At 67.9% G+C, this 57671-nt stretch carries 40 protein-coding genes (1 of these 40 running past the window's edge); 11 read left to right on the top strand and 29 right to left on the bottom strand.

Going from position 1 to position 57671, the window contains the following annotated elements; translation table 11 throughout:
* Positions 1–262, top strand: the final stretch of a protein-coding gene (locus DS837_RS28120) for an SIR2 family protein (protein ID WP_149167748.1). It extends 1430 nt beyond the left edge of the window; the window shows 262 of its 1692 coding nt (coding positions 1431–1692); its start codon lies off the left edge, out of view; it ends in the stop codon at positions 260–262.
* A gap of 10 nt (positions 263–272) precedes the next feature.
* Here the strand turns inward: DS837_RS28120 and DS837_RS28115 are convergent, their stop codons facing one another.
* The 12 genes from DS837_RS28115 to DS837_RS28060 all read right to left on the bottom strand — a co-directional run bounded on the left by DS837_RS28115 (position 273) and on the right by DS837_RS28060 (position 14085).
* Positions 273–3866 carry an ATP-binding protein gene (locus DS837_RS28115; RefSeq protein WP_149167747.1) on the bottom strand — a complete coding sequence of 1198 codons (3594 nt, stop codon included), beginning with the start codon at positions 3864–3866 and terminating at the stop codon, positions 273–275.
* A gap of 335 nt (positions 3867–4201) precedes the next feature.
* Complete coding sequence (locus DS837_RS28110) at positions 4202–4384, bottom strand: hypothetical protein (RefSeq protein WP_149167746.1); 183 nt, start codon at positions 4382–4384, stop codon at positions 4202–4204.
* 167 nt (positions 4385–4551) lie between these two features.
* Positions 4552–5265 carry an ABC transporter ATP-binding protein gene (locus DS837_RS28105; protein ID WP_149167745.1) on the bottom strand — a complete coding sequence of 238 codons (714 nt, stop codon included), beginning with the start codon at positions 5263–5265 and terminating at the stop codon, positions 4552–4554.
* Positions 5249–6028: an ABC transporter ATP-binding protein gene (locus DS837_RS28100; protein WP_149167744.1), complete on the bottom strand. Its 780-nt coding sequence runs from the start codon at positions 6026–6028 to the stop codon at positions 5249–5251. The genes DS837_RS28105 and DS837_RS28100 overlap by 17 nt, the downstream gene beginning before the upstream one ends.
* A complete protein-coding gene (locus DS837_RS28095) occupies positions 6028–7056 on the bottom strand; it encodes a branched-chain amino acid ABC transporter permease (protein ID WP_170296017.1) in 1029 nt (342 codons plus the stop codon). Before DS837_RS28095 ends, DS837_RS28100 begins: the two co-directional genes overlap by 1 nt.
* Before the next feature lie 4 nt (positions 7057–7060).
* On the bottom strand, positions 7061–7939 hold the full coding sequence (locus tag DS837_RS28090; protein ID WP_014241452.1) for a branched-chain amino acid ABC transporter permease: 879 nt from the start codon (positions 7937–7939) through the stop codon (positions 7061–7063).
* Between the two features lie 66 nt (positions 7940–8005).
* Positions 8006–9193 carry an ABC transporter substrate-binding protein gene (locus DS837_RS28085; protein WP_170296016.1) on the bottom strand — a complete coding sequence of 396 codons (1188 nt, stop codon included), beginning with the start codon at positions 9191–9193 and terminating at the stop codon, positions 8006–8008.
* Positions 9194–9286: 93 nt separating this feature from the next.
* On the bottom strand, positions 9287–10069 hold the full coding sequence (locus DS837_RS28080; RefSeq protein WP_149167741.1) for a short-chain dehydrogenase/reductase: 783 nt from the start codon (positions 10067–10069) through the stop codon (positions 9287–9289).
* A gap of 27 nt (positions 10070–10096) precedes the next feature.
* On the bottom strand, positions 10097–11575 hold the full coding sequence (locus tag DS837_RS28075; RefSeq protein ID WP_149167740.1) for an amidase: 1479 nt from the start codon (positions 11573–11575) through the stop codon (positions 10097–10099).
* Between the two features lie 5 nt (positions 11576–11580).
* Positions 11581–12030 carry a nuclear transport factor 2 family protein gene (locus DS837_RS28070; RefSeq protein WP_149167739.1) on the bottom strand — a complete coding sequence of 150 codons (450 nt, stop codon included), beginning with the start codon at positions 12028–12030 and terminating at the stop codon, positions 11581–11583.
* 25 nt (positions 12031–12055) lie between these two features.
* Entirely contained in the window at positions 12056–12844 is a 789-nt protein-coding gene (locus tag DS837_RS28065) for an enoyl-CoA hydratase (RefSeq protein WP_149167738.1), read from the bottom strand.
* Positions 12844–14085 (bottom strand): CaiB/BaiF CoA transferase family protein, encoded by a 1242-nt coding sequence (locus tag DS837_RS28060; RefSeq protein ID WP_149167737.1) that lies wholly within the window; start codon positions 14083–14085, stop codon positions 12844–12846. The genes DS837_RS28065 and DS837_RS28060 overlap by 1 nt, the downstream gene beginning before the upstream one ends.
* 258 nt (positions 14086–14343) lie before the next feature.
* Here DS837_RS28060 and DS837_RS28055 point away from each other — a divergent pair, with 258 nt between their 5' ends.
* On the top strand, positions 14344–15249 hold the full coding sequence (locus DS837_RS28055; protein ID WP_149167736.1) for a LysR family transcriptional regulator: 906 nt from the start codon (positions 14344–14346) through the stop codon (positions 15247–15249).
* A gap of 17 nt (positions 15250–15266) precedes the next feature.
* Positions 15267–15470 carry a hypothetical protein gene (locus tag DS837_RS32240; RefSeq protein WP_170296015.1) on the top strand — a complete coding sequence of 68 codons (204 nt, stop codon included), beginning with the start codon at positions 15267–15269 and terminating at the stop codon, positions 15468–15470.
* Between the two features lie 8 nt (positions 15471–15478).
* Here the strand turns inward: DS837_RS32240 and DS837_RS32450 are convergent, their stop codons facing one another.
* A complete protein-coding gene (locus DS837_RS32450) occupies positions 15479–17302 on the bottom strand; it encodes an alpha/beta fold hydrolase (protein WP_211102426.1) in 1824 nt (607 codons plus the stop codon).
* Between DS837_RS32450 and DS837_RS33235 the strand changes: the two genes are divergently transcribed.
* Entirely contained in the window at positions 17301–17552 is a 252-nt protein-coding gene (locus DS837_RS33235; RefSeq protein WP_170296014.1) for a hypothetical protein, read from the top strand. The genes DS837_RS32450 and DS837_RS33235 overlap by 2 nt on opposite strands.
* A gap of 280 nt (positions 17553–17832) precedes the next feature.
* On the opposite strand, the gene DS837_RS28030 is transcribed toward DS837_RS33235, so the two are convergent.
* On the bottom strand, positions 17833–18816 hold the full coding sequence (locus tag DS837_RS28030) for an oxidoreductase (protein WP_149167735.1): 984 nt from the start codon (positions 18814–18816) through the stop codon (positions 17833–17835).
* 86 nt (positions 18817–18902) lie between these two features.
* Between DS837_RS28030 and DS837_RS28025 the strand changes: the two genes are divergently transcribed.
* Entirely contained in the window at positions 18903–19898 is a 996-nt protein-coding gene (locus DS837_RS28025; RefSeq protein WP_149167734.1) for an AraC family transcriptional regulator, read from the top strand.
* A 289-nt stretch (positions 19899–20187) separates the two neighbouring features.
* Here DS837_RS28025 and DS837_RS28020 read toward each other — a convergent pair whose 3' ends face one another.
* From DS837_RS28020 to DS837_RS27985, 8 genes are all read right to left on the bottom strand, one after another.
* Positions 20188–21183 (bottom strand): MDR family oxidoreductase, encoded by a 996-nt coding sequence (locus DS837_RS28020; RefSeq protein WP_149167733.1) that lies wholly within the window; start codon positions 21181–21183, stop codon positions 20188–20190.
* Between the two features lie 62 nt (positions 21184–21245).
* Complete coding sequence (locus DS837_RS28015; RefSeq protein ID WP_247890173.1) at positions 21246–22850, bottom strand: AMP-binding protein; 1605 nt, start codon at positions 22848–22850, stop codon at positions 21246–21248.
* 117 nt (positions 22851–22967) lie between these two features.
* Entirely contained in the window at positions 22968–24224 is a 1257-nt protein-coding gene (locus DS837_RS28010; RefSeq protein WP_149167732.1) for an ABC transporter substrate-binding protein, read from the bottom strand.
* Positions 24225–24279: 55 nt separating this feature from the next.
* Complete coding sequence (locus tag DS837_RS28005) at positions 24280–24981, bottom strand: ABC transporter ATP-binding protein (protein WP_149167731.1); 702 nt, start codon at positions 24979–24981, stop codon at positions 24280–24282.
* On the bottom strand, positions 24968–25690 hold the full coding sequence (locus DS837_RS28000) for an ABC transporter ATP-binding protein (RefSeq protein WP_149167730.1): 723 nt from the start codon (positions 25688–25690) through the stop codon (positions 24968–24970). The genes DS837_RS28005 and DS837_RS28000 overlap by 14 nt, the downstream gene beginning before the upstream one ends.
* Positions 25683–26735, bottom strand: coding sequence for a branched-chain amino acid ABC transporter permease (locus DS837_RS27995; RefSeq protein ID WP_149167729.1), 1053 nt, complete (start codon positions 26733–26735; stop codon positions 25683–25685). The genes DS837_RS28000 and DS837_RS27995 overlap by 8 nt, the downstream gene beginning before the upstream one ends.
* A gap of 3 nt (positions 26736–26738) precedes the next feature.
* On the bottom strand, positions 26739–27623 hold the full coding sequence (locus tag DS837_RS27990) for a branched-chain amino acid ABC transporter permease (RefSeq protein WP_149167728.1): 885 nt from the start codon (positions 27621–27623) through the stop codon (positions 26739–26741).
* A 4-nt stretch (positions 27624–27627) separates the two neighbouring features.
* A complete protein-coding gene (locus DS837_RS27985) occupies positions 27628–28497 on the bottom strand; it encodes a MaoC family dehydratase (RefSeq protein WP_149167727.1) in 870 nt (289 codons plus the stop codon).
* A 212-nt stretch (positions 28498–28709) separates the two neighbouring features.
* On the opposite strand from DS837_RS27985, the gene DS837_RS27980 reads away from it, so the two are divergent.
* The 5 genes from DS837_RS27980 to DS837_RS27955 all read left to right on the top strand — a co-directional run bounded on the left by DS837_RS27980 (position 28710) and on the right by DS837_RS27955 (position 51079).
* The gene (locus tag DS837_RS27980; RefSeq protein WP_149167726.1) at positions 28710–29357 is read left to right on the top strand and encodes a TetR/AcrR family transcriptional regulator; all 648 of its coding nucleotides are present in this window, start codon (positions 28710–28712) and stop codon (positions 29355–29357) included.
* 1145 nt (positions 29358–30502) lie between these two features.
* Positions 30503–48349 carry a calcium-binding protein gene (locus tag DS837_RS27970; RefSeq protein ID WP_149167724.1) on the top strand — a complete coding sequence of 5949 codons (17847 nt, stop codon included), beginning with the start codon at positions 30503–30505 and terminating at the stop codon, positions 48347–48349.
* Positions 48350–48550: 201 nt separating this feature from the next.
* A protein-coding gene (locus DS837_RS27965; protein WP_149167723.1) for an IS3 family transposase occupies positions 48551–49689 on the top strand; the annotation gives its coding sequence in 2 pieces (ribosomal slippage) (positions 48551–48800 and positions 48800–49689; 1140 coding nt in all).
* Positions 49690–49755: 66 nt separating this feature from the next.
* On the top strand, positions 49756–50241 hold the full coding sequence (locus tag DS837_RS27960) for a DUF1810 domain-containing protein (RefSeq protein WP_149167722.1): 486 nt from the start codon (positions 49756–49758) through the stop codon (positions 50239–50241).
* 247 nt (positions 50242–50488) lie between these two features.
* Positions 50489–51079: an IMPACT family protein gene (locus DS837_RS27955; RefSeq protein ID WP_149167721.1), complete on the top strand. Its 591-nt coding sequence runs from the start codon at positions 50489–50491 to the stop codon at positions 51077–51079.
* A gap of 63 nt (positions 51080–51142) precedes the next feature.
* On the opposite strand, the gene DS837_RS27950 is transcribed toward DS837_RS27955, so the two are convergent.
* The 7 genes from DS837_RS27950 to DS837_RS27920 all read right to left on the bottom strand — a co-directional run bounded on the left by DS837_RS27950 (position 51143) and on the right by DS837_RS27920 (position 56413).
* Positions 51143–51559, bottom strand: a complete 417-nt coding sequence (locus tag DS837_RS27950; RefSeq protein ID WP_170296013.1) for a nuclear transport factor 2 family protein — start codon at positions 51557–51559, stop codon at positions 51143–51145.
* A gap of 101 nt (positions 51560–51660) precedes the next feature.
* Entirely contained in the window at positions 51661–52320 is a 660-nt protein-coding gene (locus DS837_RS27945; protein WP_247890172.1) for an MmyB family transcriptional regulator, read from the bottom strand.
* 280 nt (positions 52321–52600) lie between these two features.
* Positions 52601–53131, bottom strand: coding sequence for a VOC family protein (locus tag DS837_RS27940; protein ID WP_149167718.1), 531 nt, complete (start codon positions 53129–53131; stop codon positions 52601–52603).
* Positions 53132–53232: 101 nt separating this feature from the next.
* Entirely contained in the window at positions 53233–54174 is a 942-nt protein-coding gene (locus tag DS837_RS27935) for an alpha/beta fold hydrolase (protein WP_247890171.1), read from the bottom strand.
* Positions 54132–54956, bottom strand: a complete 825-nt coding sequence (locus tag DS837_RS27930; protein ID WP_149167717.1) for an oxidoreductase — start codon at positions 54954–54956, stop codon at positions 54132–54134. Before DS837_RS27930 ends, DS837_RS27935 begins: the two co-directional genes overlap by 43 nt.
* On the bottom strand, positions 54953–55852 hold the full coding sequence (locus tag DS837_RS27925) for an NAD(P)-dependent oxidoreductase (protein WP_149167716.1): 900 nt from the start codon (positions 55850–55852) through the stop codon (positions 54953–54955). The genes DS837_RS27930 and DS837_RS27925 overlap by 4 nt, the downstream gene beginning before the upstream one ends.
* 261 nt (positions 55853–56113) lie before the next feature.
* Positions 56114–56413, bottom strand: coding sequence for an EthD family reductase (locus tag DS837_RS27920; protein ID WP_149167715.1), 300 nt, complete (start codon positions 56411–56413; stop codon positions 56114–56116).
* A 265-nt stretch (positions 56414–56678) separates the two neighbouring features.
* Between DS837_RS27920 and DS837_RS27915 the strand changes: the two genes are divergently transcribed.
* The gene (locus DS837_RS27915) at positions 56679–57539 is read left to right on the top strand and encodes a LysR family transcriptional regulator (protein ID WP_149167714.1); all 861 of its coding nucleotides are present in this window, start codon (positions 56679–56681) and stop codon (positions 57537–57539) included.
* Positions 57540–57671 lie beyond the last annotated feature (132 nt).

Here is a 57671-nt window from a genome sequence, read left to right as displayed (position 1 = left end):
TGACAAAAGAAGGGCATCCGAACTCCTACGACGGATCGGCAAGAACTTGAGGAACGGTGTGAGGCCGCACAACTATCGGTACGAGAACAATGTGAAGGCTGCTTTGTCCGCCTCTTCCTTCGGAAACGGCGGACACCCGCTTCACAACCTCATTCCTCAACTTGCAGCCGTGATGGAGGACAGGATGCCGGTGTCGGTTCTCGCATGGAACCAAACGTTCCGCGAGGCCTGCGGCGGCATCGCCGATCCCACCGCCGTGTGACCCGCCACGGTCAGAACCAGCAGACCACGGCGAGCTTCGTCGGTTTGTCGATGATCAGGCCGGGCGGCTTGCCCGGGACGCCGCGGATGATGTGGTGGTATCGCTCCGCGTGCTTCTGGATTTCAAGAAAGTCCTCGTCCCGGTTCCAGCAGTAGGGGTGGAAGCCGCGAAGCCTGCCGAGCGTCTCCCGGATTCGGGCATCCACTTCCAACTGGGCCTTGATGACATTGGCCAGGATGACCGGCCCAGGACTGATCACGGCGTCGTCGCCCATGAAGCCAAGGCCTTCTCCCATCATGCTGTCCACCGCCGAACGCAGCGATTTCACGGCCTGCGTGTCCTCACCCCGGCGTTTGGCGATCACGGCGTCCAGATTGTGGAGCTGCCAGTGGATGTAGCCGATGGCATTGTCGATACAGGAGGCCTTGCCGTCGTCACTGAAAGCCTGCGCGGCATCGAAGAACGCCGTGGCGTTGGCGTTGGTGGTGCCCGGCGCTTCCGCCGCCACGCCCTGCAGATAGGCGATGGTGGCTTGCAACAAGTGAAGGCGCGGCAGGATCGAACGATATCTCGCATTTCTGCATTGCTCCACCAGCCGGGCAATGACCGTTGCCTGGCAACGCAGCCACTTCCGGTGATCCCCGGCGTTGCGACCGGCTCCGCCGAGGCCCCGTGCCTTGAGTTTGCAGGCGATGAGACTGGCGATTCCGTGCCGCTTGTGCCGCTCCGTGCGGCCCTTGCAACTGGCCCGGAACCCCATGCGGTTGAGCTCGAGGCAGTGGTCGGGGTTGGGAAGGAAGAACCGCAATGCCTCGTCGCCCAAGCCCATGCCAAACAGTTCCTGGGCGCGGCCTCGCTCCGCCTCCGCCCGGCCGGCGGACGTGCCAATAGCCTCGGCATCGCATGCCAACGCCGCCTCTTCGGCTAGGCGGCCATGCAGCTCGGCCAGGTTGCGAAAGTTGGTGTAGGTGTGGAGGAGCCGCAATGCGTTGTGGATCTCGAACGACAGCCGCGGGTCACTCCGTATATCGGGAAGAACGCGCACCAGGATCTGAAGCTCGTGATACCGTCGAAGCGCCTCGCCCGACTGGCCCGCGTCCATCAGGACGTGCGCGGTCAGGGTGTCGAGCCAGAACCGGCACCATTCCCCTTCGGGACCGGTGAGGCAATTGCCGTCGAGCAGCCGCTTCCCGAACCGATCCGCGAGCAGAGCATAGGGCAACGCCTTGTGGAATGCGCCGATGTAGGCCTTTGCGGGGATCAGCCGGGAGAGAAGCCGGGGGACGGGGTCGGACCCGGTCCGCACCAGCCGAATCGCGTAATCGATCGCATCGTAGTAATCGGTGGGGATGGTTATGGTGGAGAAGCTTTCTATCCGGCGCACGGCATCCAGCATCGGGGCAAAGCGCTGGTAGGCCGTCTCGCGGTCGTCAGCCAACACCGCCACGGCTCCCTGGACCAGCGGTGGAAGCGCATCGAACAGCGGCCGATCGTGGCGGAGCCGTCGTGCGGTTGCCGGAAAACGCGCGAGGATGGCCGCGATCTCGGATGAGGATGCGGGAACCTCCTGGATGGTGTCGCGCAACAGGTTGCTGAAGAACAGCAGGATCGACTCATGGCTCCATGCCAGCGCCGGTCCGGTGGCCGGGGCCGATTCGCGGCTTGCCATCGGCGGCTCCGCCAGCAGCCGCCGACGTTTCAGCTCCTCTCGCACGGCCGCCGCTTGGGGGGATGTGGACGGTCCGCAGACCTCGGCCGGTGGATTGGTCCCAAAGAAGGTCGCCGCTAGCAGCGCCTCCTGGGCCTCCCTGCCATGGATCCAGTGGCCCAGCAGCTGGAAGCGCTTTGCGTAGAGCCGCTTCATCGAGGTTGGAAGTTCCTGGAGCCGTGCCAGGAACGAGGGCGGGTGGGTTATCGACAGGGTTCCGCTGGACGCAATGCTGATGAGGGTGGCATCCAGCAGATACTCCATGCATTGGATGATGGCGTTCGGCGTAGTGCCTGAAAGCGCGAGGATGCGGGCGGTGGCGGTCTCGTCGATTCCCTCGATCAGGGTCCGCACCAACTCGCCGGGCTCATGGTCTTTCAGCGCCTCGACCCGACAGACAGTGGCGCCGGTCGACGCAAGGATGGTTTCCATTTCCAGGTAGGAGGCGTTCGCGAAACTGTCGTCGTTACGGCCGGCAAGGAGGAGGACATAGCGGCTGTCGGCGCACGCCTTCTTCAGGGCGATTCGCAGCAGCAGCCGGCACAGACGCCTCGAGGCGTTGTGCATGTCCTCGACGATGAGGACGGGCGTCAGATAGGACAAGCGATAGGATGCGTCCGCCGGTTCGGCTTCAAGGCAAAGCAGAATATGCTCCAGGCAGGTGGCTCTCGTCAGCCAGTGCGGCTCCATGCCCGCGGAATAGAGATTGGAAAGCTGGCTGCGCAACGTCTCGACTGCGGCCCCGGCCACGGTACCGCCGGTGGCGACGGTGCAGCGGCAAAACAGCAAGGCGTCGCCTCGATATTTCTCCATTGCCTCGCTGATGATCCGGCTCTTGCCCACACCCGCCTCACCGCCGATCAGGACGATCGTTCGACCGGCTTCCTTCTCAGCGGCGGAACTCATGCATTCCAGAACCTGATCCCGCGCCTTGATATGCCCCTTCCCGATGAATGGGGATCGGTAGATGATCTGTGCGGACGTTTTGCTCCTGTACAGGACGCGCCTGATTTGCCGGCCCGACGCGCACTGCAGCCCCAGGGTCGCGATGGCCTTCAGCAGGTCATGAGGGCGGTCGCGTCTGTCGGTCCGTGGTTCCTGCGAGCCTTGTGCCCGCCGGACGATGAGCCGGGCACAAAACCTGAAGCTGCGGGACGAGAAGGGGGCGATCACCTCCGGCCGGACGCCGATGGGCTGCGCCGCCAGGAAACTGGCAACATCGACGGAAACCCGGTCCAGCCTGTCGCCTTCGACTACCGACCATCGGCTGTCCGTCTGGACGCACAGCTCCACAGAGCGCGGCATATTTGTCCGGTTGTATAAGCTCAAGAAGATGTTTGCGATTTCCGGATCGCCGCTTGGCTCGACATACCTGTCGTAAGCGATGCCGTCCAGGAGGGTACGGACAGGACCGTAGTATGGAATATCGGTCGGCCACGACAAGCCGGCATCTGCAAGATAAGCACGCAGGGTTTGCCCATCCACAATGGTGAGCTGCATCCTGTCTTCTCGGTCAAAGCAATTATGAGCGGTCCAGTGCGCGCTCGTTGGCACGTATCCGTTTGTAATGACAGCGATCCCCTGGAACTTTCCATGGAGCTGGGAAAGATTCGGAGCGATGCGATCGTGTTCGATGTTACCCCGTTGCGTCTGCGTGAACTTCACTTCTATGGCATAACGGGAATTTGGTTTCAGTGGGATTCCAAAGAAGGAACATCCATCGGCAATTGTTTCCCTGGTTGCAAGTTCCAAATCCCGTCCGCCATCGAACAGCGCCTTGCGTGTCGTTTCTCCGCCACGCCGCTCCACCGGCTTGACGGTGCAACCGTGCTCCCTGAACCGCCGAATCAACACACCGTGAACGAACTGCTCGAACCTTGCGGCCTGCAGACGCATATCCTTATCCATGATAACCAGCACTCGAACACGAGTAGAATAATTAGTAGTTATCTAACGAAGTCGGTGGGGTTTGCCTGCCGTGCGACATAAGTCGAGCGACTGGAGAACCTTCGATACGAAAGGAATATAACAAATGCAATCCTGAGTCCAGCTTCATGAAGCGCATGCGCCGGTATGTTGATAGCGAGTCAAGGTTCTGTCTTCTTAAGATTGTGCAGCGTTGCAGAGTCGATGAGCGTTTCTGAAATTGGCTCCAGTGTTTTGGAAAACCATTTTTGTACGAATGAAATGTCGGCCGAGTTTGAAAGGCATTCAGTATCTGTTTGTAGGCGTCAGGCGCAGATATCCCGAGTGGTCAGCCGCAGACGCCTGGACAGGATGCAGACGAACGCGATCTCGACGAAGGCGATGAAGTGGGCCTTGGTTTGATCGACGACGACATTCAATCGGAGGTAGCGGGAGGGTAAAGACAGTGAGCGTTCCACCACCCGTGCGATCTTGGTGGGGATGAACACGCCGTCGCGGCCGCTCCCGCCACCGTGGACTTGACGGTACCTGCCGGACTTGTGAATCAGTTCCCAAGCGAGGAGGCGGTCCTGAAAGGCGCAAAGTCGAAGGTTACTTCCGTGTCGTCACCCCAGAATGCCGAAGAACCGGTTCCGGGTGACGCTCACCGCGCGGCTCAATGGCGGCCGCCGCCGAGGTAGCTGCTCAGCACCTCCGGGTCGTCGGCGACCTTCGAGCCGTGGGTCTGGAAGGCGATCGCTCCGTTGGCGAGCACGTAGGTGGTGCCGGCAACCGCCGCCGGGACGCCGATGTTCTGCTCGATGAGGAAAATGGTCATGCCCTCCTCGTTGAGCCGCCGGATCACCTCGATCATTTCCTGGACCAGCCGCGGGGACAGGCCGTGCGACGGCTCGTCCATCAGCAGGATTCGCGGCCGCGCCATCAACGCGCGCCCGATCGCCACCATCTGCTGTTCGCCGCCGCTCATGGTGCCCGCCGGCACGCTCCGCCGCTCGCGCAGGCGGGGGAAGAAGTCGTAGACGCGCTCCAGGTCGGCGGCGATGCCGGCCTTGTCGTGGCGCGCCGCGGCGCCGAGGGCGAGGTTGTCGGCGACCGTCATGCTCGGCCAGACGAAGCGGCCCTGCGGCACCTGGATCACGCCCTTGGTGACGATGTCGTGCGGGTGCAGGCCGGCGATCGGCCGCTCCTCGAACTCCACCGCGCCGCCACGCGGCTTGACCAGGCCACTCAGCGCCTTCAGCAGCGTCGTCTTGCCGGCGCCGTTGCCGCCGAGCAGCGCGACGACCTCGCCGCGCGGGACCGAGAAGGAAACGTCGCGCAGGACCTCGCTGAGGCCGTACCAGACGCTAAGGTTACGCACGGTCAGCATCGGGGCTCTTTCCAAGATAGGCTTCCTTGACGAACGGGTCGGCGAGGATGACGTCCGGCGTACCGTCGGCGATCTTCCGGCCCGAGTTCAGAACGGTGATGCGGTCGCACACGCCCATCACCAAGCGGATGACGTGCTCCACCATGATGATGGTGATGCCGCGCTTGTCGCGGATGCGGCGCAGCAGCCCGTCCAGCTCGGCGACGCGCGGCGGGCTGAGGCCCACCGCCGGCTCGTCCAGCAGCAGCACCTTGGGCTCGGCGACCAGCGAGCGGGCGATCTCCACCAGCCGCTGCTGGCCGAACGACAGCGACGCGCCGTCGCGTTCGGCGAAGGACAGCATCCCGACGAAGGCCAGCGCCTCGCGCGCCCGCTCGCGGGCCTGCCGCTCCTCGCGGAGCACGCCGGGCAGGCCGACGGCGGCGCCCAGCACCGAGGCGCGCAGCCCCTGGTGCATCCCCGCCATGACGTTCTCCAGAACCGTCATCCCCTTGAAGAGGAGCGAGGTCTGGAAGGTGCGCCCGACGCCGCGGGCGGCCACCTCGCTGGCCTTGAGGCGGCTGAGCGGCTGGCCGTCCAGGCGGATTTCGCCCTCGGTCGGGCGCACCAGACCGGAAACGACGTTGAGCAGGGTCGTCTTCCCGGCGCCGTTCGGGCCGATGATGCCGCGGATCTCGCCGGCCGGCACCGTGATGTCCACGTCGCTGAGCGCGGCGAGGCCGCCGAACGACAGCGACAGGCGTTCGATGCTGAGTTCGGCCATCACTCGTCCCCCCCTCGGCTGTGCGGTTCCGTCCACCCCGGCAGCCAGCGCCGCAGCGCCTGCACGAGGCCGCCCGGCGCGAACAGCAGCATGCCCAGCAGCAGCAGGCCGAGGCCGATCTCCTGCAAATCCTGCATGCCGCGCAGCCCCTCCTGCATGCCGATCAGCAGCACGGCGGCGATCGCCGACCCGGCGATCGAGCCGAGGCCGCCGACGACGACCATGCAGAACTGCAGGACGATCTGGAACAGGTTGAAGGATTCCGGCACCACCACGTTCAGCAGGCCGGCGAACAGGCCGCCCGCCACCCCGGCGTAGACGGCGGTCAGCGTGTAGGCGACGATCTTGGTGCGGGTGATGTCCACGGCGATGGATTCCGCCGCCACCTCGCTCTCGCGCAGGGCCACCAGGGCGCGGCCGATGCGCGACCGCATGACGCCGTACGCCGCGGCCACCAGCAGGACGGCGAGGACGAGGCTCAGATAGTAGATGCCCGTGGTGGTGCGCAGGCCGAGCGCCGTGAAGTCGACCGGTGCCATGACGAAGCCCGCCGTGCCGTGGGTCACCGAGTCCCAATGCACGAAGGTCCACAACGCGAACTGCGCGAAGGCGATGGTGGCGAGCGCCAGATAGAGCCCGCGCAGGCGCAGCGCCGGCAGCGCGACCGCCAGCCCGATGGCCACGGTGATGGCGGTGCCGGCGGGCAGGGCGAGCCAGAAGGGCAGGCCGGCGTCGAGGCGCAGCAGGCCGGTGGCGTAGGCACCGACGCCGAACAGGGCGCCGTTGGCGAAGGAGAGCTGCCCGGCGAGGCCGAGCAGGATGTTCAGGCCGACGGCCAGGATCACGTAGATGAGCGCCAGGTTGCCGACATAGACCTGATAGGGGTTGGCCACCAGCGGCAGCACGGCGAACAGCAGGACGCCGACGGCGAGCGCCGGGCGCCGGCCGACCAGCCAGCCGAGGTTGCGGCGCTTGATGGCGCGGGGCGCCGAGGGTTCGGCCGAGGGATCGTTGGACAGGGTGACCATCGCGTTACACCTCCCGTCGGGCGCGCGCGCCCAGCAGGCCGGTCGGCCGGAACACCAGCACGGCCAGGATGATGATGAAGGCCGAGACATCCTGGATGCTGCTGGCGATGTAGGTGCCGGCGAGCGCTTCCAGGATGCCGACCAGGAGCCCGCCGATGACCGCGCCGGTCATGCTGCCCAGCCCGCCGAGGATGGTGGCGGCGAACGCCTTCAGCAGCAGGCTGAGCCCGATGTCCGGGGTGAGCAGGGTGAGCGGCGCCACGAAGACCGCGGCCACCCCGGCGAGCGCCGCCCCGGCGCCCCAGGTCAGCATGTAGACGCGCTCGACGCGGATGCCGACGAGGTAGGCGGCGTGCGCATTCTCGGCGGTGGCCTGCATCATCTTGCCGGCCCGTGTCCGGGTGAAGAACAGCGTCAGCAGCAGCATGCACACCGCCACGCTGGCGATGACCACGAGCTGCTGCGGGAACACGGCGACGCCGCCGATGAGGACCGGGGCCGGGCTGACCAGCGGCGGAAAGGGCACCACCTCGCCCTGGCCGCCCCAGAAGTGGCGGCCGATCCCCTTCAGCACGAAGGACAGCCCGACCGTCGCCATGACCATGGCGATCGGCGGTGCCTTGATCAGCGGCTGGTAGACGACGCGGTCGGTGAGCACGCCCAGCACGAACGAGCCGGCCACCGCGCCCAGCAGCGCCACGATGTAGGGCAACTCCCACATCACATGCAGGGTGAAGGCGAGGAAGCCGCCGATCATGAACAGCTCGCCGTGCGAGAAGTTGATGTGGCCGGTGGTCCGGTAGCAGAGCACGAGGCCGACCGCGACGAGCGCGTAGAGCGCGCCGCTGGTGATCCCCGAGGACAAGGCGTAGGCGAGCAGCACCGCCGGGCTCCTTTCTCTGGAGGGCTGCGCCGGTCCCCTTGGGGAGCCGGCGCAGGGGATGCGGAATCAGCGGGTCGGCTTGGTGACGCCGATGCCGGTGACGCGGCCGTCCTGGAAGGCGAAGATGCCCAGCGCCTTGTGGCACTGGTGGTCGGTGGGCTTGCACTCCAGCGGACCGGCGTAGGTGTCGGTCTTCACCGTCAGGTTCGACATGACCTGGAGGATCTTCTCCCGTGTCGGCTCCGGACCGGCCTGCTTGAGCGCCTCGACCGCGAACTGCCCGGCCGAGATTCCGTACATGTGCAGGACGTTGAAGCGGTCGCCGAACCGCTTTTCGACGATGCCCTTCCACTTCGCCACCTGCGGGTCGTCGACGCCGTAGCCGGCGGCGGTGACGGCGCGGAGATTCTTCACGGAATCGGGCGAGCCGACGCCCTTGGCCAGCACGTCGATCTCGCCGAGCGGCGAGCCGCCGACCATCAGCGGCTGGAGCCCCACCTTGTAGGCGTCCCGCAGGAACGGCACCGCCGCCTTGGGGAACAGCAGCAGCAGCACGGCGTCCGGCTTGGTGGCCTGGATCTGCAGGACGGTGGGCGTGGTGTCGGTCGGCTCGACGGCGATCTCCTGGATGGAGACCGGCTCGATGCCCTTGGCCTTGAAGGCCTCCTTCATCGGATCGAGGCGCGCCTTGCCCCAGGCGTCCGGCTGCCAGACCACGGCGATGCGCGTCTTGCCCTGGTCGAGAGCGAGCTGGAGCTGGCCGTAGACCTCCATCCAGGCGGCCGACATGGTCGTGAAGACGTACGGATTGACCGGCTCGGTCAGGGAGTCTGCGGTGGAGGCGACGATCACCCAGGGGATCTTCGCCTCGATGACCTCGGGCTTCTGCGCGATGGCGGCGTTGGAGCAGCCGCCGCCGACGATCATGAAGGGCTTCTCCTCGTGGATCAGCTTCTTGACCGCGCCGACGCCCCGGCTGGGCAGGCACTCGTCGTCCTGCTTGGTATAGACGATCTTGCGGCCATGGATGCCGCCGGCGGCGTTGGCCTCCTCGAACACCGCCTGCACCCCGTTGAGCTGCGGGATGATCAGACCGGCGGAGGGGCCGGTGAGGCCGCCCATGCCGCCGATGACGATGGTGTCGGCGGTGACGCCGGTCTCGGCCAAGGCGGCCGGCGCCGCCATCAGCGACAGGGCTGCGACCGACGCCAAGCCGGTCATCGTGGCCAAGCCGGTCATCGTGAGCGTGCGCATGTGCCTTCCTCCCATTTCGTTGGCCCATTTCGTTGGCCCTTTTCCGGGCGCTGCCCCTGTGTGCGGTCCTGCCGCGTCGTCGTCCGCTTCCGTTCAGGCGCTGCGGTTGCTGGCCCCTCCGTCAACCGTCACGATGGTGCCGCTGACGTAGCCGGCCCGCGGCGAGGCCAGGAACGTCACCACGTCGGCCACCTCGCGCGGGGTGCCCATCCGTCCGAACGGAAGGCCGAGGGCGCTTTCCACCTCCGGCCAGCGCTCGGCGTCGCCGTGCCGCTGCGCGCTGAAGGTCCGCATCATCGTCACGGCGCGGTCGGTGGCGGTCATGCCGGGGTTGACGCCGACCACCCGCAGCCCGGCGTCCGGCGCCCGCGCGCCGAGCGCCCGGGTAAAGGCCATCAGGCCGGCGTTGCCGGTGGTGCCGGCGATGTAGGCGGCGTTCGGCCGTTCGCCGGCGGTGCCGATGATGTTGACGATGACGCCGCGGCCGCGCTCGCTCATGGCGGCGTAGAACAGCCGGCACAGCGCGATGTAGCCGAACACCTTCAATTCCCAGGCGCCGCGCCACACCTCGTCGGAGACCTCGCCGATCTCGCCGCCCGGAATGGCGCCGGCGTTGTTGACCAGGATGTCGGCGCCGGCCCAGTCCGCCGCCAGGGCCTGCCGGGCCCGCTCGTCGGCCATGTCCGTGGGCACCGCCGCCGCCGCGACGCCGAAGCGCGCCGACAGGGTCGCCGCCAGCTCCGCCAGCTCCGCGGACCCGCGGGCCACCAGCACGAGGTCGCAGCCTTCCCCGGCGAGGGATTCGGCGACGGCGCGGCCGATGCCCTTGCTGGCCCCGGTGACCACCGCGCGCTTGCCTTTCAGGTCGAGATCCATGTCCGTCCTTCCATGTCCGTCCTCCCCTCACGCCACCTGGTAGCCGGTCGTGCCCGTTTCCCCGTGTTCGGGCGGCCGCCACGCGGTGTCGACCTGCGGACGGCGGACATGCTCGGGGCGCGCCTGTGCGAAGGCCGCGGCCGCCTCCAGCGCGCGGTCGTCGCGCAGGCGCCGGCCGACGATCTGGACGCCCACCGGCAGCCCCGCGGAGGTGAAGCCGCAGGGGACCGCCACCACCGGCAGCCCGGTGACGGAGAAGGCGTAGGTGCCGAGGAACACGTCGTAGAAGCGCTCCAGCGGCCGTCCGGCGATCTCGGTCGGCAGGGGCCGGTCGAGGTCGAACGCCGCGATCCCCACCGAGGGGGCGATGATGTGGTCGAAACGCTCCAGCATCCGCCGCACCCGGTGCCAGTAGTCGCCGCGCAGCCGCTCCGCCGCGGCCACCTCGCGCACCGAGCGCCTGAGCGCGTCCTCGATCTGGTTGACCAGCGGCACCGTCATCTCCGCCCGGTGGGCGTCGAGCAGGTCGGCATAGCGCCCGACCATGCCGAACGCCCGCGTTCCCATGACGATCTCGCGCAGGCCGCTCACGTCGAGGTCGCCGCTCTCCACGACGCAGCCGAGGTCCTCGAAGGCGAGGGCGGCCGCGCGGGCCAGCCGCGCCACCTCCGGGTCGGTGGGCACCAGCCCGCCGAAATCCTCGACGTAGAGGATCCGCCGGCCGCGCACGGAGTCGGTGCAACGGGCGGCGGCGGCGAGGTCCATGCCGTCATCCGGCAGCGACACGGGGTCACGATCGTCCGGCCCCACCATCGCGGCGAGCATCAGCCCGGCGTCCTCGACGTTGCGGGTCAGCGGGCCCTGGACATGCTCGACCAGGGTGTCCCAGGCGAAGGCGCTGGGATAGACCGGGACGCGGCCCGGCGTCGGGCGGACGCCGACGATGCCGTTGAAGGCGGCCGGCACGCGGATCGAGCCGCCGAGGTCGGTGCCGATGCCGATCGGCGCCATGCCGGCGGCGACGGCGGCGCCCGTCCCGCCGCTCGACCCGCCGGAGGTCGCGTCGAGCCGCCAGGGGTTGCGCGTCGTGCCGAACAGCGCGTTGGTGGTGTTGACGTCGTGCGCGAACTCCGGCGCGTTGGTCTTGCCGAGCAGCACCGCGCCGGCGCGGCGCAGCCGCTCCACGGCCACCGCGTCCTCGGCGGGTACGAAGTCCCGGCGCAGCCGCGAGCCGTAGGTGGTGCGCAGGCCGGCGGTGTCGACGTTGTCCTTGACGACGAAGGGCACGCCCTCCAGCCGCCGCGGCGCGGCGCCGGAGGCCAGACGGGCGTCGCAGGCGTCGGCCTCGGCGAGCAGCGCCGGGTTGAGGGTGCACACGGCGTTGACCACGCCGTTCACCGCCTCGGTGCGGGCGAGGAACGCCTCGGCCACGGCGCGGGCCGACAGTTGGCGGTTGCCCACCGCCCGCGCCAGCTCCGCCGCGCCCATGGTCAGGATGTCGTCCATCGCCGTCACCTCCGCGTCCAGGTGCTGGCGTCCATGGTCAGGAGGCGGCGGCGGAACCGCCAAGTGCCGCCGTCGATGCCGCCGCCGATGCCGCTGTCGAGCACGATGTCGTCCTCGTACACGCCGCAGTCGCCGATGGCCGGCAGTTCGCCCGACGGGCCGTTGAAGGCCATCAGGTAGCAGCGGCCGCGCACCGTGCCGTCGTCGCGCCGTTCCAGAAGCAGGTTGCCGTTCCAGTGCCGCCGGTAGCCCTGCCGGGTGGCGAGGTCGCGCACCTTGTGCCCGTGCAGCGCGGCCCGGCCGGCGATGCGCAGCTCGTGCGGCATCAGCTCCAGCACCCCGTCCGCCGTGAAGCAGTCGGCGTAGCCGTCGGGGTCGCCGAGGTCGCTGCACAGGTTGTACCGGCTGTACAGACTGCCGATCTCGAAGGCCTCCTGGGCCGAAAGCTCGCTCATCCGACGTCCCTCTCCCGTTGTTCGTTCAGACCCCGCGGAACCTGGGCTCCCGCTTCTCCTTGAACGCCGCCTGACCCTCGCGGTAGTCGTCGCTGCCTTGGCAGGCCCGCACCAGCGCGTCGACGGCGGCGGTGTCGCGCTCCGCCGGCGGCCGGGCCAGCTCGACCAGGGCGCGCTTGACCGCGCGCAGGGTGAGCGGGGCGTTGCCGCCGATGGCGGTCACCAGATCCTCCACCGCCGCGTCGGCCTCGTCGGCGCCGAACAGGCGCCCGACGAGGCCCAGGCGGCGCGCCTCCTCCGCATCGACCGTGCGGGCGGTGAACAGCAGGTCGGCCGTCGCCGAGGCGCCGAGGCGCGCCGTCACCAGTTCGACGTTGGAGTACGTATAGCCCAGGCCCAGCCGCGCCGCCGGGATGCGGAAGCGGGCGTCCGCGGCGGCGACGCGGAGGTCGCAGCTCAAGGCGATGCCGACGCCGCCGCCGAAGCAGGCGCCCCGGACATAGGCGATGGTCGGCTTTCCGGCGGCGAACAGCGTCGCCTGGGCCGCCTCGACCGCGGCGTCGTAGAGCCGCCCCTCGGCCTCGCCGCTGCGCTTTTCGGAGAATTGCGAGATGTCGGCCCCGGCGCAGAAGGCGGCGTCGCCGGCCCCGCGCAGCAGGATGACGCGCACCTCCGGGTCCGCCTCGGCGCGGCGCACCAGCTCCGGCAGCGCCGACCACATGTCGAGCGTCATGGCGTTGCGGCGCGCCGGGTTGTCGATGGTCAGCCGGGCGACCGGGCCGGTGGTCCGGTAGCGGAGCGACGGCGCATCCATCAGATCACACTCCGGCTGCGGAGGTCGGCGACCTCCTGCGGCGTGTAGCCGAGGCCGCCGAGGATGTCGTCGGTGTGCGCGCCGGCCTCCGGCGTGGGGGCGGCGATGCCGGCCGGGGTGCGCGACAGCACCACCGGCTGGCCGACCAGCCGGATGGCGCCGCGGCGCGGGTGCTGCACCGGCACCGCCATGCCCAGATGCTCGACCTGCGGGTCGGCGAACACCTCGTCCATCCGGTTGACCGGCCCGGCCGGCACGCCGTGCGCGGTGAAGGCGTCCAGCCACTCGCGCGACGGGCGCTCCGCCAGGATGGCGCCGAGTTCGGCGTTGAGCCGCGGTCGGTTGGCCAGACGGTCGGGCTCGCTGCGGAACTCGGGCCGTTCGGCGAGGGCCGGATGCCCAATGGCGCGGCACAGGCGGCGCCACAAGTCCTCGCCGGAGGCGCCGATGTTGATGAAGCCGTCCGCCGTCCGGTACAGACCCATGGGAGTCGAGGTGGGGTGGTCATTGCCCGCCTGCTCCGGCACCACGCCGTCGATGAGGTAGCGGGCGGCCTGGAAGTCGAGCAGGGCGATCTGGCTCTGCAGCAGCGACGTCTGCACCCACTGCCCCTCTCCGGAGTCCGCGCGCTCGGCCAGCGCGATCAGGATGCCGACGACGGCGTAGAGGCCGGAGGTGCTGTCGGCGATGGCGACGCCGGCGCGCACCGGCCCCTGGCCGGGCAGCCCGGTGAGCCACATCAGCCCGCCCATGCCCTGGGCGATCTGGTCGAAGCCGCCGCGGTCGCGGTACGGACCGGTCTGCCCGAAGCCGGAGATGGAGGCTAGGACGATGCGCGGGTTGATCGCCCGCAGCGTCTCGTAGTCCATGCCCAGGCGGTGCTTGACGTCGGGGCGGTAGTTCTCGACCACGACGTCCGCGGTGCGGACGAGGCGGCCGAGGATGGCCTTGCCCTCCGGCGTCTTGAGGTTGAGCGACAGCGAGCGCTTGTTGCGGTGGAGGTTCTGCATGTCGTAGCCGTCACGCGGCCCGTTCATGCCGTCGTTCGGGTCGGCCCCGGCCGGCGCCTCGATCTTGATCACGTCGGCACCGAAGTCGGCGAGGACGCGGCAGCAGGTCGGTCCGGCCCGCACCCGCGTCAGGTCCAGCACGCGGAGGTTCGCCAGGGCGTTCGACGCCTTCGGCCGGTCGCCGACCGGACCGGTGCCGGCTCGTTCATGGGGTGTGCTCGACGCGGCCATGTGTGATCGCCCTCGTTTCCATCCCTGTCCGTGCACCCGGCCGCTGCTTGAGGCTCCAGGTGCGCTCTGGAAGAAACGGTATCATTTGTTTGCTTCGCAAACGAATTAGATTTCCATGTAGTCAGCCTTCGCGGAATTCGAAGGCGGAAGCGCCGTTGCGCCGGTGTCGGGGCTGCTGCACACTGGTCGCCTGCGGAATCGGACAAGGCGGCCCGTCGAAAGCCGCCGCCGGGATCCTCAAGCGGGAAGGGGCGGTGGATGGTGCGGCACGATGTCCAGACGTTGCTGCTGTTCCTGCGGGTGTGCGAGACGAAGAGCATCACGCGCGCCGCCACCCAGTCGAACCTCGCCCTGTCGGCGGCGAGCCGGCGTATGAAGCTGCTGGAGGACGCCTGCGGCACCGCGCTGCTGCACCGGCTGCCCTACGGCGTGGAGCCGACCCCGGCGGGGCTGGCGGTGTTGCGCTACGCGCGCGGGGTGTTGGCGATGAACCAGCAGCTCGATGCCGATCTGGCCGACTACCGTGCCGGCGTGCGGGGGTCCGTGCGGGTGTTCGCCAGCAGTTCGGCGCTGGTGCAGCGGCTGGCCGGCGACCTGTCCGCCTTCGCCCGTGCCTTCCCCTCGATCCGTCTGGAACTGCACGAGCGCCCGAGTGTCGAGATCGTCGAGGCGCTCTATCAGAAGGAAACCGACATCGGCATCATCGTGCGGGGTGGCGAGTTGTGGCAACTGCGCACCCGGATGTACGCCGAAGACCGCCTGGCCATCGTCGTGCCGTCCGACCATCCGCTGGCGCACGGCGGCCCGGTCGCCTTCGCGTCGGTTCTCAAGGAGGAGGTCGTCACGCTCGACCAGGCGACCGCCGTGCACCGGCTGGTGGCCGATCAGGCGCGCCGCAGCGGGCAGACCCTGCGGGTGCGCGTGCAAGTCCGCAGTTTCGAGGCCATGTGCCAGATGGTGCGGCACGGGCTGGGGCTGGGCATCCTGCCGGAGTTGGCGGCGCAGCCGTTGGTCGCCGCTTTCGGGCTGACGCTCTTGCTGCTCGACGAGCCGTGGGCACGGCGCGAACTGGCCATCTGCACCCGCGCGGGGGACGAGCTGGACGCGTCGGCGCAGCGACTGATGGACTTCCTGGTGACGTGCACCGGGGCCGCGGGCCGCTGACGCCGCCGGGTCGGTCGATGCGAGATTTCGCAGGCGTTGTTCAGTTGCTGGCTTTTCCGGTGTTCGTCGCCGACTTTCAGATCCGTCTTTGCTTGCCGCGGATGCGGATGAACACCTTGTCCAGCAACCACTTGTCGCCCGGCCGCCTGATCGAGGCGGTGAAGCGGGTCGGGTCGGCCGGTTACGGCCGCTCCTCAAATCCCGACGCGCAGCCGGCCTGACAACACCCTCAGACCTGCTCTTCGAGGAACAGTTGCGTCTCACGAAACAGTTGCAGGCGGTTCCGCTCCAGAAGGACGGTGTGGGTGGCGTCGCCGATGACCACCATGCGGCGTTGGGAGGCCGCCGCCAACTCCCGAAACACCTGCTCGGCCATCGCGACTGGGGTGTCGGCGTCCCAGGCGCCCACCACCACCAGGGTGGGGGAACGGATGCGTCCGGGGTCGTAGAGCGGACGCCCGGAGCACCAATAGGCCATGGAATCCGCGATGTTTCCGTTCGGAGCCCGGATGACCGGCGGTTCCTGCGTCGCGCCCACGGCGTCGGAGGCGAAGGTGGCACTGGCCCAGGCGTCGAACCACGCCGGCGGCACCAGTGCGTCCCGCCGGTCCTCCGGCACGCCGGACAGCCAGCGTTGCCGGGCGTCCCCCACCGTGATGGTGCGGTAGGCGCCCAGGGGCGTGCAGCGGCCCGCCGGATGCGGGGTGTCGCGCAGCCATTGCGGGGCGTAGAGCACGAGCCGCGCCACGCGCTCGCCGTGTTCGGCGGTGTAGGCTCCGACCAGGGTGGCCCCCCACGACCAGCCGATCAGGCAGAGTCGGTCGATGGAGCGGCTTTCCAGGATGTGCTCGACGGCGGCGGCGACGTCGCGCAGGGCCGTGCTGGTATCGACGACCGGCTCCGCCGCCGCGGCCGCGCGGTCCATTTCCGGGGGGCGCGTGGAGCGGCCGAAGCCGCGGAGGTCCAGGCAGTGGACGTCGAAGCCGCGCCCGGCCATGTAATCCATCCACGACATGCCGTCGAGCGGCAGGTCGAACGCGGTGTGGGCGGGATAGCTGGAGCCGTGCACCAGCAGCACCGTGCGCTCCGCCCCGAACGCGGTGACACCGGCCGGGCGCTTGTTGCGCAGGTAGAGCTGGATGCCGGCGTCCTTGGCCGGAATGTAGCGTTCGTCGGCGACGACGGTGTGCGGGCCGTCATGGTTGCCCCGATGCATGGTCATGCCGCCTCCGCTTCGCCGGCCGACCGGGTTGGGGATCGCGGTGCCGGGAAGCGGATCGGGTATGCCGTGGCCCGGAACCGTCGTCAGCACCGACTGGAGAAGGGCCCGCGTGTAGGGATGCCGCGGCCGCTCGAAGATCGCGCGGGTCGGCCCGGACTCGACGATGCGGCCGAGGTACATGACGGCGATCCAGGTCGCCATGTGCTCGATGACCGCAAGCTTGTGGCTGATCATCAGCATGCCGAGGTCGAACTCGCGGCGCAGTTCGGTCAGCAGGTTGAGGATCTGCGCCTGCACCGAGACGTCGAGGGCCGACATCGGCTCGTCGCAGACCACCACCTCAGGGCGCATGATCAGGGCGATGGCGATGGCGACGCGCTGCCGCTGGCCGCCGGACAGCTGCCTGGGATAGGTGTCCAGGACGCGCCGCGGCAGGCCGACGCAATCGAGCATGGCGGTGACCGCCTGACGCCGGCCCGCGCGGTCGCCGACGCTGTGCACGGCCAGCGGCAGGCCGATGATCTGGGCGACGGTCTTGCGCGGATTCAGCGAGGAGTAGGGGTCCTGGAACACCGGCTGGACCCGACGGGTGAACGCCGCCTGCCCGGCTCCGGACACCGCGGCGCTGTCGATCAGCGCCTCGCCGGAACTGGGCGGGAGCAGGCCCAGCAGAATCTTGGACAGCGTGCTCTTGCCGCATCCGGACTCGCCGACGATGCAGAGGATCTCACCTTTGCCGACCCGGAAGGAGACGTCGCGCACGGCGTGCAGGGTTCCGGCCAGCGTCGGGATGTCGACGCACAGCCCTTCGACTTCGAGGATGGGAGTCATGACGGGGACCTCACGTGCGGCCGTCCGGGGCGGTGACGTCGCGGACGCCGTCGCCGACCAGATTGATGGCCAGCACCAGCAGGAACAGGGCGACGCCCGGAATGGCGATGAGCCAGGGTTCGAAGAACAGGTTGGCGCCCCCTCGGCGACCATCAGGCCCCAGGACGGCAGCGGCGGCTGCACGCCCAGCCCGAGGAACGACAGCGCCGCCTCCAGCAGGATGGCGACCGTCGTTCAGAAGCTGGCCTGATCCTCCCGGTCATACCAAGCGGGCGGATGGCGCACGCACCACCGGCACGTCTGCCGGTTCTGTCGTGCAGCCGGGCGACCGGTTGTCCTGTTTCATCCGCTACGCCCGGCCCATCCGGCTGTTGATCGCGTCCATTGCCGCCATGAGCCGGGTGCCGTATGCCCGATCGGCACCAGCCCGGCGAGGACCATCCCGGCCTTGCTGAATTGGAGCCGGTCACGCCACATCCCGCGGAGCCCAGCGGTCGCGGCGGTTTGGACGGCGGCGGCGCGGTGACGGGTCAGGGCAGGGAGGCGCCGGTCAGGGCCTCCGAGACGCGCCACAGCCGCTCGGCCAGCGCATCGTCCGCGGCCCAGGGATGCACGCCGCGCCGCCCCATCGCCGCGCTATGGACCGGGGCGATGTCGCAATCCTCGCAATAGACCCCGCCGAGACCATCGAGCCGCGGGCTGGTCGCGCACCAGACGCTGGTGGCCGCCCCTTGCGCGACGGTCTTCATGCCGCGGGACGGGTCGATGCGTGGGCGTCCCTCCGCGTCCAGGGCATCGAAACCGGCGATCTCCTCGGCGGTCAGGTGGCGGCTCAGCTCGGTGAGGATCTGTCCCGGGTGCAGCGCGTAGGCGCGCACCCCGTGGTCCCGGCCGCGGCGATCCAGGGCGACGGCGAACAGCGCGTTGGCCGTCTTGGACTGGCCATAGGCGATCCACTTGTCATAGGGGCGCCGTTCGAAGTGGAGGTCTTCGAAGTCGATCCCGGCGATCTGGTGCCCACGCGACGAAACCGACACGACGCGCGCGCCGCCTGCCTCGCGTCCCGCCGCGAGCAGCGCCGGCCACAAGGCCAGCGTCAGCCGGAAATGGCCGAGATGATTGGTCGCGAACTGCCCCTCGCACCCTTCGGGGTCGCGGTGAAGCGGCGTCGCCATGATGCCGGCGCTGTTGACGAGAATCGACAGCGGCCGTCCGGACCCGCGGAAGCGGCGGGCGAAAGCGGCGACCGAGGCGGCATCCGCAAGGTCGAGCGCCTCCAGCTCGACGCGGTCGAGGCCGCCCAGCGCGGCGGCCGCCCGGGTGCGATCCCGGGCCGGCACGATGACCATCGCGCCGGCATCCGCGAGGGCGCGCGTCGTCTCCAGCCCGATGCCGGAATAGCCGCCGGTTACGACCGCCACGCGCCCGCGGAGATCGATGCCGCGGACGGCCTCGGCGGCGGTGGTGGCGGGACCGAAGCCGGACCCGATGGGTGTCTGGTCGGGGGATATCATGGGGCCTTCTCGCGGGATGTGGCGTCGAGAGCCGTTGTCGCCTATATGCGCGGAATGATCCATCCAGCCACGTCCGGAATCCTGTCGTGATCGTCCAGAACGCGCCCGCCGACGTGCTGTCGGACGTGCTCCGCTTGATGGAGGCCCAGACCCTGTGCTCGGCGCGCCTCGCTGCCAGAGGTGACTGGTCGATCCGCTTCCAGCCGCCGAACACCATCAAGTTCAATGTGGTGACCGCGGGAACCTGCTGGATTCGGGCGGATGGACCGGACGGGACGGAAGCGCCCCAGCGCCTTGACGCCGGCGATTGCTTCGTGGTGGTGCGCGGTGGCTTCGTCCTGGCGAGCGCGCCGGACCTACCCCCTGTTCCGGCCGCGGAGGTGTTTCAGGCGCCGGGCGGTGAGGCCCGCGTCAACGTGGGGGATGGCGCGTCTGACGGCGACGGTGACGAGGTGCGGTTTCTCGGCGGCAGCGTGCGGTTCGACCGGTTGGACGGCGGCTTGCTGTTCGACCTGCTGCCGCGGCTGCTGATGATTCGCGGCGGCGCTCCGGGCGCCGCCCCGGTCGGCTGGCTGCTGGACCAGCTCGACCGGGAATGGCGCGGCGGGACGGTGGGGTCTCAGCTCGCCTGCAACGACCTGCTGCGGTTGATGTTCGTCCACGCCTTGCGAACGCATCTGAGCGAACAGCCGCCGCAGGGCGCCAATTGGCTGGCAGCCAGCCTGGACCCTTCCATTGGCCGGGCCCTTGGCACTATCCATGCCGAACCCTGCCGCAACTGGACGCTTGCGGAGCTGGCGGGCATCGCCGGGCGGTCGCGTTCCAGCTTCGCCGCTGCCTTTCGGGAACGTGTGGGGGTGCCTCCGATCGATTACCTGCTGCGCTGGCGCATGCGCCTCGCCGCGACGCGGCTGCGGCGCGGGCAGGAACCGATCTCCGCCATCGCCGCGTCGCTCGGCTACCTGTCGGACAGTGCCTTCAGCGCCACTTTCCGGCGGATCATGGGTGTTTCCCCCGCCCGCTACCGGACGGGAGCGGACGGAACGGAGGATTCGCATCACGGTTCCGCGACCAAAGGCTGACCGTCCAGCGCATTCGATCTCTCGGGAAGAAAAAAGATGGCGTCGTTGGGCACCTGCAGCCGGTTCGCCCATTGAAGCCTTGCGGGCATTCCCCGCAGCGAAACCGCCGACAGCCATACATTGCCCGGTCCGAGTGTTTGGCGGTCGCCCAATTGGCGGTGCGGGCAGCGCGTGCGTCACCTTCGGAAGGGAGGTGATCCTCTCTGTTCGCCTCCCGCTTCGGTCAAGCTGGCCAGCACGGTGGCCACCCGAAGCGGGGGGGTGGCCACCACGAGGAGGCGGCGCCTCCTCAGCCGCGAACGTCGATGACGATGCGACCGCGAATCTGACCGGCCAGGATCCGGCTTGCCAGATCCGGCAGCGCCTCGAACGGCTGCACCTCGTACATCGTTTTCAGCGCGCTCCGGTCCAAGTCGCGGGCCAGCCGCGTCCAGGCGGCGTCCCGACGATCCTGCGGAGCCATGACGGAATCGACCCCCAGCAACGCCACGCTGCGCAGGATGTGCGGCAGGACCGTCCCCGGCAGATCGGAGGAGCCGGCCAAACCGCAAGCGGCGATGGCGCCGCCCCACGCGGTCTGCGACAGCGCATTGACCAACGTCTGCCCACCCACCGAGTCGACGCCGCCGGCCCAGCGCTCCTTCTGCAAGGGGGCGCCCTTCTCCTGGAGAGCGGCGCGGTCGATGAATCCGCCGGCGCCGAGGCCGCGCAGGTAATCGTGCGTCTCCGGACGGCCGGTGGAGGCGACCACCGGATAGCCGCGCTTGGCGAGCAGCGCCACCGCGACCGAGCCGACACCGCCGGCAGCACCGGTGACCAACACCTCCTTGCCGCCGGGGCGGATGGCGCCCCACCGCTCCAGCGCATCCACGCACAGCGCGGCGGTGTAGCCGGCGGTGCCGATGCCCATCGCCTCTTCGAACGAGAAGGCGTCCGGCAACCGGGTCAGCCACTCGGGCTTCAGGCGTTGGAAACGGGTGTAGCCACCCCATTGCGTTTCCGACAGGCCCCAGCCGTTGGTCACCACCTTGTCGCCGGGCTTCCAAGCGGGGGAGCGGGACTCGACCACCGTGCCGGCCAGATCGATGCCGGCGACCATCGGCAACTTGCGGGCGATGCGCCCCTTGCCGCTGACCGCGAGTCCGTCCTTGTAGTTGACGGTGGAATAGGCGACCTCGACCAACACGTCGTTGTCCGGCAGGTCGGTGAGGGCGAGTTGCTTGAAGCCGCCCTTGGGCTTGCCGTCCACGTCTTCGATCACGAAGGCTTTGAAAGTTTCGGCCATGGTTGGGTCCTTTTTTGCGACGACGAGATTTGTTGAGTGTCAGCGGCGATGCGGGCCGCGCTTCAGCCGCCTGCGGAGAAAGCCAGCTGCGCCCGCTCCTTCAGCTTGCCGCGCTGGATTTTCTCTCCGTTGGGGCTCATCGCCGTCGGGAACCGGTCCACCACGACGAAACGCGCCGGAATCTTGAAATCGGCAAGCGCCGCGCCGACACGCTCGCGCAGGGCGGCCTCGTCGAGAACGGCGCCCTCGCGCAGGCGCAGGAAGGCGACGGGCTTGTTGCCGCGCTCCGTCGCCGCCTCGACGACCACCGCGGTCTCCACGCTGTCGTCGCGCTGCAGCACCGCCTCGATCTCCGCCGGATCGACCAGGAAGCCGCCGAGACGGAGGACGTCGCCACTGCGGCCCTTGAAGATGAAGCCGCCATCCACCCGCATCGTCGCCAGATCGCCGGTGATGAAGAAGCCGTCCTCGGTGAAGGCGGCGCGGGTCGCTTCGGGATTGCCGAAATACGCGCAGAACAGCGTGTCCGATGCGATCTCCAGGCTGCCGATCCCACCCGGCGGCAGGAGGTGCCCGGTGGCGGTGTCGCGCACCCGCACCCGCGCCTTGGGATTGACCGGATGGCCGCCGGACAGCTTGCGCAGGCCGATCGGGGCGTTCGGAGCCTGTCGCGAGAAGAACGAAAAGATCTCGCTCATCCCGAATCCGTTGGTCATCGGCACGCCGCGCCGCTCCGCCTCTTCGGGGAACAGGGCCAGGGTCGGGTTGAAGGAGGCGATCAGGCAGTCGCGCAGGGACGGAAACGGCTTGTCCTCCGGGCAGACGTCGAGCAGGCGCTTGAAGAGGTCGTCCGGTCCGTTCAGGTGGGTGATCGACCGCGACTGGATCAGGTCGCGGGCCTCCACCGGCTCGAACAGGCTCATCAGCGTGACGGACGCGGCGCCGGCCAGGGTGGCGGCGAACTGCGAGAAGCCAAACACGCCGCAGAACGGGATGGCTTGCAGCAGATGGGCGTCGGCGGCGTCATAGCCGAAGGCGGCCGCCACCTGCGCGGCGTGGTGGGCGACGGCGCCCTGGCGGTGCAGGGCGAATTTGGGAAGACCGGTGGTGCCCGAGGTCGGAAAGATGATGCAGGGAAGCTCCGGTGCCGCGGCGCTTTCCCCGGGCGCTTCGGCCAGCAGGTCGCGGTGATGGACAACCCGCACACCGGGCAGCGGGAAGCCGGACCGCCCATCGTCCTCGCACAGGACGGCCAGACGCAGCGACGCCATCGCGGCCGGATCGAGTTCGCCCAGCATGGTCAGGAACGGGATGTTCTTGAAGCCGGGCCAGACGACGATGGCCGATGCGCCGGTGCGGCTGACGATGGATTCGACCTCGGCCCGGCGGAAGCGGGTGTTCACCGAGACGGCGATGGCGCCGATGTGCAGGCAGGCGAAGAACAGGTCGAGATACGGGATGCCGTTCGGCAGCCAGAAGGCGACCCGGTCGCCCGGACCGACGCCGAGCCCCCGGAGCGCCGACGCGCAGCGCAGGCTGCGGTCCAGCAGATCCCCGTAGGACAGGGAGTGCTCGTTCCATCGGATGCGCGCGCCGGGTGCCGTGGCGGCGGCGTGGCGCAGCTGGTCGATGGGGGTGACGGTGAAGGGGGAGGCCATGTGCGTCATCACGGTCCTGTCGGCATCCGATGAGCCATTGAAAAGAAGGGCGGTGGGGAAAGAGGACGCCCCCACCCCCAAAGCCTGGGAGAGGGGACGCCCCGTCGGGCCGATGGCCCGGCGCCGTTACCGGTCGCTCCACTTGGGCAGGGGAACCTTGCGCATCTCGGCGTTGGCGGCGCTCTGCGGCCAGACGACCTGCAGCTTGCCCTCCTGCCACTGCATGACCGAGATCAGCGCCCGGGTGTTCTGCCCCGCTTCCTTCTCGCCGATCTGGTTCAGCTTCACCCCGGCGCCGGTCAGCAGGCTGCCGTCCGGCAGGTCGGTGGCGTAGGCGGCCTTGCGCAGCGCCGCCAGATCGGTCGAGCCCGCGCGCGGGATGACGTCCGTGAACAGGGTCCAGAAGCCGCCGAAGGCGATCAGGCCCAGCGGACCCGGATCGCGCTTCTCCTTGGCGCGGAAGCCTTCGATGAACTCCGCGTACAGCTTCTGCGTCGCCTCCGGCAGGTTGGAGACGTTCGGCGAGGCCGGGGCGTCCACGTCGAAGATGCCGTCGGCGCTGGCGCCCGTCGCGGCGAGGAAGTCGGGTAGGGCGTAGCCGGTGCCGATGCCGATCATGGCCGGAATGTGGAGATCCAGCTCGCGGACCTGGCGCCAGAACAGGGCGGCGTCGTTCAGGTAGGAGGTCGCGATGACCGCGTCGGGTTTGGCCGCCTTCAGGCTGAGCACCAGGGACGACAGATCGTTCACCGTGCGGCTGTAGCGCTCGTTGGCGACCAGCTGCATGCCGAGGGTCTTCGTCTGGTTCGCCGCCGCGTCGCCGACTGACTGGCCGAATTCCGAATCCTCGGAGATCACGGCGATGCGCAGATCCTTCGGGTCCTTGCCCAGCTTGCCGGAGATGTCCTTGGCGAAGTCCGCCGCCGTCTGGCCCATCATCGACGCGTTGAAGGTCAGGCGGATCGTGTTCTTGTACTTGCGCTGGGTGATCTTGTCGGCGACGGCGATGGTCTCCCAGTACAGGGCGCCCTCGCGCTCCGCCACCTCGCTGGCGGCCAGGGCCAGCGAACTGGCGTAGCTGCCGGCGATCACCGGAACCTTCTCGCGCACGATCAGCCGGGTCGCCTCGGCGTTGGCGGCGGTCGGGGCCGGCGCGTCGGCGACGGCGTAGGTCACCGGACGGCCGAGCACGCCGCCGCGCTTGTTGATCATGTCGCGGGCGACCTCGGCGGCCTGATAGGCCTCGTTGCCGATCAGCGCCATCGGGCCGGACAACGGGAAGAGGACGCCGATCTTCAGCGGATCGGCGGCCTGGGACGGAACGGCGACACCGGCCGCCGCCGCCGCGATCGCCGCCGCGGCGAGGATGGATTTCAGGCTCATGATGGTTTTTCCTCCCTATGTGTTTTGTATCGTCGCGCCGTTGCCCTCTCGCGGATCAGCCGCCGAGATAGGCTTCCTTCAGGCGCGGGTCGGTCAGCAGGTCGGCCGCCGGGCCGGACAGGACGATGTGGCCGTTTTCCAGCACATAGCCCCGGTCCGACATGGCGAGCGAATGCTTCACGTTCTGTTCGACCAGCAGGATGGTGATGCCGGTTTCCTTGATGCTGCGGACCAGTTTGAAGACGACGTCGACCATGATCGGGGCGAGGCCCAGCGTCGGCTCGTCGAACATGATCGCGCGCGGCTTCGCCATCAGCGCGCGGCCGATGGCGCACATCTGCTGCTCGCCGCCGCTCATCGAGCCGGCGAGCTGGCCCGAGCGCTCCCGCAGCCGGGGCATCAGGTCGAAGACCTTCTCCAGACTCTCCGCGCGGTGGGCGCGGGCGTGCGGAGCGAAGGCGCCGAGTTCCAGATTCTCCCGCACCGTCATGAAGGGGAACAGCCGCCGGCCCTCCGGCACCTGGACCAGTCCGTGCCGGGCGATCGCGTGCGGCGGCAGGGAGCCGATGTCCTGGTCGAAGAAGGACACCCGCCCGTACCGTTCGACCGTGCCGGAAATGGCGTTCAGCAGCGTGGTCTTTCCCGCCGCGTTGGCGCCGACGACGGACACCACCTCGCCTTCCCGGACGTCCAGGTCGATTCCGTGGAGCGTTTGGATCTCGCCATAGAAGGCATCGAGCTTTCTAACCGTGAGCACCGAAGTCCTCCCCCAGATAGGCTTGGATCACCGCCTTGTCGTTCAGCACGTCGGCCGGCAGCCCCTCGGCCAGCTTGCTGCCGTGGTTCATGACCACGATCCGGTCGCTGACCGCCGTGATGACCCGCATCAGATGTTCGATGATCAGGATGCTGACGCCGTGCGCGCGGATGGCCTCGATCAGCAGGATGGCCTTTTCCACCTCCGACGGATTGAGGCCCGCCATGACCTCGTCCAGCAGCAGCACCTTCGGCCGGGTCGCCAGCGCGCGGGAGATTTCCAGGCGCTTGCGGCCGGGCAGCGGCAGGCTCGCGGCCGGCATGTCGCGGCGGTCGGCCAGCCCGGTCAGGACCAGCGCCTCCTCGGCGATGCGGCGGGCCTCGGCGATGTTGTGCGTCTGGTTGATCGCGCCGACCACCACGTTGTCGAGCACCGACAGCCCGCCGAACGGCTTCACGATCTGATAGGTGCGGGCCAGCCCGGCGCGGCAGACCTGGTGCGCCTTCAGGCCGGTGATGCTCCTGCCCTCCAGCAGCACCTGCCCCTCCGTCGGCGGAAAGGCCCCGGCGATGCAGTTGAACAGCGTGGTCTTGCCGGCCCCGTTGGGACCGATCAGGCCGACGATCTCGCCCTCTGCAATACGGAGATGGACGTCGTTGACGGCGCGGAGGCCGCCGAACTGCTTGCTGATGCCCCGGACTTCAAGCATGGCGGCTCTCCTCGCGGACCGGACGGCGACGGGTGGACCCGCCGAACGCCCCGCGCAGGCGCCGGGCGGTGGCGCGCGGCGCGCGGATGGCGCTCATCAGGCCCTGCGGCAGGACGATGACCATCACGATGAGGAGCGCGCCGTAGACGAGCAGGTACAGGCCCTGGAGGCTGCCGGCGAACTCCGCGCGGAGATACTCGCTGAGCGGAACGATGAGCACCGCGCCCAGGACGGGGCCGAGCGGCGTGCCCATGCCGCCGATGATGGCGATCAGCGCGATCTCCACCGAGAAGCCGATGCTGAGCACGGTGGACGGCTCGATCAGCAGGATGTAGTTGGCGTAGAGCGTGCCGGCGATGGCGCTGAGGAAGGCGGACAGGCCGATGGAGAACAGCTTGGTCCGCACGGTGTCGATGCCCAGCGCCTCGGCCGCCTCCTCGTTCTCGCGCATGGCCGCCAGGGCGTAGCCGATCCAGGAGCGCTCCAGCACGTAGGTGATGAGAAGCACGACCAGAAGCGCCGCCATCATGATGTAGACGTACCAGAGCCGGTCGGAAAACATCATGTTGGCGAAGCTCGGGTCGAACGGCAGGGACAGCCCTTCCGCCCCGCCGGTGAAGGAGCGCCAGTTGACGATGGCGATCCGCAGCACCTCGGCGAAGGCGATGGAGGCCAGCGCGAAGAACGGCCCCTGAAGGCGCAGGGTCAGCGCGCCGATCAGCGTCGCGAAGGCCACGGCCGCCGCCGCCCCGACGAACATGCCGATCCAGGGGGACAGGCCGAAATGCATGTAGAGCAGCGTCGATCCGTAGGCGCCGAGCCCGAAGAACGCCGCATGGCCCAGCGAGAACTGCCCGGCATAGCCGCCGGCGATGTTCCAGGCGGCGGCGGCCAGCGCCCAGAACAGGACCTTCCAGAGGAAGTGCAGCGTGTAGGAATCGGCGGCGATCAACGGCAGCGCCACCAGGACCGCGACCATCGCCAGGGACAGCAGCAGGCCCTTGCGGGTCGGCCGGTAGGGAGCCAGAAGGGACGTCAGCGTCATGGGTCAGGCCCCCAGCTTTTCGGAGCCGCGCTGACCGAACAGCCCGGCGGGACGGAGCAGAAGCACGGCCAGGAAGACGAGGAAGTAAGCCATCTGGCGCATCTCGGAACCGATGAAGAAACCGCTCAGCGTCTCGATCAGGCCGATCGCCAGACCGCCGATCAGGGCGCCCGCGATGCTGCCCAGACCGCCGAGCACGACCACCACGAAGGCGATCAGCACGAGGTTGATGCCGACCGTCGGATAAACCGGAAACATCGGCGCCAGCAGGGCGCCGGTCAGCCCGGCGCAGGCGGTGCCGAGACCGAAGGTGAACAGGTCGATCCCCTTCACGTCGATGCTCATCAGCGACGCCGACCGACGGTCCTGCGCGACCGCGCGCATCGCCTTGCCGGTGTAGGACGTCTTCAGGAACAGATAGATGACGGCGACCACCGCCATCGCGACCACGAAGGCGATCAGCAGCGGCGCCGGCAGGGCGATGTCGCCGATCCGCAGCACCTTGCCGGCGAACACCGACGCGGTGGTGCGGAAATCGCCGCCGAAGATCATCAGCGTGACGTTCTGCAGGACCAGCCCCAGCCCGACGGTGGCGAAGATCTGCGCCACCTGCGGCGCCCCCTGGATCGGCCGGATGATCGCCCAGGACAGGAACAGGCCGAACAGGAACATCAGCGGCGTGACGATCAGCAGGACGAGGTAGGAGTCCAGGCCGCTCCAGCTGTTCAGCACATAGGTCAGGTACATGCCGACCATGACGAAGTCGCCATGGGCGAAGTTCTTGATGCGGGAGACGCCGAAGATCAGCGTCAGCCCGATCGAGATCAGCGCGTAAATGCCGCCGAGCAGGAGGCCGGACACCACGAGCTGGACGATGATGGCCGACATGGCGTCATCCCCCCGCTGGAATCTGGAATGGCGCCGGGTCGTAGGACACCGACCTCACCCGCATGTCCGCCGTGACCTTGCCCTCGTCGTTGCGGCTCTGCACCATCTCCAGGGCACCGCCGGCGGAGCGGCGGACCCACAGGCTGGCGCGGGAGTCCCAGAAGACCGGGCGCAGGTAACGCAGCTCGACGTCGAAGGCGGTCGGCGGGCGTTCGTCCGCCAGCACGGACAACAGCCAGACCGCCGTCATGATTCCCTGGGCCAGCGGGGCGCGGAAGCCGTGGCGGCGCGCAAACTCCTCGTCGAAGTGGATGTCGTTGCCGACGTCCTGGGAGAAGACGCGGACCTTGTCGGGCGTCACCTGCTTCTCGCGCAACAGGGTCCAGCCATCGGTCGGGGGTTCCGCCCGTCGCGGCATCGGCGGTGCGTCGCTGGAATCCTGCGGCGTCTGGCCCGGCGGGTCGGCGAGGAGGCCGGTCAGTTCGGTCTCGATGCAGACGCGGCCTTCGCCGTCGGTCAGGTGGTAGAGTTCGGTGACGCTGTGGCCCTTTCTTACCCGGTGCAGGTCGCGGACCCAGCCGGTCACGGTCAGCGGTTCCCCGACCCTGGACGGCCGGATCTGGCGATAGACCTGCGAGAAGAACACGTAGCCGTCGATGTCGAGGCCGCTGGCGACCATCGAGTCGAAGCAGTCCAGCCCGAACAGGCCGGCTTCGTACCGGTCGCCGTAAAGAGCGGGATCGACGTCGGCTGCGGTCAGGCGTTCGGCCTGATAGGCCGCGGAATGGGCGACGCTGCGCGACGGGTACTTGAATCCCGGCGGCGCCCAGCGCGCACGCCCAACACGCGGCGACCTGTTCGTCGCGTTGTCCATGGTCTCTCCCCCAATCCCATTCATGATTGTTTTGTCAATAATCAGATTCGCGGATCGATGTGTCAACTCCTAAGACGGCTTTTCAACTTGAAAGTCAAATCGACGCCCTGGAGGTCGATGGGGGCTTGATCGGAACGCTCGGTTGTGTTCCAAGGGAAGGACGCTGGTGGAGCGGGTCACGGCACATCGCAAAGGCTGAGGCAACGGACGACATGGCACGCTGGAACAAATCTGTCCTCAACCCTGAGCAGCAAAGAAACCTCAAGCTTGAGGTGCTTTATAAGGTTGCCGCCGCTGCCTTCCGTCGCAACGGCTATCACGGAACATCTTTGGTCGATATTGCCGATATTCTTGGAGTGTCCAAGGCAACACTCTATTATTACGTCAAGAACAAGCAGGACCTTCTCTTTCAGTGCCATCTGGCCGCAGCCGACCAAGCACTGGCGACCATTTGTACCGACCCGTCATTGAACGGCCTTGAGCGGTTGCGGCGCAGCCTTGTCGCTTATGTCATCTCGATCATTGGCGAGGACAGCTTCAGCGTCGTCATCCTGGAGGAGCGGTCGCTCAGCGACGAACAGTTGCGGGTGGTGATCGAGAAGCGCGATGCCTTCGAGCGCCGCTTGCAGGATGTCGTGCGCACCGGGGTGACGGATGGCAGCATCCTGCGCTGCGATCCGAAATTCGCCGTCTTTTCCGTCCTGGGCGCCGCAAACTGGGTGACGAAATGGCATCGGCCCGAGGGGGCCTGGACCATCGACGAGATCGCGCAGGCGTCGGCGGCTCTCCTGTGCCGCGGGCTGGCGGCCGGCCCCGTGCCGGGCTACCCGAGCAATCGGCTGTACGGAGACCAACCGTAACGCTGTGGATCCGCACCGAAGGGATTCTGGTGGAAGGGGCGGCGCATTGGCGGATCCGGACGGCTTGGTGCAAGAAGCCGGACTGGTGGTGATCGGACGGGCGAGCGGGCATGGAGGTGCGCCCGCTGAAGCGCCGAGAGCCGGACGCCGGACAAGGCCAACCGTGCAAGACGAGTTCATTCCCAGCTTCGGCGTCGGTCGCGCGACGATGAAGATCGGCGCCGCCAACCTCGCCTACGATTTCCGACGTCTGACTTGGCTTGAGGGGCGAACTGCGCCCGTATAGCGCCGAAATTGCCCCATATTTACGCCTTCTCAGCCAAAAATCGCGGGTCTTTACCCTCAAGAACGCCGCTTTCTCACCGGAGCGTCCCTTTCATCGGCCTCAACTCGTCCTCAAAGCCGGGTTATCGGAGTGTTTGTTCGGTCTTGTCAGGTTGACGAGCGAAAACCGCGGTACGGATCGGGTGTCGTATTCACAGCCGGCAAATTGCCATGCGCGGCTCCCGCTCGCCAACCTGACGACATCTTCTTGAGGGCCGGCACCTTAAAGGCCGGCTCAAAGGCCGGCGGGCCGAAGTCGAGGAGTTCCACGGACCAATCCGCAGCAGCGGTACTGTCAGAAGCCGCCGGTTGCGTTCGAGCTGGTTCAGATGGTCCGGCGAAATCCTCAGGTGCCGGCAGGCTCGTGTGAGTCAGGCCCCGCTCCTCGCACAGACGCTCTCCCATGGAAGGCGGGAGACGTATGGGTTGATCCGCTTCTCCTGTTGGACGCGCATAAGGACGATCTCGCCGGGTGGATCGCGTGAATTTCACGTCATTGCCCTCCCATGCGACACAATGGCTCACACGGGCATCAGGATAATCCCGTGTTGGTAGAATTTTATTATTGATAACACGAAAATATACCATCAGATTGAGCGAAATTTGATGCTCAAAGACGTATTTGAGGCGATATTTTCGCGCAAAGGTATGCAGTTTCGAACGTAAGGCGCTCCGGTTCCCTATCCGGCCCGCCGACAGCCGCTTGCCCGTCACCCGTCGTCAAACCCTGCTCGCGCTTGCCGACGGCGTCTTACCCCTCCGCCTGATCCTATTCCAACCATTCGACCCAACCGGACCGAACGCCCGAAAAGGGGACGCTGATGACCGACACGACCACCTCAGCCACCAATTCAGTCATTTCCGGCGACTGGCGGACCGAAACCCTTTTGGGCGGGGCCGGGCACGACACCATAGCGAGCGGCGGCGGCGGCGGCGTTATTGACGGCGGGGCCGGGAACGACGTGCTGACCGGCACCTGGGGCGACGACAGCATCCTGGGCGGAATCGGGAGCGACCGCATCGACGGCGGCGAGAACAACGACACCCTCGACGGGGGCAGCGGCGACGACACCATCTATGGCGGCGGCGGGATGGACCGCATCTCCGCGGGTGACGGCGATGACACGGTGTACGGCGACGGCGGCGCCGACCGGGTGGACGGCGCGGACGGCAACGACGTTCTGTATGGTGGCGACGGCGACGACACGGTGCTGGGCGGCGCCGGCAACGACCGGATGGGCGAGGGCGGCGGTTATTGGAACAACGATCTCTATGACGGCGGTGACGGCGACGACACGCTGGACGGCGGCTACGGCAGCGACACGCTGCTGGGCGGTGCCGGCAACGACAGCCTGACCGTCGGCAACGATTACAACGGCGACCGGCTCGACGGCGGCTTGGGCGACGACACGCTGATCGGCGGGATGGGCGCCGACACGCTGATCGGCGGCGACGGCGGCGATCTCGTCCAGGGCGGCGGGGGCGACGATCTGGCGATCCAGAGCCTGTCCACCCAGACCCGCGCCGACACGCTGGACGGCGGCGCGGGGAGCGACCGGCTGCGGGTCGAACTGACCTCGGCCCAGATCACCGGAGCGGTCGCGGGCGAACTCGTCCGACTGCGCGACTTCATCCGGCAGCATGGCGACGACGGCCAGACCTTCACCAGCGACGTACTCAAGCTCGCCGTCCGCAACTGGAACACGCTGGAGGTGCTGGTGGACAGCGTGGCTGCCGACGTGGGCAGCCTCGCCAGCCGGGCCAGCAGCGCCCCGGTGGTGAGCGACCAGTTCCTGGCCGGCACGGAGGACACGGTGCTGACCGGCAGCGTCGGCGCGGTGGATGCCGACAACGACGCGTTGACCTACGCCGTTGCCGAGGGGCCGGCCCACGGCACCCTCAGCCTGACCGCCGGGGGCCTCTTCACCTACACGCCCGGCGCCAATTACGCGGGCACCGACCTGTTCCGCATCACCGTGTCGGACGGGCGTGGCGGCGTGGCGACCCAGACCGTCACGGTCACCCTGGCCGAGGTCAACGATGCCCCGACCGGTGTGACGTTGGCCGGTGCGACGCTGGCCGGCGGGCGCGTGGACGAGGCCGCGCCGGCGGGCACGGTCGTCGGCACCGTGCAGGCCGCCGATCCGGAGGGCGGGGCGCTCGCCTACAGTCTGATCGACGACGCCGGCGGCCGCTTCACCATCGACGCAGCCACGGGGCGGATCGCCGTGGCGGAGGGCGCCAGCCTCGATGCCGGCGCGGCCCCCGCCCATGCCGTCACGGTGCGGGTCACCGACGACGGCGGCCTCAGCGCGGACACGGTGCTGTACATCGACGTGACGGACGGCCGCAACGACGGCGCGGCCGACGAGAACGGCCTCCCGGCCTCGGTGGAGCTGGCCGCCGAGGCGGGGGAGGATCGGGACGGCAGCGGCGTCGCCATCAGCGGCATCTGGCTGGCCGAAACCTTGTCCGGCGGCGGTGGGGACGACACCCTGTCCAGCGGCGGGGGTGGTGGCGCCCTGCATGGCGGCGCCGGCAACGACGTGGTGGCCGGCGACTGGGGCGACGACAGCCTGGACGGCGGGTCCGGCAACGACACCCTGACCGGCGGCAGCCAGTCCGACGTGCTGTCCGGCGGATCCGGAGACGATCTGCTGGACGGCGGCAGCGAGAACGACACGCTCTACGGCGGCTCCGGCAACGACACGCTGATCGGCGGCAGCAACGAAGACGTTCTGTATGGCGGGCTGGGCGACGACAGCCTGGACGGCGGCACCAACGCCAACACGCTCCATGGCGGGGCGGGCGACGACACGCTGCTCGGGGGCGGCAACGAGGACCTTCTGGACGGCGGCAGCGGCGATGACCGCATCATCGCGGGAACCGGCGACGACAGCATCCGCGGCGGCGCCGGTAACGATTGGATCGACGCCGGAGAGAACAACGACACCATCGACGCGGGCAGCGGCAACGACGTCGTCCTTGCGGGCGGCGGCGCGGACCGCATCACCGCGGGTGACGGTGACGACACGGTGTATGGCGACGGCGGCGCCGACCATCTGGACGGCGGAGCCGGCGACGACGTGCTCTACGGCGGCGAGGGCGACGACACGCTGCTGGGCGGCGCCGGGAACGACCGGCTGGGCGAGGGCGGTTCCTACTGGAGCAACGACCGCTACGACGGCGGGGACGGCGACGACACGCTGGAGGGCGGCTTCGGCAGCGACACGCTGATCGGCGGGGCGGGCAACGACAGCCTCAGCGTCGGCGACGACTACAACGGCGACCTTCTGGACGGCGGCGACGGCGACGACACCCTGGTCGGCGGAATGGGCGACGACACGCTGATCGGCGGCGACGGTGACGACGTGCTGTCCGGCGGCGGTGGGCACAATGTCCTGATCGGCGGCGACGGCATCGACACCGTCGATTTCGGGGCGGGCTCCGGACCCATCGCCGTGGATCTGTCCAATGGGGGCGTGCAGCACGGCGGCTGGATGAGCGACAGCTTGTCCGGGATCGAGAATGTCCGGGGCGGGGCGGGCAACGACACGCTGATCGGCGATGCGGGCGACAACCAGTTCTCCGGCGGGGCTGGCGACGACAGCCTGGACGGAGCCGCCGGGAACGACAGCCTGGAGGGCGGCGCCGGGGCGGACACGCTGGTCGGCGGCGAGGGCATCGACACCGTCGCCTACAGCGGATCGGCCAGCGGCGTCACGGTCGATCTCGCCGCGGGCACCGGGGCCGGCGGCGACGCCGAGGGCGACCGGATCAGCGGGGTCGAGGACATCATCGGCTCCAGCCACGACGACCGCCTGACGGGCGACGGCGGCGCCAACCGCATCGACGGTGATGCTGGCGACGACACGTTGGCCGGCGGGGCCGGGGCCGACACGCTGATCGGTGGCGAGGGCACCGACACCGCGGACTATTCGGCCTCTCTGGAGGCGGTGACTGTCGATCTCGAAACCGGAACGGGCCATGGCGGCGATGCGGAGGGGGACATCCTGACCGGCATCGAGAACGTCATCGGCTCCGCCTTCGGCGACCGTCTGACCGGCAACGGCGGCGGCAACCGGCTCGACGGCGGCACCGGCGACGACACGCTGGCCGGTGGCGCCGGGGCGGACACGCTGGTCGGCGGCGAGGGCACCGACACCGCGGATTATTCGGCCTCGGCGGCGGTCACCGTCAACCTGACGACCGGGGTCGGCAGCGGCGGCAACGCGCAGGGCGACCGGTTGAGCGGGATCGAAAACCTGCTCGGCTCGGACGGCAACGACCGTCTGACCGGCGACGCCGGGGGCAACCGGATCGACGGGCGGGCGGGCAACGACACCCTGGCCGGCCTGGGCGGGGCCGACACGCTGATCGGCGGGGCTGGAACCGACACCGCGGATTACTCGGCCTCGACCGCCGCGGTGACCGTCGATCTCGCCACCGGGACCGGTCTGGGCGGTGATGCGGAGGGCGACGTCCTGGCCGGCATCGAGAACGTCACCGGCTCCAGCCGCAACGACCGCCTGATCGGCGACGGCGGGGCCAACCGGCTCGACGGCGCTGCGGGCGACGACACGCTGGTCGGTGGTGCCGGCGCCGACACTCTGGTCGGCGGGGTGGGGACCGACACGGCGGATTACACGGCGTCGGGCGCCGCCGTGACGGTCAGCCTGGCGAGCGGCACGGGAACCGGCGGCGATGCGCAGGGCGATCGGCTGTCGGGGATCGAGAATCTGCTCGGCTCCGCCGGCAACGATCGGCTGACCGGCGACGCGAACCGCAACCGGCTGGACGGGCAGGGCGGCAACGACACGCTGGCCGGCCTGGGTGGTGCGGACACGCTGATCGGCGGCGAGGGCATCGACACCGCGGAATACCTAGCCTCGGCAAACGGGGTCACCGTCGATCTGTCGACCGGCCTGGGGACCGGCGGCGACGCCGAAGGCGACCGTCTGACCGGCATCGAGAACCTGACCGGTTCCAACCAGGCCGACCGGCTGACCGGCGATGGCGGGGACAACCGCCTCGACGGTGCGGCCGGCGACGACACGCTGATCGGCGGCGAGGGTGCCGACACGCTGATCGGCGGGGCGGGCATCGACACCGCCGATTATTCCGCCTCCGCCGACGCGGTGGTCGTGGACCTCGCGGCCGGCACCGGCAGCGGCGGCACCGCCGAGGGCGACCGGCTGAGCGGGGTCGAGAACCTGATCGGCTCGGCCTTCGACGACCGGTTGACCGGCGACGGTCTGGACAACGTCCTGAAGGGCGGGGCGGGCGCCGACACGCTGGAGGGTGGCGGCGGAGCCGACACCGCCGACTATTCCGGATCGGACGCGGGGGTCACGCTCGATCTCACCACAGGGACCGGCCTGGGCGGCGACGCCGAAGGCGACCGATTGACCGGCATCGAGAATCTGTCGGGTTCCGGCCACGCCGACCTCCTGATCGGCGACGGCGGGGCCAACCGGCTGGACGGTGATGCTGGCGACGACACGCTGATCGGCGGGGCCGGAGCCGACACGCTGGTCGGCGGCGCGGGCATCGACACCGCGGACTATTCCGCCTCCGCCGCCGGGGTGACGGTTGATCTCACGGCGGGCACCGGCAGCAGCGGCGACGCGGAGGGGGATCGCCTGTCCGGAGTGGAAAGGGTGATCGCCACCGGGCAGGCCGACAGCCTGACCGGCGACGGCGCGGACAATTACCTCGACGGCCGGGGCGGGGGCGATGCGCTGGCGGGCGGGGCCGGCAACGACACGCTGCGGGTCTTGGACGAGGGCTTCGTCTCGGTGGACGGCGGTTCGGGCGACGACACGCTGCGGTTCGAGGGCAACCGGTTGATGCTGCTGGGCACCGCCGTGAACGTCCACGGGATCGAGCGGTTCGACCTGACCGCCGAGGGCCACCAGACGCTGATCTTCAACGAGCAGGGCGTCCGGGCCAACGCGGGCGGCGCGCCGCTCTACGTCACCGGCGACCGCGACGACTTCGTGACCTTCAAGGAATCGGGCTGGCGGCGGGTCGGCACGCTGACCGAGGGCGGCGTCCTCTACAACAGCTACCGCCGCGGCGACAGCGTGGTGAACGTCCAGGACGGCGTCCGCATGTTCGGCGACCTCGTGCTGACCGGCACGCCGGGCGACGACGTGATCACCGCGCCGTCCGGCGCCGGCCATGTTGTCGTCTTCGGCGAGGGCGGGAACGACATCGTCCAGCTGGGTTCGGGCTTCCGGCACGAGATCGCGCATCTGGTGCGCATCGACGACGACCTGCACATCCTGTTCGATGCGGGCGGCGGCCCGGCGGGCGAGGACGGCTACGCCCGTGACCGCGTCACCATCATGGAGCATTTCGCCGCCAACGGCGCGGCGGGGGCGGGCATCGGCGGCATCCGGGAGTTCGTGTTCGCGGACGGCGTGGTCTGGCCGGTGTGGGGCGACATCCTGCTGATGGGCGGCACGGGCGACGACACCATCGCCATCGAGCCGGGATTCACCAGCCGCACGGTCCACGCCGACGACGGGGCGAACGTCATCCGCTTCGGCGAGGACGTGACCGCCGCCGACCTGCGCCTGTCGCGCCGCGGCGACGATCTGGAAATCCGCATCGCCGGGACCGACCGCTCGGTGATCGCCTTCAACCACTTCTCCGCCGACGTTCTGGCCGGGGCCGGCAACGGCGGAATCCAGGCGATCGAGCTGGCCGACGGCACCCGCTGGCGGGTGAGCGGCGCCGACATCGTCATCAGCACCACCGGCAACGACACCACCGTGTTCGGCCTCGGTGGCGGGGAGGTGACGCTCTACGGCAGCGAGGGCACCGACACCATCAGCTTCGCGCTGACCATCGACCCCGACCGGATGCGGCTGACCCGCGAGGGCGACGACCTGCGCATCGCCTACATCGGAAGCTCCGACTCCTGGATCGTCAAGAACCACTTCGACGGCAACCCGGACGGCGTCTCCACCATCCGCTTCGGCGACGGCACGGCATGGGCCGTCGACAACACCCGCCTGATCGTCGGCACCGGCACCGACGAGGTCTTCACCATCACGGCGGGCCTGGGCGGGCGGGTGCTGGCCGGCGGCGGCGGAGCGGACGGGCTGGTGCTCGGCGCTGGAATCCGCCCCACGGACGTGGCGCTGAGCCGCGACGGCAACACGCTGGTCATCGGCATCGCCGGGACCAGCGACCGCGTCACCGTGCTGAACCATTTCGACGGTCTGGCCGCCGGCAACAGCGGGCTGCGCACCATCACCTTCGCCGACGGCACGGTGTGGACCATCGGTGCGGCGGAAGGCTTCCGCATCGGCGGCGACACCGCGGACCTCTTCACGGTGAAGCCCGGCGACGGCGCGGTGACCCTGTTCGCCGGCAAGGGTTTCGACACGCTGAGCTTCGGCACCGGCATCCCCACCGACAAGCTGAGCTTCGTGCGGGAGGGCGAGAACCTCGTCATCGCCGTGCAGGGCAGCGCCGAGCGGATCACGGTGCTGAACCACTTCGCGACCGGATGGGGCGCGTCGGTGCTGGAGAATGTGGTCGTTGGCGGTCGGACATGGCGGCTGACCGATCCCAACGTGCTGGTCGGCAGCGCCGGGGACGACAGCTTCACGCTGGCGCCCGGCACCGGCTCGCGGATCGTGCTGCCGGGCATCGGGATGGACCAGATCACCATCGGCCAGGGCATCGACCCGGCCAACGTCCGGCTCCAGCGGGTCGGCGACGATCTGGTGGTGACCGTCTACGGCCTCGGCGACTCGCTGACCGTGCTCAACCACTTCGCGGGCGGGGCCAGCGGCGGCGTCCACTCCATCCGGTTCGTGGACGGCAACATCTGGAACATCTGGGGCCACCAGATCCAGCTCGGCGGCAGCAGCACCGAAACCTTCGAGGCCAGGCCGGGCGTCGGCCACGTCTCGATCTATCCCGGCGGCGGGACCGACGTCCTGCGCTTCGATCCGCGCATCGACAGCCTCGGCACCGTGCTGCGCCGCTCCGGCGGCGACCTCGAGATCGTCATGGGCGACGGCGGCGACGTCGTCACCATTCTCAATCACTTCCTCGGCAACGCGCTCCGCAGCGTCGCCTTCGGCGACGGCAAGGTCTGGACGGTCGGCGGAAACGGCGTCCAGGTCGGCACCGACGGCGACGACGTGTTCACGCTGACGCCCGGCATGGGCAACGTCATCGTGTATGGCGGCGGCAAGGCCAACGGCGACCGGATCGTCGCGGCCCCCGGCGTCGATCCGAAGGACCTGCGGCTGACCCGCGTCGGCGACGACCTGCGCGTCACGCTCGGCGCCGACAGCATGACCATCGTCAACCAGTTCGCGTCGGGCGGGGTGGTGATGATCCCGGAGATCATCTTCCTCAACGGCGTGGTCTGGCCGATCGCCGGATCCACCGTCCACATCAGCGGCGGCGGCCGGGAAACCCTGCCGGCGGGCCCGATCATCTATCCCGGCGGCCCCGGCCAGCATCTGAGCATCGACGCCGACCCGGGCAAGACGCGGGTGGTCCGCGTCGGGGCGGATCTGCACATCACCATCGAGGGACGGCAGGACGAGATCGTCATCGTCAACCATTTCGCGATGGACGGCGTCGGCGACCTCGTCTTCGACAACGGCACCACCTGGAACATCCAGGGCGGCAAGGTGCTGATCGGCGGTTCGGGCCATGACGAGTTCGTCATCCAGGCCGGCATGGGCGACGTCATCCTCTATCCCGACACCTCCGGAGACGACCGGGTGCGGATCGTGGACACCGTCGACGGGTCGAAGATCCGGCTGACCCGCTTCGGCGACGATCTGCGCGTGACGGTGGACGGCACGAAGGACTCCCTGACCATCGTCAACCACTTCGCGGGGGCGCCGCTGGAGGCGATCCAGCGACCGGACGGCACCATGATGCCGCTGACCGGCGACAAGGTGGTGTTCGGCGGGAAGGGGCCGACCCAGTTCCTGGTCGGGCGGGACACCGGCTCGCAGACGATCTACACCGAAGGCGGCGATTCGCTGGTGTTCGGCGACATCGACAGCACCGAGGTCGTGATGTTCCGGACCGGCTCGGACCTGGAAATCCACATCGACCGCACCAGCCAGGTCATCACCGTCCTGAACTACTACGGCGCCATCAAGGACCTGACGTTCCCCGACGGGCGGAGCTTCGACCTCTCGTCCCGGGACACGCTGATCGGGGGAGGCCGGGGCGACGTCTTCCAGATCGGCAAGACCGGCCCCGCCCAGCAGGTCATCCATTCCGGCGGCGGCGGCACCATCAACTTCGGCCCCGACGTCGGTCCGGGCGACGTGACGCTCGCCCGCGACGGCAACGATCTGCTGGTGGTCTTCATCGGAAGCGGGCGGACGGTGCGCGTCGTCAACCAGTTCGCTCCGCCGACCGAGGGCATGTCGCGCGGTCTGGAGGCGGTGACCTTCTCCGGCGGCAAGGTCGTGAACGTGTGGGGCGACAATGTCGTGTTCGGCGACGCCGGCACCGACGACTTCATGATCCTGCCCGGCCAGGGGCGGCTCTACGTCTTCCCCGGCGGCGGCACCGACCGCCTCACCCTTGGGCCGGGCATCGCGCCGGCGGACGTCCGCATGGAGCGGGACGGCGTCGACCTCCGCATCTTCACCGACGACGGGCGCATCGACCTGATCGCCGTCAACCATTTCGGGCCGAACGGGGTCGCGGGGTCCGGCTCGGGCCTGGGCACCCTGGCCTACGGGAACGGGCAGAGCTGGACGGTCGGCGGCAACGGCATCCTGATCGGCAGCCTGGGCAACAACACCTTCAACGTCGGCGCCAACAGCGGACCGACCACGATCCATCCGGGCGGCGAGCTCAACCGGCTCAGCTTCACCGCCGGGGTGCCGCCGGCCAACCTGCGGCTGGTGCGCATCCACGACGACCTGCGCATCGTCTCGGCGGACGGCACGGTCAACATCCTGGTGGTCAACCATTTCGAGAACCGTCTCGACGAGGTGAGCTTCCCCTCGGGACCGTCGTGGAACCTCGGTGTCGAGCATGTCTGGATCGGCGGCGACGGCCCCTCGGTCTTCCAACTCGACGATCTGGGGTCGGACCAGACGGTCTTCCCCGGCAGCGGCGACACGGTGGGCCTGCCGCCCGGGCTGGACTGGAAGGACGTGGTGCTGTCCCGCTCGGGCAGCGACCTCGTCGTCGTGATCCGCGAGACGGGCCGCCAGATCCGCATCGTCAACCACTTCTCGTACAGCGACGGCACCACCGGGCTGGCCGGGCTCCAGTTCGCCGACGGCACCACCCTGCCGCTGGGCGAGTTGGCGATGCTGGGCGGCACCACGGGCGACCTGCTGACCGGCACGGCGACCGACGACCTTCTGCTGGGCCAGGATGGCGACGACCGGCTGAGCGGCAGCGGCGGCAACGACACGCTGATCGGTGGGATCGGCAACGACACGCTGGACGGCGGTGCGGGCAACGACACCTACGTCTACCGGCCCGGCGACGGGCGCGACACGCTGCTGGACACCAGCGGGTTCGACACCATCGAGATGGGGCCGGGGATCACCCGCGGCGGGCTCTACTTCGCGCGCTTCGGCAACGACCTGCACATCCGCTTCCGCGGCCGGCCGGCCGACGAGATCATCGTGACCGGACGGTTCAATCTGGCGGGCGACGGTGCGTCCTACGTGGAGCGGATCGACTTCGCCGACGGCACCCGCTTCGACCTGACGCGGACCGACATCGCGTTGGAAACGGTGGCGACCGCCGCCAACGAGCAGCTCTTCGGCTACAACGTCGGCGACCGGATCGAGGGCGGGGCGGGCAACGACTCCATCCTCGGCTACGCCGGTGACGACACGCTGGTCGGTGGGAGGGGGGCGGACTCCCTCGACGGCGGGGCCGGCAACGACCTGCTGGACAGCCGCGACGATCCGGGCACGGATGGCGCCCGCGACGTGGCCTATGGCCGCGACGGCGACGACACCATCCTGGGCGGCGGCGGCGGCGATCTGCTGTTCGGCGGCACCGGGAACGACAGCATCGACGGCGGGGAGGGCGACAACTCCATCGACGGGGAGGACGGCGACGACCTCCTGATCGCCGGAAGCGGCAACGACACCGTCTATGGCCGGGCCGGCAACGACACGCTGGCCGCCGGGGCGGGCAACGACACGCTCTACAGCGGCGCCGGGGACGATCTGATCCGCTACGGCGGCGGCAGCGACACCATCACCAACGAAGGCGGCAACGACGTTCTGGAGATGGGTCCCGGCATCGCGCCGGAGGACCTGTATTTCGCGCGCTTCGGAAAGGATCTCCACATCCGCTTCCGCAATTCGGGCGAGCAGATCGTTCTGACCGGGCGTTTCAACGGGGCGGGCGACGGGACCAGCTTCGTGCAGACCCTGCGCTTCGCCGACGGGTCGACCTTCGACGTGACCCGCAAGGACATCGCGCTGGAGACGGTGGCGAATCCCGGCAGCGAGGCGTTGGAAGGCTACAACGTCGGCGACGTCATCCGTGGCATGGCCGGCAACGACACCATCTACGGCTACGCGGACAACGACACCCTCGATGGCGGGGCCGGCAGCGATTCCATCCTCGGCGGAACCGGCGACGACAGCCTTGAGGGCGGCGACGGCGGCGACACCCTCGACGGCGAGACGGGTGAGGACACGCTGTCCGGTGGTCTTGGCAACGATTTCCTCTACGGAGGGGCGGGGCGCGACACGCTGTCCGGCGGCGACGGGTCCGACTACCTGTATGGCGGCGCCGATGACGATGTTCTGAACGGCGATGCCGGAAACGACACGCTCGAGGGCGGCGACGGCAACGACACGCTGACCGGCGGGGAGGGCACGGACACGCTGTTCACCGGTCTCGGCGACGACCTCGTCCGCTACGACGGCGGGCGCGAGACGATCAGCAACAGCGGCGGGCAGGACATTCTGGAGATCGGCGGCGGCCTGTCGGCGTCGGATCTCTATTTCGCGCGCTTCGCCGACAACCTCCATCTGCGCTTCCGCGGCCGGTCGGACGAGGTGATCCTCGCCAACCGCTTCAGCGGGGCCGGGGACGGGGCGTCCTATCTCCAGACGCTGCGCTTCGCCGACGGCACGCTGGTGGACATCACCAACCCGATGCTGGTGCTCGACACGGTGGCGACCGATGCGTACGAGAAGCTGGAGGGCTACAACGCCAACGACACCATCCAGGGCCTGGGCGGGGTCGATTCCATCTATGGCTATGCCGGCGACGATCTGTTGGACGGTGGCGCCGGGAACGACCTGATCTATGGCGGCGCCGACAACGACCGGTTGCTGGGCAACATCGGCGACGACCGGCTGGAGGGCGGGGACGGCAACGACACGCTGGAGGGCGGCGACGGCAACGACCTGCACTACGGCCAAGCCGGCGACGACGTCATCGTCGCAGGCAACGGAACCGACTATGTCGAGGGCGGCGCGGGGGATGACACCGCCAGCGGCGGCGCGGACTCGGACACGGTGTTCGGTGGGGCCGGCAACGACAGCCTGAGCGGTGATGACGGCAACGACAGCCTGTACGGCGAAGCCGGCGACGACACGCTGGAGGGCGGCAGCGGTACCAATACGATCTCGACCGGCCTGGGCGACGACCTGATCCGCCACAGCGGCGGGCGGGACATCATCGCCAACGAGGGCGGCCGGGACGTCCTGGAGATCCGTGCCGGACTGACCAAGGCGGACCTCTACTACGCGCGCTTCGGCAACGACCTTCACCTGCGCTTCCGCAACGCGGCGGATGAGATCGTGCTGAGGAACCGCTTCAACGGGGCGGCGGACGGTGCGAGCTACGTCCAGACGCTGCGCTTCGCCGACGGCGCGCTGGCGGACATCACCGATCCGGCGCTGGTCCTGGAGACGGTGGCGACCGATGGGACCGAAACGCTGCAGGGCTACAATGTCAACGACACCATTCAGGGATTGGGCGGTCACGACACCGTCTACGGCTATGCCGGCGACGATCTGCTGGACGGCGGGACCGGCAACGACCTGCTCTACGGCGGAGCGGGCGACGACACGCTGATCGGCGGGACCGGCACCGACCAGCTCCATGGCGACTCAGGCCGCGACCTGCTGCTGGGCGGGGACAGCAACGACAGCCTTACCGGCGGTGACGGCGACGACACGCTGATCGGCGGTCTGGGCGCCGATCAGTATTACGGCGGCGCCGGCAACGACTGGATCGACAACAGCGACGACGTCGGAACCGGGGCCTCGGCCAACGTGGCCTATGGCGAGGCCGGGAACGACACCATCATCGGCGGCGACGGGGGTGAAACCTTCGGCGGCGGCGACGGCGACGACAGTTTGCTGGGCAACGCCGGGAACGACTGGCTGGAGGGCAACGTCGGCGACGACACGCTGGAGGGCGGTAGCGGTACCAATACGATTTCAACCGGTCTCGGCGACGACCTGATCCGCCACAGCGGCGGGCGGGACATCATCGCCAACGAGGGCGGCCGGGACGTCCTGGAGATCCGTGCCGGACTGACCAAGGCGGAGCTCTACTACGCGCGCTTCGGCAACGACCTCCACCTGCGCTTCCGCAACGCGGCGGATGAGATCGTGCTGAGGAACCGCTTCAACGGGGCGGCGGACGGTGCGAGCTACGTCCAGACGCTGCGCTTCGCCGACGGCGCGCTGGCGGACATCACCGATCCGGCCTTGGTGCTGGAGACGGTGGCGACCGACGCGGCCGAGAAGCTGGAAGGCTACAACGCCAACGACACGATCCGGGGATCGGGTGGGAACGATACCGTCTATGGCTATGCCGGCGACGACCTGCTGGACGGTGGGCTCGGAGCCGATACGCTTTACGGCGGGGCGGGTGGCGACCGCCTGATCGGAGGGGATGGCAGCGACAGCCTGGAAGGCGGCGACGGCGCCGACACGCTCGAAGGCGGGAACGGCGACGATGCGCTGCTGGGCGGGGCCGGCGACGACACGCTGATCGGTGGCGCCGGCAACGATGTGATCCACAGCGGCGCCGGCAACGACCTTGTCCGGTTCGACGGTGGCCAGGACACGGTCTACAACACCGGCGGCGACGATGTGGTCGACCTCGGTGCGGCCTTCTCGTCTGGCAGCTATCACTTCGCCCGCTACGGCGCCGATCTCTATGTGCGGTTCCAGGGGATGAGCGACCAGCTCATCATCGCAGGTCGTTTCAACGGGAACGGCGACGGGGCGAGCTACGTCCAGACGCTGCGCTTCGCCGACGGGACCCTGGTGGACCTGACCCGGCAGGATCTGGTGATCCGCACCGTCGATGGCAGCGCCGGGCAGAAGCTCGAAGGGTATCGGGTCGACGACACCATCGACGGTCAGGGCGGCAATGACACGCTCCTCGGTTATGCCGGCGGCGACACACTGGCCGGTGGGACGGGTTACAACACCATCTACGGCGGTGATGGCGACGACCTGATCGATGGCAGGTCCGGCCAGGGCGAGAACCTGTTCGGTGAAGCCGGCGATGATACCGTTTACGGGAGCGCCGGCAGTGACAGGGTGGAAGGCGGAGAAGGCACGGACATCCTGGAGGCTGGAGCCGGCAACGATCTGGCATTCGGCGGCAATGGCGACGACACCGTCATCGGGGGCAGCGGGGATGATCGCCTGTGGGGCGATCTGGTTTCGAACACCGGCAATGAGGTCGTCATCGTCCGGATCAGGCTCGGCGGCTACTATCTGGCATACTGGCCACACACCGTTCTCACGATCGATGGGACGGTTCTGCTGAACGACAGGGTCACGGTCCACTATTCTCATTGGGATGACTCATACATCGTCGTCGGAAATTCGACGGACTATCAGTACGTCCTGCGGGATCGAAGCGACGCCAATTACTTGCAGATCAGTGTCGTGGACCATAGGTGGCCTGGTTTCAACGGTTATGGCGGCGTCGTCGCTCTCGGTCTGGAGGTCAATGGATATCCTTTTGCGGCTCCCGGGTTCGTGGCCGAAGCCACCACCTACACCTGGAACCTCGAACCGGCCCTGCCAAATCCTTCCCCCAACGAGCCGTCCGGAAACGACGTCGTGATGGGCAACGACGGGAACGATATGCTCGGCGGCGGTCTTGGCGACGACCTCCTCGACGGCGGTAGCGGCCATGACACCCTTCTTGGCGGTGCGGGGAACGACACTCTCATCGGCGGCACCGGCTCCGACCAGATGCATGGCGGTGCCGGCGACGATCTGATTGATAACCGCGGCGATCCCGACGCCGCCGGCATCAACGACCAATCCTACGGCGGCACCGGGAAGGACACGATCTACGGTGGCGGCGGTGTGGATGTGGCCTATGGCGGCGCCGGGGATGATTCGATCCATGGGGGTGGCGGAAACGACCAGCTCTACGGCGAGGCCGGCAACGACACGCTCGATGGCGGTGCCGGCGCCGACGCGCTCGACGGTGGCGATGGGGACGATCTGTTCCTTTATGCCGGGCCCGGGCAGGGCCAGGACTCCGTCCGGGGTGGAGGCGGCAAGGACGTCCTGGAGCTCGGTGCCGGGCTGGTCGCGGATCAGCTTTATCTCTCACGCTTCGGGGACGATCTGCACCTTACCTTCCGCGACACGGGCGACCGCATCGTTGTGGTCGGGCGCTTCAACGGCGAAGGGGACGGGGCCAACTACGTCCAGACGCTGCGCTTCGCCGACGGGACTCTGTTCGACCTCACCGCGCAGGACATCGCGCTGGAAACCTATGGGATCGCCGCGGCGGAAACGTTGCACGGCTATCGGGTCGGCGACCGGATCGAAGGCAACGGCGGCAACGACTCGATCCTCGGTTACGGTGGTGACGACACGCTGAAGGGCGGCGACGGCGCCGACGCGCTGTATGGCGGGCTGGGCAACGACGTGCTCGAAGGCGGAGCCGGCGCCGATTACCTGGAGGGCGGCGACGGCAGCGACAGCCTGTCCGGCGGAACGGAGAACGACACGCTGTTCGGTGGTGCCGGAAACGACACGCTGTTCGGCGGGACGGGTTCCAACGGCGTCGACGGCGGGGCTGGCGACGACCTCGTGGTCTATGGCGGCGGAGTCGATACCATCGTCGGTGGCGGCGGCAACGACGTTCTGGCCTTTGGGGAAGGCTACGGCGCCGACGGAATGCGTCTGGAGCGTTACGGCAAGGATCTCCATCTGGTGTTCGCCGCAACGGCGCAACGGATCGTCATCGCCAACCGCTTCACCAGCACCAGCACCGGCGATGGGGCCAACTATCTGCAGACCTTGCGCTTCGCCGACGGCACGGAGATCGACCTGTCCCGTCCGGACATCGTCATCACGACGAATGACGACAACGCCGGCCACATTCTGGACGGCTACAACGCCGGCGACGTGATCCGGGGCAACGGCGGCACGGACTCCATTTACGGATATGGCGGCGACGACACGCTGTATGGCGGGGCCGGGGTCGACAGGCTGTACGGCGGCGACGGCGACGACCTGATCGACAGCCGTGACGACACCGCCGGCGACGCCGCCTACGGTGACGGCGGCAACGACACGTTGCTCGGCGGGACGGGCGGCGATGCTCTCTATGGCGGTGACGGCGACGATTGGATCGATGGCGGCGCCGGCAACGACTCGGTGGAAGGCGGAGCCGGTGACGACCGCATCGTTGGCGCCGCCGGTGTCGACACCATCAAGGGTGGTGCTGGCAACGACATCGCCGACGGCGGTGCGGACAACGACATCCTGTATGGCGATGCCGGCCAGGACACGCTGTCCGGCGGTACGGGCAACGACACTCTCTTTGGCGGTGCCGGGAACGATGTGATCGATGGCGGCGGCGATGCCGATACCCTCTATGGCGATGACGGGGACGACACGCTGGCGGGTGGGCTTGGCAACAACTGGATCGTCACCGGAGCCGGCGACGATCTGGTCCTGTACCAGGGCGGCCGCGATACCATCACCGGAGGCGGGGGGGACGACACCCTGGCCTTCGGGGAAGGGTTCGATGCCGCCAACCTGCGCTTTGAGCGGTTCGGGGCAGACCTGCATGTCCTGTTCGACGGGTTGCCCGACCGCATCGTGGTGGCGAACCGCTTCAGTGGGGCCGGCGATGGGGTGAACTATCTCAAGACCCTGCGCTTCGCCGATGGAGCGACCTACGACCTGAGCCGCCAGGACCTGGTCATCGATACGCGGGACGACAACGCCAGCCATACGCTGGACGGCTACAAGGTTGCCGACGTCATACGGGGCAACGGCGGCGACGACGCGATCTACGGCCATGGCGGCAACGACAGCCTCTATGGCGGGGCGGGCAGCGACCTGGTCAGCGGAGGTGACGGCGACGACCTGATCGACAGCAGCGACGACGGAGCGAGCCGCGACAAGCTTTATGGGGACGCCGGACAGGACACCATCGTGGGCGGCGGCGGGAACGACTCGCTGTACGGTGGCGATGGCGACGATCGGCTCGATGGTCTCGGCGGGAACGACTCTCTGGATGGTGGGACGGGCGCCGACACGCTGTCCGGCGGAGCCGGCAGCGACCTGCTTTTCGGGGGCAGCGGAAACGATGTCGTCGACGGTGGCGACGGCAATGACGCCCTGTTCGGCGAGGCCGGCGACGACACGCTGTCCGGCGGTGTCGGCGACGACAGCATCGACGCCGGCCTGGGGGACGATCTGATCCTGTATGAGAGCGGGCGGGACACCATCCTGGGCGGCGGCGGCAACGACGTGCTGTTGATGGGCGAAGGCTTCTTGGCGGACCAACTCCATGTTGCGCGCTTCGGCACCTACCTTGTGCTGCGCTTCCACGACCGGGAGGAGCAGATCGTGATCGCCAACCGGTTCAATGGAACCGGGAACGGGACGAATTATGTTCAGACCGTCCGCTTCGCCGATGGCACCGACATCGACCTGTCGGCTCAGGATCTGCCGCTGTTGACGGTCGGCAGCGAGTCGACGGAGACGCTGTGGGGCTACGCCGGGGACGATTGGATCGATGGTCGCGGGGGGAACGACACGCTGTTCGGTGAGGGTGGAAACGACACGCTGATCGGTGGTTCCGGTTGGGACGAACTGCACGGCGGCGCCGGGAACGACCTGTTGGACAGCCGCAGCGACGCGGTCGGCACGGGTTTTGCCGACGTGGCTTACGGCGAGGCCGGCGACGACACGCTGATCGGCGGCGGTGGACACGATCAGCTTTCGGGTGGCGACGGCGACGATGATCTCTACGGCGGGGCCGGCAACGATACGCTGGCCGGAGGTCCGGGCAACGACATCTACCGGTTCGCTCCCGGCGGCGGCAGCGACCGCATCGTGGAAAACGATGCGGACACAGGCACCGACCGCCTCTTGTTCGACAGCGCCGTCGATCCGCACCAACTGTGGTTCCGCAAGGTCGGGACGGACCTGGAACTGCAACTTGTGGGGACTTCCGACAAAGTGACGGTCGCCGGGTGGTTTTCCGGCACCACTCATCGCTTGGACAGCATCGAGATCGTCGACGGCCCGGTGTTGCAGGCGACGTTGGTGGACCAGATGGTTCAGGCCATGGCCGGTGTTACCCCGCCGGCATCCGGTACGACGAGCATTTCCTCCGGATCCTATCCGCAGATCGACGCCATTATCACCGCCTCGTGGCGGTGATAATGGCGGCGCGAGGCGGTAATAACTCGGCAATAACCTGGCGCCGCCTGATCAGGCCGTCATCGAACTCCCACACGGCTCGTAGCAGAAAAGCAGGGGTTGCAATGCCAGGACCTGGGCTGGGGTCAACGATACTGAGATGATCCCCGTTCTCCGGACAGTTGGATAAGCTTGGTTCGCCCAGAATGAAGGACGGACCCGATGACGGGGAATCGGAAGCGGTATTCGGCGGAGTTTAAGGCGAAGGTGGCGCTGGAGGCGATCCGGGGCGAGCTGACGGTGTCGCAGCTGGTCGCCAAGCACGGGGTGCACCAGACGCTGATCGACGCCTGGAAGACGCAGGCCATCGAGGGGATGGCCGGGGTGTTTTCCGGCAAGGCGGAGGTGGCCGAGGCCACCCATCAGGGCGAGGTGGAGAAGCTGCACGCCATGATCGGACAACTGGTCATGGAAGGCGATTTTTTGCGCAAGGCCTCCGGTCGATGAGCGTCGGCCGGAGGCGGGAGATGATCGAGCCGGAGTATCCGCGCCTGTCGATCACGCGCCAGTGCGCGTTGGTGTCGCTCAGCCGCTCCGGCTATTACGAGCCGGTGAGGGGCGAGCCGGCCGAGAACCTGGACCTGATGCGGCTGATCGACGCGCAGTTTCTGGAGACGCCCTGGTATGGCAGCCGGCAGATGACCCGTCATCTCCGGCGCCGGGGGCAGGAGGTCAACCGCAAGCGAGTCCGCCGCCTGATGCTGCGGATGGGCTTGCGAGCAGTCTACCAGCGTCCAAAGACAACGGTGCCTCATCCGGAGCACAAGATCTGGCCGTACCTGCTGCGCGACATGGTCATCGACCGTCCTGATCAAGTGTGGTGCGCCGACATCACGTACATTCCCATGCGCCGCGGCTTCCTGTACTTGATGGCAGTGATGGACTGGGCGACACGCTGGGTGCTGGGGTGGCGGCTGTCGAACACCATGGACGTCGAGTTCTGCCTGGAGGCGGTGGAGGAGGCGATGGCGCAGTACGGGCGCCCGGAGATCTTCAACACCGATCAGGGCAGCCAGTTCACCAGACCCCGCTTCACCGGCCTCTTGACCGCGGCCGGTATTCGGGTGTCGATGGATGGGCGGGGCCGCTGGATGGACAACGTGTTCATCGAACGGCTCTGGCGATCGCTGAAATACGAGTGCGTCTATCTCCATGCCTTCGAGTTGGGCAGCGAGGCACGGGCCGGCATCGGCCAGTGGATTGATTATTACAACGCCGACCGACCGCATTCCGCGCTCGGCGGCAGGACCCCGACCGAAGCCCACCAGGGCGTCCCGGCCGGGATCCGACTGGCGGCATGACACGGACCTGAACCAAGCTTATCCAGGCCGCAAAACTGTCCGGGGAACGGGGACCATCTCACTGGAATGCAACTGGACAATCCTTTCAATCTCCAACGGTTCGTGACCGCACAGGAGCCGGTGTTCGCGACGGTGCTCGACCAATTGCAGGACGGGCGCAAGCGGAGCCATTGGATGTGGTTCATTTTTCCGCAACTGCGCGGCCTCGGCCGCTCGGCAACCGCCGAGTTCTACGGCATCGCTTCCCTCGACGAGGCGCGCGCCTATCTGGAGCATCCGACGCTCGGCCCACGATTGGAAGCCGCGACGCGGGCCGTTCTAGCGATCCGGGGGCGATCGCTTCATGAGATCTTCGGCTCTCCGGACGACATGAAGTTCCACTCCTGCATGACCCTGTTCGCCTTGGCTGCGAAGGAGTCTGTTCCCCTTTACCTTGAGGCGCTTGCGCTCTGCTTCGATGGCCGAATGGACAAGGCGACGCTGACAGCATTAGGGAGTCCCGGGGCGGCCGGACGGCCGCGCCCGCCGTTCGAGGGCGAGCGTAAATCCTGATGTGTCAGGATTTACGCTCGATAGTATGAAAGGGGACTATGGAGGAGGCGCCCAGCATGATGGTCGAGGCGGTCACCACCACCGCATTTGCGGTCGGTTGGCTGGAGCGGCACAGCTCCGTCATTGCCGGTTTCGTTGCAGATATCGTTGCGCCGACGTCGCAATCCCCCCATGGAATGAATAAATTCCGTCGGCCTTTGGCCAGGGCGGCCTCTGGCCCATGCAGGAATGATAGTGGCGAAAGGTAATGTTCACACTGAAACGGAAAGAGCATTTCGAGCAGGAGATCAAGAAGAGCCGCTTTCTGGCTTCGGCGGGGCCGGTCACGACCGAAGAGGAGGCACGTGGATTGATCTCCGCGTGCAGCCAACGGGATGCGGGCCACAACTGCTGGGCCTTCCGGATCGGCGACCTCTACCGGTCTAGCGATGACGGCGAACCGGGGGGAACGGCGGGACGCCCGATTCTTCAGGCCATAGACGGCCAGAAGCTGGATCGGGTGGCGCTGGTGGTCAGCCGCTGGTTCGGTGGCGTTCTTCTCGGTGCGGGCGGGCTGGTGCGTGCCTACGGCGGCACCGCAGCGGCGTGTCTTCATGCCGCTGAGCGTCAGCCGATCATCCGCTTTGCAGCCTTGGCCGTCACCTGCGCCTTCGCCGACGAGGCCAGGATCAGGTCGGGGCTTGGCGCCTTCCCAGCGGCCTCTGCCGAGACCAACGGCTTCACGCCCCAAGGCGTGCAACTCCGGATCAAGGTTCCTTGCGGGCAGCTGGACGATGTCGTTTGCATGATCACGGATGCTTCTCGCGGTCAAGCCAAGCTCCAAAAGTCGCCCGGATAGCGAATGAGGATCCATCCGGCGAGCGCCACTCCCATCACCGCGCTCCGTTGGGCAACCGGGCCGTTAAGGCTCGGACGGGCGGCAAGCCGCCTCCAGGGCCGCCTCATCGTCGCAACGCTCCTCGAAGCGGTGGATTCGGCCGTCCTGCAGCACCCACCGGTGTTCGGTCGTCACCGCCACCGGTTTCCCGGTGACCTTGCTGACGGCCTCAACGAGGTTGCGCGTGACGATGTGGTCTCCGTCCCTCGCGATGTCCCGCATCTCGTGCTTGGTGATCGTCCATTCCTGGGCCAACCCCTGGAAATAGCGCTGGACACCATCCAGGCCATGGAAGATGCCGGAGAAGGCCGCAAGGGTCGGGGACCGGCCGCAGGATATCCACTCGACGTCGGACGCGAGATGCTCGAACAGCGGCGCCACATCGCCCACGGCGTAGCGGTCGTACAGGTTGCGAAGCAACTCGATGTCGGTCTGCACCATGCCGCATCTCCGCCCATCAAGGGATGGTCCGCCATGATAGGGCCGGGTCCCGTGCGCCATGCCGGTGCAAAGGCGGTGCCTCTGTCGGGCGGGGCTGCTCCTCACAACCGGGCGAGGGCCTGCCGCATGATCTCCGCTGTGGCGAGGTCGGCCGGGAAGAAAGCCTCGATGGCCAGTTCGGACAAAGTGACGTCCACCGCCGTTCCGAACACCGTTGTGGTGCTGAAGAAGCAGAGAGTCCCGGCGTCCGTCCTGAGCCGCAGAGGAACCACCACGCCATCATGCGACGACAACGGCTCGCCCCGGCCGTGCGGAGCCGGCCCGCCGGGCATCGGGTAGCCCTTCAACTCGCCGAACAGCGCGGCCAGTACGGGATCGGCGCTGACGTCGATCTGCCGGATCAGCCGGTGCAGGATGTGCGCCCGCCACTGGGCGAAGTTCTCGATCCGCGGTGCCAGCCCGGAGGGGTGAAGGCTGAGGCGCAGCACGTTCACCGGAGGCCGGAGAAGATCCGGCGAAGCGCCGGTGAGCAGCGGGGCGACCGCCCGGTTGGCCGCAACCAGCGTCCAGTGCCGATCGACGGCCAACGCCGGGTGAGGCTCGTGCCCGGTCAGCACGAGATCGACCGCCCGACGGGCGGCCTGCATCTCCGGATCGCCCAGCCGGTGTTCGGAAAAGACCGGCGCGAAGCCCGCGGCGGCGAGCAGCGCGTTGCGGTCGCGCAGCGGAATGTCCATCCGCTCCGCCAAATGGAGCAGCATGGTCCGGCTGGGCTGCGAGCGCCCGGTTTCCAAGAAGCTGACGTGCCGGGTCGAGATGTAGCGAGCGCTCCCGCAACGCCTGGACAAAGCGGCGGTCCTCGTCGGTCAACTTGCCGGATTGTCAGCCGGGAGCCGAACCGCATGCCGGGGCGTCGGAGGTTCGGACTGCTTCGCCGACACCGGCTTATCGGAGGTCCCCCTTGGTTCGGCGGGCGCGTCCTGTCGCCGGCGCCGGATTCCCTAATCCCGCATGACGCTGTGCTGTCCAATCGTGCCCTGCTCAGTCCTCGTCCTGCCACCTGCGCAGATCGGTCTGGTCATGATAGGGCATACGGTCCGGCGTGGTGATGAACTCTATCGTCGTGCCCCAGGGCATGCGACAGTAGCAGACCTTGTTTCCAGGACCTTTCTCGGTAGCATAGGGAATAGCGCGCGGCGCGGTGAGGGGGGTGCCTCCAGCCCTCTCGAAGCGCTCGACCGATGCGTCGATGTCGTCGGTGTAGAGAGCGAAGTGCGTGATGCCGAAGTCGCTCGCCCGGATCGGCTGGGCTTGCTCGGGGCCGTGCATTTCGAAGAGCTCGATATCGGGTCCGGTTCCGATCTTGACCATCGCCTGCGCACGCACGACCGTTCCGGGGAAAGCGCCGACGGCCCGCTCGAATTCGGGTCCCTGCCGCGATGGATCCTGCGGTCCGAAGGATTGGTAGATCACCTGGCCGCCAAAGGCTTTTACCAGGAACGATTTTGCCGCTTCAATGTCGGGCACCGTAATACCGATATGATTGACGCCGCGAATGAGGGGTGCGGTCATGACAGTCTCCTTGATTTTGTCGATCCATCGCGACCGCTTCGGGTGCAATTCGCCCGCAGCGTCGCGATCCGCCCAGCCCGCGACGGCGCGGGCGCAGAGTTTCAGTTGGGCTTGAGGAAATCGATCAGGGCGGCCGCGACTTCATTGGGCCGCTCATCCGCGACATAGTGGCTGCACCGCGCGATCGAGCCACCTGTCACGTTACTGGCAAACTCTTTGAGCATCGGGACCATCTGCGCACCGAACCGCTGGTCCCCACCCAGACCGAGCACCGGTATCCCGAGGGGGTGCTTCTTGTACTCAAGAGCCGCCGCATGATCGGCGGCGAGGGTGCGATACCATTCCATGCCGCCGCGCGTGCGGCCAGGAAGAGCCATCGCCTTCGCGTAGATCTCGATGTCCGCCGGATTGAAGGTGCTGTGATCGTAGAAACGCTCTGCCATGAAGGTCGAGACATAGTCATATTCACGGCCATGGATCAGGCGCTCGGGTAGATCCCGGTTCATATGGAAGCTGAAGTGCCAGAGCCCCGCGGTCGTCGCCTCCCATCCGCTCCAGCCGGGAAGCGGAACGTCGAGGACGGCCAGGTGGGTGACAGCCTCCCGGTAGATGGCGGCCTGCGGCAAGGCGACCATTCCGCCGACGTCATGTCCGCACACGGCGTAGCGTTCATGCCCAAGGGCAATCATGACCTCGTGCGCGTCGCGCGCCATCGTTGCCTTGTCATAGCCGTCGAGCGGGCAGTCGGAAAAGCCCGCGCCGCGCAGATCGATGGCCACCACGCTGACATGCTCGGCCAGCAGCGGCATCACATTGTGCCATTCCCACCATGTTTCCGGCCAGCCGTGAAGCAGAAGGATCGGCGGGCCCGAGCCTCCCGTGACAGCGTTGATCTTGATGCCATTCACCGGCACCAGTTGCTGGGTAAACCCCTTCAACGTTGCGATCATGATCGCTTTCCAGTCGATGTTGACGTTTAAACAAAGCTCGCGGCCAGCGCTCAGTGCTGATCGAAATCGGTGGTGATCGAGATGTCGCGCCAAGCGTCGATATCGCTGCGGAACGCAGCCAGCTTTCGTTCGGCGATCGCGTGCGCGATGGGGCCGAGTGGCAAATGAAGCGGGGCGTCATCGGCATCGACTGCCTGCAGGATCACCGTGATCGCCCTGTCGGGATCGCCCGCCTGATTGCCGTTGTTGGTTTCGCGATAGTGCTTGCGCGAGCTCGTGGCGTATTCCGGCATCTCGTTGGCCGCCATCCTGATCGAACGGCCAAGGAAATCGGTGCGAAACGGCCCAGGCTCGACAATCAGCACGCGGATGCCGAACGGCTCCAGCTCGCTGGCGAGCGCTTCGGAAATCCCTTCCACGGCGAACTTGGCGGCGTTGTAATAACCTCCGCCGCCGCTGCCCGCGATGCCGGCGCCGGACGACATGTTGACGATCGTTCCGCCCGAATGTCGCAGGACGGGCAGGGCGGCTCTGGTGGTTTCGATCAGTCCGAAGACGTTCACCTCGAACATTGGCCGATATTCTTCGGGCGTGCCTTCCTCGATCGCGCCGAACAGTCCGTAGCCGGCATTGTTCACGAGCACGTCAAACCCGCCGAATGTCTCGACCGCCTTTGCGACCGCTGCCTTGGCTGCCGCCGCATCCGTCACGTCCAGCGGCAAGGTGATCATGCGGCCGCCGAAAGGCTCGGCCATGTCTTCGATCGTTTTGACATCGCGGGCCGTCGCGATGACCTGATCGCCGCGTTGTGCCGCGGCGAGCGCGAGGCGCTGTCCGAAGCCACTCGAGCAGCCGGTGATGAGCCAAGTCTTCATTGTTTCTTCTCCGAGTTGGTTTCAGACGACGCCAGACTGTCGCCGCCGCGAACCGTCATGTCGGCCATGATCGACCAATCCTTGTTCCCGAAGCCCGCCGAGACAGCTTTGCCGAGCCCCTCGCGGACCGCTTCGAGCATCGGGAGCGTGCGCCCGATCTCGTTGCTGGCCTCAGTCGCGAGACGCATGTCCTTGAGCGCGAGCTCGGCTTTGAAGCCCGGCTCGAAGGACCGTTCCGTGATCTGCGCGCTGTAGCTCTCATAGGCGCGACCCGAGAAAAGGGTGCCCAGGATGAGTTCGAAGAAATTCGCACGGTCGAGGCCGACGCTCTCGGTCAGCACGACACCCTCAGCCATCGCCTCGATAGCCATGGCGATCATCATATTGCAGGCGAGCTTCGCCGTATTCGCCCGAGCGGGGCTCTCCCCCAACCTCCAGACCTTTTTGCCGAGTGAAGCGAGCAGCGGTTCGACCGCGGCAACGGCATCGGCCTTTCCGGCCGCCAGGATGTTAAGCTGGCCACTCGCCGCTACGTTCGGTCGCCCGAGGACCGGTGCGGACACATAGCCAAGGCCTGCCTCTTCGTGCAGCAGCTCCAGTTCCCGCGCGAAGGCGACCGAGATCGTCGATGTGACGACATGGGTCAGCCCTGGTTGCGCGCTTGCCAGCAGGCCGGCATCGAGGATCACCTCCCGAATGGCAGGGTCGTCGGATAGCATCGTGAAGACTGCGTCAGCTTGGAATGCATCCGCCGCGAGCTTGACCAGCGTTACCCCGGGAACGCTTTCCTGAGCGACCTTGCTACGGTTCCAGGCCCGCACGTCATGGCCTGCCTTCACGAGGTTCAGGGCCATTGCCGAGCCCATATTGCCGAGACCGACAAACCCGATCTGCATGGTCTATCTCCTGTTGTTCGGATGAGAGCTGTGCGCGGGATCGGACGCAGGCTGCCAGGCGATCGTGAGGCCGAGACCTGCGCCGACGAGTTGGCGGGTGGCGATGCAGAGGAGAGCCACAATGAAGACGTGAGCAAGTTGGCCGGCATCGGCGCACGCCCCGCTGAGCGCATAGAGAGCACCGCCGATCGCTGCGACGCGCCGGGGCGCAGACCTGGAGAGATCAGCGGCCCCGGCAATCGACAGGCGCCGCTTTGCCGCTCAGAGTGGCTTCACGATGCTGCGCTGCGGTTTCACGGCGGTGACGATGTCGACGTCAGCCATTACCTGGGCGGTCTCGGGCGAATTGAGCGCGGCTTTCATGGCGGCCTCGTCGCGGAAGTTGACGACCCCGACCGCGATTAGCCCGGGACCGTCACCTTGCGGGAAGAACCCGCCGGCGCTTACCAGCCCATAACGTCCCCAGCTTTCCCGCACGAGCGGGAAGTGCACGTTGATCCAATGGTCGCGGTCGAACGGCGTTTCCTTATCGCCCGCATAGGTCACCAGCATCGTGATCATCGTCGAGGTCCTCATCGCGAGTATCGAGGCGGGCTGCCGCGTTCCGCGACCCCTCAGGAAAATCCTCTCTGTTCCGTCCGGACGAGCTTTCCTTGGGCCCCACAGCCAGGGTCACTATTCCTTCACCCAAGCGGCGGCCCGCATGGGTCTGGCGGGTCCGTAGAAGGACGCATCTCCAGACGATGATGGCAATCTAGGCATTCGGATTTGTTCGATAAGTGACATAACTGTACTCTCGGCGTTCAGTTTTGTGTGGGTGGTTGTGATGGAATGGAGCGACGTCAGAATCTTTCTCGCCATTGCGCGATCCGGCACGCTCGGCGCCGCCGCGCGTTCTCTTCAGACAAGCCATCCGACCGTCGGCCGGCGCCTCCGCGCACTTGAGCAGGCGATCGGTCACACGCTCTTCCAGCGCACCGCGGACGGTCTTGTTCTGACCGAAGAGGGCCACGGGATCATCGCGCTGGCGGAGCAGATGGAGGAAAGCGCGCTGGCGATGGAGCGCCGGCTTGCGGGGCAGGAGCAGAACCTCAAAGGCAGTCTGCGCATTTCATCCGCGGACTGGTTCGGGGCCTATGTCTTGCCTCCCATCCTGGCAGATTTCTCGAAAGCCTGCCCCAATGTCGATGTCGAGATCCTGACCGGCACGCGCCTGTTCAATCTCGCCCAGCGGGAGGCCGACGTCGCTTTCCGTATCGTTCCGTTCGACACCGCTGACGTTGTTCAGCGACGGCTCTTCCGCCTCGAGTACGGCGTTTACATCGCGGAAGAGGCGCAGGAGCCGAAATATGGCGATGGGACCGGTTTCCGGCTGATCACCCACGACACGTCCACCGGCCATTTCCCTGACATCGCGTGGCTCATCGAGAGTTTCCCCAACGCGAGGCCGGTCCTGCGATCGAACAACCGGAACGTTCAGGGGCGCATGTGCAGGCAAGGCGTCGGTATCGCCGTCCTACCCCGCGTGGTCGGCAATCAGATCCCGGGTATTCGCAGACTGGACCTGCCGACGCCGCCGCCGGCGCGAGACATCTGGATGGGATATCACCGGGACCTACGGCGTCTTCAGCGTCTTCGTGCGTTCATCTCGACCGTATCGGGCCATCTCGTGAATGCGACCGCATGATGTGCGATCGTGCCCCTGAGCGTGGTGTAGGAGTTGGGTCGCTCATTTGGTCTCCGGCTGGTCTGGCCGGGATTGTCAGGCAGCCACGTCGGGCAGGCTGACGAGGGGATCATCGCCGAGCGGGGCGATGGT

It is taken from the genome of Azospirillum brasilense (genome assembly GCF_008365405.1).
GTDB lineage: Bacteria > Pseudomonadota > Alphaproteobacteria > Azospirillales > Azospirillaceae > Azospirillum > Azospirillum brasilense_D.
This window is presented reverse-complemented; position numbering and strand designations above follow the sequence as displayed.

What these genes read in the sequence shown, in the direction of transcription:
- DS837_RS28115 (WP_149167747.1), bottom strand. Translation starts at nt 3,866, where the DNA reads ATGCGTCTGCAGGCCGCAAGGTTCGAGCAGTTCGTTCACGGTGTGTTG.
- DS837_RS28105 (WP_149167745.1), bottom strand. Translation starts at nt 5,265, where the DNA reads ATGCTGACCGTGCGTAACCTTAGCGTCTGGTACGGCCTCAGCGAGGTC.
- DS837_RS28100 (WP_149167744.1), bottom strand. Translation starts at nt 6,028, where the DNA reads ATGGCCGAACTCAGCATCGAACGCCTGTCGCTGTCGTTCGGCGGCCTC.
- DS837_RS28095 (WP_170296017.1), bottom strand. Translation starts at nt 7,056, where the DNA reads ATGGTCACCCTGTCCAACGATCCCTCGGCCGAACCCTCGGCGCCCCGC.
- DS837_RS28085 (WP_170296016.1), bottom strand. Translation starts at nt 9,193, where the DNA reads ATGCGCACGCTCACGATGACCGGCTTGGCCACGATGACCGGCTTGGCG.
- DS837_RS28080 (WP_149167741.1), bottom strand. Translation starts at nt 10,069, where the DNA reads ATGGATCTCGACCTGAAAGGCAAGCGCGCGGTGGTCACCGGGGCCAGC.
- DS837_RS28075 (WP_149167740.1), bottom strand. Translation starts at nt 11,575, where the DNA reads ATGGACGACATCCTGACCATGGGCGCGGCGGAGCTGGCGCGGGCGGTG.
- DS837_RS28070 (WP_149167739.1), bottom strand. Translation starts at nt 12,030, where the DNA reads ATGAGCGAGCTTTCGGCCCAGGAGGCCTTCGAGATCGGCAGTCTGTAC.
- DS837_RS28065 (WP_149167738.1), bottom strand. Translation starts at nt 12,844, where the DNA reads ATGGATGCGCCGTCGCTCCGCTACCGGACCACCGGCCCGGTCGCCCGG.
- DS837_RS28060 (WP_149167737.1), bottom strand. Translation starts at nt 14,085, where the DNA reads ATGGCCGCGTCGAGCACACCCCATGAACGAGCCGGCACCGGTCCGGTC.
- DS837_RS28055 (WP_149167736.1), top strand. Translation starts at nt 14,344, where the DNA reads ATGGTGCGGCACGATGTCCAGACGTTGCTGCTGTTCCTGCGGGTGTGC.
- DS837_RS32240 (WP_170296015.1), top strand. Translation starts at nt 15,267, where the DNA reads ATGCGAGATTTCGCAGGCGTTGTTCAGTTGCTGGCTTTTCCGGTGTTC.
- DS837_RS33235 (WP_170296014.1), top strand. Translation starts at nt 17,301, where the DNA reads ATGACGGGGACCTCACGTGCGGCCGTCCGGGGCGGTGACGTCGCGGAC.
- DS837_RS32450 (WP_211102426.1), bottom strand. Translation starts at nt 17,302, where the DNA reads ATGACTCCCATCCTCGAAGTCGAAGGGCTGTGCGTCGACATCCCGACG.
- DS837_RS28030 (WP_149167735.1), bottom strand. Translation starts at nt 18,816, where the DNA reads ATGATATCCCCCGACCAGACACCCATCGGGTCCGGCTTCGGTCCCGCC.
- DS837_RS28020 (WP_149167733.1), bottom strand. Translation starts at nt 21,183, where the DNA reads ATGGCCGAAACTTTCAAAGCCTTCGTGATCGAAGACGTGGACGGCAAG.
- DS837_RS28015 (WP_247890173.1), bottom strand. Translation starts at nt 22,850, where the DNA reads ATGACGCACATGGCCTCCCCCTTCACCGTCACCCCCATCGACCAGCTG.
- DS837_RS28010 (WP_149167732.1), bottom strand. Translation starts at nt 24,224, where the DNA reads ATGAGCCTGAAATCCATCCTCGCCGCGGCGGCGATCGCGGCGGCGGCG.
- DS837_RS28000 (WP_149167730.1), bottom strand. Translation starts at nt 25,690, where the DNA reads ATGCTTGAAGTCCGGGGCATCAGCAAGCAGTTCGGCGGCCTCCGCGCC.
- DS837_RS27995 (WP_149167729.1), bottom strand. Translation starts at nt 26,735, where the DNA reads ATGACGCTGACGTCCCTTCTGGCTCCCTACCGGCCGACCCGCAAGGGC.
- DS837_RS27990 (WP_149167728.1), bottom strand. Translation starts at nt 27,623, where the DNA reads ATGTCGGCCATCATCGTCCAGCTCGTGGTGTCCGGCCTCCTGCTCGGC.
- DS837_RS27985 (WP_149167727.1), bottom strand. Translation starts at nt 28,497, where the DNA reads ATGGACAACGCGACGAACAGGTCGCCGCGTGTTGGGCGTGCGCGCTGG.
- DS837_RS27980 (WP_149167726.1), top strand. Translation starts at nt 28,710, where the DNA reads ATGGCACGCTGGAACAAATCTGTCCTCAACCCTGAGCAGCAAAGAAAC.
- DS837_RS27970 (WP_149167724.1), top strand. Translation starts at nt 30,503, where the DNA reads ATGACCGACACGACCACCTCAGCCACCAATTCAGTCATTTCCGGCGAC.
- DS837_RS27960 (WP_149167722.1), top strand. Translation starts at nt 49,756, where the DNA reads ATGCAACTGGACAATCCTTTCAATCTCCAACGGTTCGTGACCGCACAG.
- DS837_RS27955 (WP_149167721.1), top strand. Translation starts at nt 50,489, where the DNA reads ATGTTCACACTGAAACGGAAAGAGCATTTCGAGCAGGAGATCAAGAAG.
- DS837_RS27950 (WP_170296013.1), bottom strand. Translation starts at nt 51,559, where the DNA reads ATGGTGCAGACCGACATCGAGTTGCTTCGCAACCTGTACGACCGCTAC.
- DS837_RS27945 (WP_247890172.1), bottom strand. Translation starts at nt 52,320, where the DNA reads ATGCTGCTCCATTTGGCGGAGCGGATGGACATTCCGCTGCGCGACCGC.
- DS837_RS27940 (WP_149167718.1), bottom strand. Translation starts at nt 53,131, where the DNA reads ATGACCGCACCCCTCATTCGCGGCGTCAATCATATCGGTATTACGGTG.
- DS837_RS27930 (WP_149167717.1), bottom strand. Translation starts at nt 54,956, where the DNA reads ATGAAGACTTGGCTCATCACCGGCTGCTCGAGTGGCTTCGGACAGCGC.
- DS837_RS27925 (WP_149167716.1), bottom strand. Translation starts at nt 55,852, where the DNA reads ATGCAGATCGGGTTTGTCGGTCTCGGCAATATGGGCTCGGCAATGGCC.
- DS837_RS27920 (WP_149167715.1), bottom strand. Translation starts at nt 56,413, where the DNA reads ATGATCACGATGCTGGTGACCTATGCGGGCGATAAGGAAACGCCGTTC.
- DS837_RS27915 (WP_149167714.1), top strand. Translation starts at nt 56,679, where the DNA reads ATGGAATGGAGCGACGTCAGAATCTTTCTCGCCATTGCGCGATCCGGC.